Origin of the sequence: Streptomyces sp. NPDC052496 (assembly GCF_040679095.1) — a bacterium.
GTDB lineage: Bacteria > Actinomycetota > Actinomycetes > Streptomycetales > Streptomycetaceae > Streptomyces.
Genome location: NZ_JBFAUH010000010.1, coordinates 173,015 through 230,383 on the forward strand (window position 1 = coordinate 173,015; position 57,369 = coordinate 230,383).

Here is a 57,369-nt window from a genome sequence, read left to right on the forward strand (position 1 = left end):
TCAGCCCCGGCTCCGTCACCGCGGGCGGCTCCTCCACCCTGACCCTCACCACCACCACCGCCGCGGCCGCGTCCGGCACCCACCACATCACCGTCACCGGCACCGGGCCCTCCGGCCGCCACACGGCGACGTACGACCTGACCGTCACCGGCGGCAGCGGCGGCCGGTGCACGGCCGCGCCCTGGGCCGCCGGCGCGGTCTACACCGCCGGCCAGGAAGTCTCGCACCAGGGCCACACCTGGAAGGCCAAGTGGTGGACGACGGGCGAGGAGCCCGGCACCACCGGCGAGTGGGGCGTGTGGCAGGACCTCGGTTCCTGCTGACGGGCTGTCACGCGAGACGCCGTGCCCTGGGCGACGGAAGTCCGGGGGCGGCGTTCAGCCCCCGGAGGGCCGGAAGCCGCCCGCGGCCCCGGCGCCGCAGCCGCTTGCGCCCGCCGCGCCGGACCTGCACGTCGTACTGCGGCCACCACCCACGTACGTGGTCGCTGCCGGCCAGCAGGCCGCGTGCCTCCTGCGGTGACGATCGCGGACGCCATCGCCTACGCCGTCCAGCAGCCGGACCAGGTCGACGTGAACGAGATCGTGGTGCGGCCTGCTGCGCAGCGGTGACGGCCGCCGGGGGCCAGGGGGACGACGTCGAGGTCTGATCACCTGCTGCGGGAGTGATACGTGCGGGCTGCCCGCAGGTAATCGGCCAGCCAGTCGGCGGGGTGCGGGTGGCCGGTGGCGGGGGCGGCGAGGACGAAGGCGAGCAGGAGGATTTCGGGGGCCAGCGCGACGGGGTGGTCCAGTTTCTCGTGGAGCCGGCGGGCCCGGTCGCGTACGAAGCCGGTCACCAGGTCGTCGTCGAGGAAGAACGGCAGGTCCAGCCCGTGCTCGTAGGCCGTCGCGGTGGCGTGCGCGGCGGATTCCGTGAGGGACTCTTCCACGGTCATGGTCTCGATCGGTGCGCGTTCCGGGGTGAACCACGCCCTGTCGGTGCCGGGCGGGGCGGCGGCGCCGAAGAGATGATCGGCCACTTGGCGGGCGATGACCGGTGAGCCGTGGAAGCCGTCGCGGTAGGTGCCGGTGGCGAACACGAGTCCCTTCACGGAGCAGGGGCCGATCAGGGGGAAACAGTCCAGGGCGATCGGCCGCCTGCCCCACACCCATCCCGTGAGCCGACTGGTGGCGACCGTCCGGTCGATCTCCTCGCGCACGGTGCGGATCAAAGTCTCGGCGGAGCCGACAGCGGGGCCGTCGGGGCGGTGGCAGGTGATGAAGTTGGTCGCGCCGAGGTAGTACCGGCCCGTCGTCGGCAACGGCACCACGTGAACGCCGCAACTGGCACCGCGGTTCGGCGTACGGACCACGTACGGTGTGCCGCCGGGGCGCGTGCGCCGGGTCAGCAGCGCTGACCCCGCCCCGTGCAGCAAGGGAGGCACCGCGCCCGGCGGCAGTACGCCGGCGGCCAGCTCGCCGCTCGCGCTGCCCGCGGCGAGGACCACCGCGTCGGCCTCCACGGTGCTGCCGTCCGCCAGCCGTACTCCGCGTACGGCTCCGGAGGTGGCCAGTACCCGCCGTACCGCCGCCGGTACGACACGCACTCCGTACCGCCGGGCGGCCGCTTCCAGCGCGTCCAGGAGGGCGCGCGCATCGACACAGCCCTCACGGTGCAGGTACAGCGCACGGAAGGGGCGGGCACGCGGTGCGGGCAGCAGACCGGGGATGTCGCCGGGATCGACCAGGTCGTGCGGCTCGCCGTACTCATGGACCGTGCGGCACATGGCCGCGAAGTTCTCGGCAGCGATCGACCCGGGCCCGTCGCCGAGCAGGACGACGGTACCCGGAAGGTGTGAGGCCGCCGCCGCCTCACCGACAGGCGGCCCAGCCTCCTCGGCGAGCTGCTCCAGCCACGCGGGCCACCGGTCCAGTGCGGCGCGAGCGAGCGCGAATTTCGCTCGCGCCGCCGGGTGCCTGCCGGTGTACTGCGTCACCTCCGCGAAGCAGTTGAGCATCGCCCCCGCCGCGGGGGTGGCCGCTCCCTCCCGCCCCGGCGGGCCGATCAGCGCCACCCGCGACGTGGGCGCGCGCCGGGCGACCTCCACCGCCACCGACAGGCCCAGCACTCCGTCACCCACGACGGCGACGTCCACTCCCTGCGTGTCGTCCATCGCACCCGCTCTCCGCCCGCATCGCCTGTGCGCCGCGCTCGCTCGTGTCACCGGTCCTGGCTGGACCGGTCTCCGGCCGGTTTCCGGCCGGCTGCGGACCGGACCAGCCGGCCTCTGCTCGCCGCCCGTGGGGCCGCGCGGAGCGCACCGTGGTCGCAGTCTTCCGCCCTATCGGCAGAGCGGGGCCCCGGCCTGAGCAGCCGGGGTGTCGCCGGCGCGGCAGCGCAGCATCTCCAGCGGGGGATTGGCGAGGAAGTCCGCCCAGAAGTCCGCGCCGAACCTGCGCACGCCGGCGTCGGACACCTCCAGTGGTACCCAGGTCACCTCGCCGAACCCGGCCGCCCGCAGGCACTGCTCGTAGACCTCGCGGCGCGGGCAGGTGGTGACGAACGAGACCGGCGGTTCGAGCAGCGCCGTGATCCGCACGTACGGTCCGGTCTCGGCCTGCTCGCCGGTCGGCTCGCTGAGGAAGCCGTACGCGCGCATGGAGGGACCGTCGAATCGGTAGTCAGGTGACTGGTTGAGCAGGAAGAACTCGGCGCCGGGCGCCAGACTCCGGCGCACGTTGCGGCACATGCGCTCCATGGCCGCGATGTCCTGCGCGTAGTTGAGCAGCTGGACCGCCGTGGCGACCTCGAACTGCCGGCCCAGGGGCCGCAATGCGGCGACATCGCCCACCTCGTAGCGCACACCCAGCGGTCGGCGCTCCTCCAGTTCCCGCGCCACGGCGACCATTTCGCCGGAGATGTCGACTCCCAGCACTTCCGCGGCGCCGCGCCGCTTGAACTCCCGGCTGTAGAAACCGGTGCCGGAGGCCAGGTCGAGGACCGACTTGCCGTGTACGTCCCCGACCATGGCCAGGAAGCCGGGCACCTCCGCGAAGTGCGCCAGCGGCAGGGACTTGAAGCCCTCGAACGCCTCGCCGATCTCGTCGTACTGCTGCACGCTCACTGTGTCGTTCTCCCCGTGTCTCGTCGAGTCGCGCTCTTGGCCCGGGCAGTCTCCCTGCACGTCGGCGGGCCTTCGTACTGGCAGAAGGCACAAAGATGCGGGCGTGGTTCCGGTGTCCTGTACGGACATCTCTAGAACGGCCGTTCTGCTGCCGGTAGGAGCGACCGTTCTAAGAACGCTGGTTCTAGTGGCGCGCGCACTCAACCCCGGTATGCGGTTTGCGGGCATGCCTGGACGGCAGGCCGTGCCGAACCGGACCGAACCGGACCGTGACGCAAAGGAGACGACGCCGTGCGACTGCGACGCTTGGGGTGGGCCGGCGTGGAACTCGAACACGCCGGACAGGCGCTGGTCATCGACCTCATCGAGGACGCCTCGCCGCTGTTCTCGTACGAGAAGTTCCCGGCGGCCTCCGCCCCGGGGAGACGGTGGCGCCGCTGGTGACGCACCTGCACTCCGATCACGCCGATCCGGTGGCCATCCGCAAGGCGCTGGCTGCCGGTGCGCCCGTGTACCGGCCCGAGCCGGTCGTCGGGCCGGATGGCGACCTCAAATGGACCTGTGAGGTGGAAGGTTCATTCCGTGCGCACGGCATCGCCGCCGAGGTCGTACGGCCGTGGGAGGAGCGCAGCGCCGGCCCGTTCCGTATCGGCGCGGGCCCCTTCGTCGACGGGCTGGGGGATCCGCAGCTGTGCTGGGTCGTCGAGTGCGACGGCCTGCGCGTCTTCCATGGCGGGGACACCGTGTTCCACGGTCACTGGTGGTCGATCGCACGGCGATTCGGCCCGGTGGACGTCGCGTTCGTTCCCGTCAACGACCCGACGGTCGAACTGCCCCACCTGCGGCCGCCGAGCCCGTTCCACGCCGCCATGCTCCCGGAGGAGGCCGCGGTCGCGGCCCACATCCTGGGCGCCCGCGTCGCGGTCCCCATGCACTACGGCACGCTGCACAAGCCTCCCGTCCACGTCGAGACGCCGCGGGCGGTCGAACGTTTCGAGAAGCGCACGACGGAACTGGGCGTCACTCCCTCGGTCACGCCTCCCGGGGAGTGGTTCACCCTGTAGGCCGCACCGCTACGCTAGAACCAGCGTTCTAGTGTAGGGGGAGGGCCGGGGTTGACCGCGGTGGACATCGCGGGGGAGGGGTGAGGGCCGAAGGGATCGGTTCCGGTTTTGCCGGTGGCTCCGGTGGCTCCGGTGGCTCCGGCAGTTCCAGTAGTCCCGGTGCCCCCGGTAACCCCGGTAGCTTCAGCACCGTCGCGGCGGTCGGAGCGCTCTCGGCGGGGGACCGTCGTCATGGGCGGGTGCCGCCGGAGCCAGGATCCAGGCCAGGCCCGGGTGCAAGGCGCTCGCGGAGTGTGGCGGCGAAATCCTCGGCGCGCGCCAGCTGGGTGCGGAGCTTCTCCACCTGTTCGGCCGCGTCCCGCTCGTAACCACGGATCCGGCCCAACAAGGCGTCCCGCTCGGCGTCCGTCAGTTCTCCGCCGGCATCGAGGCGGTCGGTGGCTTCCAGGAGGTCGCGCATCTGGTCGAGGGTGAAGCCGAGCGGTTTCATACGGCGGATGACCATCAGGCGGGCGACGTCGGCCTCGGTGTACAGGCGGAAGCCGCCCTGGGAGCGGGCCGAGGGGGTGACCAGGCCGGTCTCCTCGTAATGCCGGATGGTGCGCAGGGACAGTCCGGTCCGTGCGGCGACCTCGCCGATCTGCATGTGCTCGCTGCTCACGCGGGCGTCCGTCCTTTCCGCATGTGCGAGGCCGCAGACGGCCATGTCGTTCTTGGCGCTGTCGTTCCCGCCGCTGTCGTTCCCGCCACTTCGGTCTCCATCGATCTCTACCCTTACGTCAGGGTAGAGTAGGAGCCTGTCGGCATCGTCAACGGCATCAGGTGTCTGTCCATCCGCCTGTCTGTCTGCCTGTCGTACCGCTTCCATGAAGGCGGGACGGCTGCTGCTCCGTGACCGTCAGCCGTGTCGGGGCCGACGACGCCTCCGGCGAAGACCGTAGCCTGTGCAGAATCGAGCGTACGCGCATGTCCATGACGCCCGCCGCCGCTGCCTGCCCGCCGTGATCCTTCGCCCCAGGGCATGAGCGGGCGCCGCCGAGACAGGCCGGCCCGCCGCCCACCCCCCCCCGCGTCCTTCTCCTTCCGTGCGTCCCGGCCGTCAGCTCCGCGGGGCGTGCCCGAGCACGACAGGTTCCCTGCCCTTGTCTTCCGCACCCTCCACACCCGGCGTAGCCTCCGTGGCCGCGCGCCTGCGCGGCCTGAAGCCCGACTGGCTGTCCGACCCGAAGGTCTGGCGCACCGAGATCCTGGGCGGCCTGGTCGTGGCCCTGGCCCTGATTCCCGAGGCGATCTCGTTCTCGGTGATCGCCGGGGTCGACCCGGCGATCGGCCTGTTCGCGTCCTTCACCATGGCCGTGACGATCTCGGTCGTCGGCGGGCGCCGGGCGATGATCTCGGCGGCGACCGGTGCGGTCGCCCTGGTGATCGCTCCCATGAACCGTGAACACAGCCTGGGTCACCTGATCGCCACCGTCATCCTGGCCGGCGTCTTCCAGATCGCCCTGGGCGCTCTCGGCGTGGCCAAGCTGATGCGGTTCGTCCCGCGCTCGGTGATGGTCGGCTTCGTCAACGCGCTGGCCATCCTGGTCTTCATGGCGCAGGTGCCCGAGATGCACGACGTGCCGTGGGCCGTCTACCCGCTGATCATCGGCGGGCTCGCCCTCCTGGTGTTCTTCCCCAAGGTCACCAAGGTGGTCCCGGCCCCGCTGGTGTCCATCGGCATCCTCACCGCGATCACGGTCGCCGCCGGGATCGCCGTCCCGACCGTCGGCGACAAGGGTGAGCTGCCCTCCGCCCTCCCCGTACCCGGCCTGCCGGACGTCCCCTTCACGATGGACACCCTGACCACCATCGCCCCCTACGCGCTCGCCATGGCGCTGGTCGGCCTGATGGAGTCGCTGATGACCGCCAAGCTCGTCGACGACATCACCGACAGCCGCTCCTCGAAGACCCGCGAGTCGATCGGCCAAGGCATCGCCAACATCGTCACCGGCTTCCTCGGCGGCATGGGCGGCTGCGCCGTGATCGGCCAGACGATGATCAACGTGAAGGTCTCCGGCGCCCGCACCCGCCTGTCCACGTTCCTGGCCGGATCGTTCCTGATGGTGCTGTGCATCGTCTTCGGCCCCGTCGTCTCCGAGATTCCCATGGCCGCCCTGGTCGCCGTCATGGTGATGGTGTCGTGCGCGACGTTCGACTGGCACTCCATCGCTCCGAAGACCCTCAAGCGGATGCCCGCCGGTGAGATCACCGTCATGCTGATCACCGTGGTCGCGGTGGTCGCCACCCACAACCTCGCCGTCGGCGTGGTCGTCGGTTCCGTCACCGCGATGGTCATCTTCGCCCGGCGCGTCGCCCACCTCGCCGAGGTCACCCCCGCCCCCGGCCCCGACGACGGCACGGTCGTCTACGCGGTCACCGGCGAACTCTTCTTCGCCTCCTCCAACGACCTCGTCGGCCAGTTCCGTTACGCCACCGATCCCGACCGCGTCGTCATCGACCTGTCCGCCGCGCACATCTGGGACGCCTCTTCGGTCGCCGCCCTCGACGCCATCGAAACCAAGTACCGACAGCGCGGCAAAACCGTCGAGATCACCGGTCTCAATGCCCCGAGCGCCCACCTCCACGACAAACTCAGCGGCGAACTCACCGGCCACTGAGCCTCTGTTCTGAAGGGCCGCCTGCTCCGGTCCGAATGGCTGCCCGGCCTGTTCTGAATGGCCGTCGGCCCTGGCCGGCCTGCCGTCTCGAAAGTCCGCCATTCCTGAGGCCGCCCTCCGAAAGGCCGTCCGGACCAGCATCCGTCACGCACAGAAATCCCCGCGACACAGACGATCACCAAGCGGCGGCGCCGTAATAAGAAAGCACTCGCGGGGTATCCGGGATCGCACCGGCCCATCACGAGATGCGGGCCGTAACCCTTTTCCCGGAGGCGACCGCCGCACCGGCACGCTGTGCGAAAGGTGAGACCAGAAGTGACTGTGGCAGGAGACATCGGATGCGCCGTTCCGGACGCCGAGGAATTGCGGCGTTCGGTGGCCGACCGGTTCCGTACCTGGGTGGACACCGAAGCCCACCACCTGCCCCTGCCGGGAGCGGGCCGTACCCAGGAGCGCTTCGCCGCCCTGTACGCGCTCGGCCGGACCGACCTGTCGCTGGCCCGCCTGGCGGAGGGCCACGCCGACGCCGCGGCCATCCTCCAGGAACTGGGCGCGGCCCCGCCCGGCCCGGGCGAGCGTTGGGGCGTGTGGGCCGCGCAGCCACCCGGTACGGGCCTGCAAGCGCGCCAGGAGGGCGGCCAGTGGCTGCTGGACGGGCACAAGGCGTACTGCTCGTGGGCACACGCGTGCACCCACGCCCTGGTCACCGCCGACACTCCGGACGGCCGCCAGCTGTTCGCCGTACGCACCGACCACCCCGGTTACGCGCCCCTGGAGGGGACCTGGCAGGCCATCGGCATGGCCGGCAGCGACACACCTGACGTGCGTTTCACGGCAGTGCCGGGCCGGCCCGTCGGCGAAGTGGGGGCCTACCTGGACCGTCCGGGCTTCCAGCACGGCGGGATAGGGGTCGCCGCCTGCTGGCTCGGCGGGGCGCGCGCCGTCGCCGACACCCTGCAGCACAGCGCGCGCACCACGGACCCGCTGACCGCCGCGCACCTCGGCGCGGTGGACGTGGCGCTGCACGCCGCGCACAGCGCGCTACGGGAAGCTGCGCGAGCCATCGACGCCGACCCGCTCGACACCGAGGGCACCGCCCGACTGCGCAGCCTGCGCGTCAGGGCGATAGCGGAGCGCGCCTGCCGCGACGTCCTGGACCGGGTAGGGCGGGCGACCGGCGCAGGCCCCCTGTGTCACGACCCGCGGCACGCCCGTAACGCCGCCGACCTGGCGGTCTACATCCGCCAGCACCACGCCGACCGCAACCTCGCCGAGCTCGGCGCCCTGGTCGCGCAGGAAGCCGGGCCGCGGCGATGACCGAGACCTTCGACCGCGAGGCGGCCGCCGAAGCCATCGACGCCCCCGGCACCCCGGAAGAGCACTGGGCCGCCTGGGCCGGCCTGGCACGGCTGCCCGTCGTACAGCCGCCGTCCGGGCCCGTCGTGGTGGTCGCCGCCCACCCCGACGACGAGGTCCTCGGCTTCGGCGGCACGATGGCGCAACTCCCCGGCCCGGTCCACCTCGTGACCGTCACCGACGGGGAAGGCTCCCACCCGCACCTGCCCGCGGGCCGGATCGCCGCGCTGCGAGCGGCCGAGCTCGAACGCGCCCTCGGTGACCTCGCCCTGCGCGAGCACCGTACGTACCGGCTGCACGTCCCGGACACCGACGTCGGCGCGCACGAGAAGCAGCTGACACGGCAGCTCAGCACGGTGCTGCGGCAGACCGGCGCCCGGCTGTGCGTCGCACCGTTCACCGGCGACCTGCATGCCGACCACGAGGCGGCCGGGCGGGCTGCGGCGGCCGCCGCCCGGCAGACCGGTACGCCGTGCTGGCACTACCCGGTGTGGATGTGGCACTGGGCCTCACCCGGCGACCCGCGAGTGCCCTGGGACACCGCCCGCCGCCTGCCCCTGCCCGCCTGGGCCCAGGCCCGCAAGCAGGCAGCGATCCGCCAGTTCACCAGCCAGATCACCCCTCTCGACGTCGATACCGACCTCGAAGCCGCCCCCGCTCCCGCCCCTGCCCCCGGATCCGTGATCCTGCCGCCCGCCGAACTCGCCCACCACACCCGCCCCTTCGAGACGGTCTTCATATGAGCACCAGCCAGGCCACGCCCCCGTCCTACTTCGACACCATGTACGCCGGCTCCGCCGACCCCTGGCAGCTGGCGGACCGGTGGTACGAGCAGCGCAAGTACGCCCTGACCGTTGCCGCCCTGCCCCGCCGCCGCTACCGCCGGGCCTTCGAGCCGGGCTGTTCCGTCGGCGTCCTGACCCGACTGCTGGCCGAACGGTGCGACGAAGTGCTGGCCACCGACCGGGTACCGGCAGCCGTCCAGGCAGCCGCCGCCCGCAACCGCGACCAGGCGCACGTCCAGGTGCGCCCTCTGGCAATTCCGGACCAGTGGCCCGAAGACACCTTCGACCTCATCGTCCTCTCGGAGCTGCTGTACTACTTCGACGACGCCGCCTTGCACGCGGTCCTCTCCCGTACCGTCGACAGCCTCCAGCCCGGCGGAACGTTGATCACTGCGCACTGGAACCATCCGGTCGAAGACCATCTGCGTACGGGATCCCAGCTCGCCCCGCTGCTCTCCGCCGTACCGGAACTCGCCCCCGTCACCCGGCTCGACGACACCGACTTCGTACTGCAGACCTTCACCCGACGCCTGCCCGACGGCAGCGCCACCCCCGCCCCCGCGGCAGCCGAGGGGCTGGTGTGAACCACTCGCTCCCGCCCGCGCCTCCCACCGCCCTGGTGGTCGCCGTCCCCGCTCACGACGAAGCCGCGACCCTGCCCTCCGTCCTCCGGGCCCTGCACACCGCCACCCGCCACCCGCGGCTGCGCGCACAGGACCTGCCGGTGGTCACCGTCGTCGCCGCCGACGCCTGCTCCGACGGCACCGCTGCGCTCGCCCGCCGCTACGGCGCCCACGTCGTCCAGCTCGCCCGGCGCAACGTCGGCGCGGCCCGGGCCGCCGCCGTCGCACACGGCCTCGACCTCCTCGGGTCTGCTGCCGAACACGCCTGGATCGCCACCACCGACGCCGACACCCTCGTTCCCGCCGACTGGCTGGCCTACCAGATCCAGCAGGCCACCGCCGGGTGGGACTGCGTCCTGGGCACCATACGTATCGCTCCTCACCCCACCCTCAGCACCACCATCGCCCAGCACCACCACACCCGTTACTTCGCCGGCCGCCCTGAACACAGCCACACCTGGAACCACCCGCACGTACACGGCGCCAACCTGGGTGTCGCCGCCCCCGCCTACCACCGGGCCCACGGCTTCCCCGCCCTCACCCACAGCGAGGACCACGCCCTGGTGGCCGCACTGCAACGCACCGGCGCCCGCATCCTCAGCACCGACGACTGCCCGGTCCTCACCTCCGGACGGACCACTCCCCGCGCCCCGCACGGCTTCGGCGCCTACCTGCACAACCTGCGCCCGACGCCCGTGCCGGCAGCGCTCTCGACGCCGTCCCCGGCCCCGGTCCCGGTCCCGTCTCCGGCCCCGGGCTCGCCGCGTCGGTCGCGCCCTCATGATGCAACGGAGTCCGTAACATGCGCCAAATGAGCGCCCAATACCCGCCCAATGTTGCTAGGGTGAGGGGATGTCCGAGGGTGAGCGTCCGAGTGTAGAAGCGTTGCTGGAGGAGGCGCGGCTGGCGGCGACCATGCCGTCCCCGGCGGAGCGGCTGCGGCTGCGTACCGCTGCCGGTCTGTCGCGTACGCAGGTGGCACAGGCGTGCGCGGTGGGGCGTCAGACAGTGGCGAACTGGGAGGCCGGGACCAGTGACCCGGCACCGCCGGCGCGGCTGAAGTACCTGCAACTGCTGGAGGGCCTGGCCCGGATCCACCCCGCCCCCGCCCAGACCCCCACCGTTCCCGGTCCGGCAGCCCCGGCAGCCCCGGCAGCCCCGGCAATCCCGGCAGTCCCCGTCGCCCCGACCCCGCCGACTCCGCCGGTCCCCGCGGCCCCGGTGGCCGCCGAGGCCCGGAGCGCCTTCGGGCCCGACGGCCTGGTCGTCCAGGGCGAGACGGCCCCGTGCCTGCGCTGCGGTGCGCCCACCCCCTACAAGGCGACCGACGGCCGTTCCCTGCACCCGGGCGGCTTCTGCCCCGTACCCGCCGCGCCCGGGCACCCGGCGGCGGAGCCGACGACGAGCCCGGCGGCAGCGGCCGCGCAGAGCGCGCAGCGCCACCACGCGCAGCGCCGCGCCCGTTCGGCCGCCCGCGCTCAGGCCGACACCGAGCAGCTCATCGTCCGTGCGGTACGGACGGAACTCGACAAGGCCAGGGGCGACGCCGACGCCGCGATCGCCGCGCTCGTCAAGCGGGCGATCCCTGATGTGATGGCGCTGTTCGACGAGACCCGGGCCAATGCCCGGTACGACTACACCGCCTACCCGGCGCTGCCGGACATCCTGCACAAACCGAGGAAGGGCGACCCCGACCTGATCTGGGAGGCCCGCCCGTCCTGGCGCCACCCGGACTATCGCCGCCACCCCGACGGCGACCTCCACGTCACGGCACTGGACGTCAACGCGGCGTACCTGTCGGCGATGAAGACGTGGCTGCCGATCGGCAAACTGGAGCACTCCACCGACGGCACCCACGACCGCAAACGCGCCGGGGTCCACCTGATCACCCCGCCCGCCTGGGACCACCGCGAACTCCCCAACCCCCTCGGCGACCGCGACGAGCCGGGCCCGCTGTGGGTGACGGAATCCACCCTGCGCCTCCTGCTGCGCCTCGCGGGCCCCAAGTACCGCCTCCTGGACGAGCCGCCCGTCATCCACGAGTCGTGGACCTCCGGCGCCACCGAGAACTTCCTCGACGCCCTGCGCGTACTGCTGGCCGGAGCCCGCAGCGCAGCCATCGAGTCCGGGGACGAGGTGACCGAGGCGTATGTGAAGGCGATGTACGCCAAGTTCGTCTCCACCCTGGGGGAGTCGGTGCACAACCGGGAGATCGAACGCCCCGACTGGATGCACATCGTGCGCTCCCAGGCGTTCGCGAACCTGTGGAACCGCGCCTACAAGGCCCACCAGGCCGGCCTGACCGTCATCAGCGTCATGGGTACGGACGAGCTGCACGTCGCCGGTGACTGGCGCACCGTCTTCCCCGAGGGCCGCGGCCTGAGCGAAATGAAGATCAAGGCCGACCGCGACGGCGACCCCGTCCAGTACACCGTCGTCATGCCTGACGGGGCCCGCTGATGGCGGGGCGGTGGAGGGAGCTGGGCCGTTACGCGGCCGAGGGCATGGGCGGCGGCGACGCCCTCGGCCACGGCATCGAACGCATGGTCACCGGCCTGCAGTCCTCCCCGCACTCCGAGCGCGGCATCGCCGCCCGCCTGCGCTACCTGACCACCTCCGAAGCCGGCTACGCGGCCATGGACCGCGCCGGGATCAACGTCAGCGCCCGCACCCTCTACGCCTGGCTCGCCGAGGAACGCTCCCCGAACCCGGCCAACCGCAAGAAGCTGGACGACGCGTACTGGGACCTGCGCCGCCGCAACGTCGCCACCGACCTCAAACGCCGGCTGATGTCCCGCGGCGGCACCCGCATCGAGATCAACCCGGTCGACCAGACCCGCGTCGAATCCCGCTACCGACGCGACCTGGCCCCCCGCCGCCTGACCGTCCGCCCGCGCTACTGGGACGCGGCCGTGGACGCATGGCTGGCCGACGACGCCGAAGCGTTGGACCGCATCTGGGACGACCTGATCCCCGACCTGGGTTCCGATTACGACGCTTACAGCAACGTCTCCTCCTTGGGCTGGGCTGCCTGATCGTCTGACCTTCTGGCCGTCAGACGTCGGTCGGCGTTTCGTGGCGCTGCCGGCAGGTGAGCTTGGCGGTCTGGTCCGGCACCGAGGAGAGAAGGGAGGATGGCGAAGACTGGTCACCGATAGGTCGCCCGGATCCGGGCGAGTCGAAAAGCAGACCCCGGCCCGTTCCGGCGCCGAACCGGCTTCTTTCTGGAGGCGACTTGAGCAGCGCTCTTCTCGTGATGGACGTCCAACGGGCCATCGTGGACATCGTCGACGACGGCTCCGGGTACCTGCCGCGCCTGCGCAGGGCGATCGACGGGGCCCGGGCGGCGGACCTACCCGTCATCTACGTGACCATCGCGCTACGCCCCGGCTTCCCGGAAGTCGGCACGCGTAACAGGCCCCTCGCCGCCATCGCGCGGGCCGGACTCTACGTCGAAGGCGCCCCGGGCACCGAGATCCACCCCGAGGTCGCGCCCCGGCCGGGCGACGTGGTGGTCACCAAGAGACGGGCGAGCGCCTTCTCGGGCAGCGACCTCGACGTGGTGCTGCGGGCCCGCGGTATCGACAGCCTCGTACTCACCGGCATCGCCACCAGCGCCGTGGTGCTGTCCACCCTGTGCCAGGCGAACGACCTGGACTTCGGTCTCACCGTCCTCTCCGACGCCTGCCTGGACACCGACCCGGAGGTGCACCGGGTCCTCACCGAGCGACTGTTCCCGCAGTGGGCGGATGTCCTCACCGCCGACGAGTGGGTCAAGGCGATCGCACCTCGGTGACGGCAGCCACTCACCCCGCTCAGCCACTCACCCCACTCGGCCACCCACGCCACTCAACCCCCCACGCCACCCTGAGAAGGCACCGGGCTACCGGTCCGCCAAGCTGTAGAAGCCGATCGGCGAATTCGGCTTGAATCCGATACGCGGATACACGGGAGCCCCGGCGGCGGTCGCGTGCAAGGTGGCGCGGGTCAGACCGGTGGCCCTGGCGCCTTCGTACAGTGCCTTGCGCGTGACCGCCTCGCCGTAACCCCTGCGCTGCCACTGCGGGTCGGTGGCGACGAGTACGACGAAGAGGCGGCCGTCCGTTTCGACCGTAGCGGCGCACGCCACCGGTATGTCGCCGCGCAGGCCCAGGTAGGCATACACCTCGTTCTTCCAGAGCGCGGACCCGGCGAGGCCGTCGCGGCCCTCCTCCAACGGGAACCCGTACGCGCGCGAGTTGAGGTCCGCGTAGGCCCGCAGGTGCTCCTCGGTGCGCACGCGCGTGAACGTCAGGTCGGGATGGGCCGGATCGGGCACCGGGAGCAGGTCTCCGGCCATGCCCGTACCGGGGAAGGCGTACCGGAATCCTGCCTGTTCGGCCGCTGCCGGCAGCGCGGCGCGAGCCTCCTCGTCGAGGAGGTCTTCGAAGAGCCACAGGAAACCGGGGTGCTTCTTCACGCGCATGATGTCCGCTGCCTGGCTCAGGCGGCCCCGGAGGGCCTCCGGCCCCGCGCCCACGTCGGTCAGGGTGACGCAGTTCCAGAACGCGAACCGGCAGTCGGCCCAGCGAACGGCGATGCCGGGAAGGTCACGTACATCCGCGCCCGCGTCGCGGTCGAGCACCATGGCACGCCAGGCCACCGCGAGCTGCTGCACCGACTCGACGGACTCCGCTGGACCAGTCACCGTACTTACCCCCTGAATTGCCGGAATTGCGGGCGCCCTTGCGCAGGTGATGAAACGAACAGCTCGATCGACTGAGGCGCCACTTGGTCGGTGGGACTCTACTTGCGAGGTGTGACACACGGGCTCGCAACCGTCAGATGTTGGTCGGCTTGAACTCGTCGGTACCGGTACCGGTAGTCGCATCAGCATCAACAGCGGTATCGGTATCGGTATCGGTATCGATATCGATATCGGCGTCGGCAGGGGAGTGGGAGCCGGGTACGCGGTACGAGTGCCGACCGGTGCGCCACCACAGAGCGGTCAGGGCGAGGGCCACTGCCACGGCGACAGGCGTGTAGGTGAAACTGGTGGCGGTGATCGGACTGGTCTGCGGCAGCAGGAACAGCACGGAGACCGCAGCCGCCCACAGCACCGCCACCCAGCCGATCGGCCGGCTCCAGCGGCCCAGGTGCCAGGGACCAGGGGTGAACCGGTCGCGGTGGCGCAGCCGCAACAGCACCGGGATGGCGTACGCCGGGGTGAAGCCCACGACGGATATCGCGGTCACCGCCGAGAACGCCGTGGCGGAGTAGAGGGACGGCAGTGCGAGCACGAAGGCGACACCGACCGCGAGCCAGACGGCGTTGGCCGGGACGGCGGTGCGGCGGCTCACCTGCCGCCAGCGCGCCGATCCGGGCAGGGCGCCGTCCCGGGCGAACGCGTAGATCATCCGGCTGGCGGAGGCGGTCACCGTGTATCCGCACAGGAACTGGGCCACGATGATCACCAGCAGCAGCACCTTGGCCAGAGCCACGCCGAGAGCGTCCAGGAAGATCTGGGCGACCGGTACGCCGGTCGGCCCGGACAGCGTCGCGGTGTAATCCTGTACGGCGAACAGCAGCGCCGCCAGCAGCAGGCCGCCCGCGATCCAGGACACCGCCACCGAGCGGACGATCCCGCGGGCCGCCGCGACAGAGGCCCGGCTCGTCTCCTCGCTCAGATGGGCCGAGGTGTCATAGCCTGCCAGGGCGAAGACCGGGAGCAGCATGCCCAGCAGCATCACGTAGACCGGGGCGCTCCAGCCGGTGTTGTTCGTGAACTCGGAGAACACGAAACCGGCCGGCTGGTGGTGGGCCGGCACGAGCGTCAGGGTGCCGACGATGACGACGGCACCCGCCAGGTGCCACCACGCGCTCAGGGACGTCAGGAAGTTCATCAGCCGGGCGCCGAAGAGGTTCAGGGCCGCGTGCAGCGCGAGGACGACCGCGTACGTAGCCAGCAGGGAGCCCGGAGTCGGCGTGTGCCCCCACTGGAGGTTCGCCCAGGCGGCGGTGAAGGTCGCGATGCCGTAGTCCTGGGCGGCGATCCCGCCGAGCAGGCCCAGGAGGTTGAGCCAGCCGGTGTACCAGCTCCACCGCTCGCCGCCGAGCCGGCGTGCCATGTAGTACAGGCCGCCGCTGGTGGGATAGCGGGAGGTGATCTCCGCCAGGGCCGCCGCCAGGCACAGCACCAGCGGCCCGACGGCGAGCCACCCCCACATGATCACCGCGGGCCCGCCGGAGTTCAGGCCGTAACCGAACAGCAGCAAGGTCCCGGACATGATGGAGATCACCGAAAGGGAGGCGGAGAAATTGCCGAAGGCGCCCAGCCGGCGGTGCAACTGCTGGCTGTAGCCCAGCGCTTGAAGGGTGCGCGCGTCCTCCGCGCTGCTGTCCGGTGGCCTCGGCCGCCGGCGCCGTGTTCCTGCCGAAGTACGCAACGGGTCTCCACGCGGTGTGGCGGAAGGGAGGTGGGGGAGGGGGAGCTGCCGTCCATGCCCAGGGGCGTGCCTGGGAGGTACTCAAGTGTCGGGCAGGGCGTATGAACAGAGGGTCCATGGCCGTCCGGGTGCTCAGGTACGGGTTTCGGCCACGCGGTACGTGCCGGGGCCGTGACCGTCACGCCGGACGTTCGGCGGGGGCCGGCCCCTCTCGCCGTCTCGTACGGGTGTTCGATGCGGGAGGGGTGGAGGTGCGGCGTCCGCACGACTGGCCGTACGCAGGGATAGATCCCGTGCGTACGTGGCACACATGGCGAGGCTTGGAACCAAAGTTCACTTCTCGACTGTGGTCGGCTCGCGCGTCGTCCGGTGAGGCTCCGTTCCGTGGCTCCTGCGGGTGCTGGGCAGCCGGCCGGCTGCGCCGCCGAGCGGTGTGCGCGCGCCGCGGGCCATGTGCCGGCGTCACCGACGGCTCGCCCGACGTGAAGGAGATCCGCCGATGGACGCTGACAACCCGCTCAAACACGCCGCGGACAAGGTCACCGGCGCCCTGCGAGGCACGGACGGGCCGGAGGAAGGCATTCCCGGAAAGCCCGGTCCGGAGTCGCCGCCGGTGGACGAACCGGTCGAGCCGCGCGGCCCGCTGCCGCCCAAGCCGGACCAGCGCGGCCCCGCGACCTTTTCACCGACCGGGCAGGCCACCGGGGTGGACCAGGCCGACGTCGCGCAGCGGGACAGCCGCCTGACGACCGCCCAGGGCGCCCGGCTGTACGACACCGACCACTCCCTGAAGGCCGGTCCCCGGGGGCCGGTGCTGCTGCAGGACCACCACCTGCGGGAAAAGGTCATGCACTTCGACCACGAGCGCATCCCGGAGCGCGTGGTGCACGCCCGCGGCGCGGCGGCGCACGGAGTGTTCCAGGGGTACGGGTCGGCGACCGGGGTCACCAAGGCGGCGTTCCTCGCGGAGGGCGTGGAGACGCCGGTGTTCGTACGGTTCTCGACCGTCCTCGGCTCCCGGGGCTCGTCCGACACCGTGCGCGACACCCGCGGCTTCGCGACGAAGTTCTACACCTCCGAAGGCGTCTTCGACCTGGTCGGCAACAACATCCCGGTCTTCTTCATCCAGGACGCGATCAAGTTCCCGGACATCATCCACGCCGGCAAGCCGCATCCTGACCGGGAGATCCCCCAGGCGCAGAGCGCGCACGACACGTTCTGGGACTTCGTCACCCTGCACACGGAGGCGGCCCACCACACGCTGTGGAACATGTCCGACCGCGGTATCCCGCGCTCGTACCGGATGATGGAGGGCTTCGGCGTCCACACGTTCCGGCTGGTCAACGCCGTGGGTGCGACGACCCTGGTGAAGTTCCACTGGAAGCCGAAGCTGGGCGTGCACTCGCTGGTCTGGGAAGAGGCGCAGATCATCAACGGGGTGGACCCCGACTTCCACCGCCGGGACCTCGCCGACGCGATCGAGGCCGGCGCCTTCCCGCAGTGGGAGCTGGGCATCCAGTCCTTCCCCGACACCCCTGATCAGATGTTCGAGGGCATCGATCTGCTGGACCCGACGAACCTCGTCCCCGAGGAACTGGCCCCGGTGCAGCCCATCGGCCTGCTGACCCTCAACGCCAACCCCTCGAACTTCTTCGCCGAGACCGAGCAGGTGGCCTTCCACGTCGGCCACCTCGTACCCGGTATCGACGTCACCGACGACCCGCTGCTGGCCGGCCGCCTCTTCTCGTACCTGGACACCCAGATCACCCGGCTGGGCGGGCCGAACTTCCCCCAGCTGCCCGTCAACCGCCCGCACGCCCCCGTCAACGACATGCTGCGGGACGGCTTCCACCAGACGGCGGTGCACCGGGGCGTCGCTCCGTACCGGCCCAACTCGCTGGACGGAGGCTGCCCCTTCGTGGCGGGCGCGGACACCGGCGCGTACATCGAGACGCCGGTCGAGGTCCCGGCGGGGCGAAAGGTCAGGCAGGCCCCGGAGTCCTTCGACGACCACTTCAGCCAGCCCCGCCGCTTCTGGCTCAGCATGACCCCGGTGGAGCGTGAGCACATCATCGGCGCGTACACCTTCGAACTCGGCAAGTGCTACGAGCAGGCCGTCAAGGAGCGGGGTCTGAAGGTCCTGGCCAACATCGACGCCGAGCTGTGCGCGCAGGTCGCCGCGGGCCTGGGCCTGCCGGCCCCCGAACCGACCGGGACGGCCGTCCCGGTGGAGCCCAGTCCCGCGCTGTCCCAGGTCGGCGCCGTCTGGCCGACGGACGGCCGGATCATCGGCATCGTCACCGACGCGGCGGGCGACCTCGACGGCGTACGCACGGTGCGGCAGACCGTGCTCGACGCGGGCATGGTGCCGCTCGTCATCGCCCCGGCCGGGGGGCAGCTCGGTTCCGGCGGCGGTGCCATCACGGTGCAGCGTACGTACGTCACCGCCCGCTCGGTGGAGTTCGACGCCGTCCTGATCGCCGGGACACCCGGCATGGGCAAGGACGCCCTCGGCGCCCGGGACGCCAAGGCAGCCGCGGGCCCGGCCGGTGAGCAGGCCGCCGGCACCGATCCGCGGGTCGCGCTCCTTCTGGCCGAGGCCTTCCGGCACGGCAAGGCCATCGGCGGCTGGGCCGGCGCCGACGCCGTACTCGCGACAGCCGGCGTCCCGACGGACGCGCCCGGTGTCGTGGTCGGCGACAGCGGCCCCGCCACTCTGGAGCAGGTCACACAGCTCTTGGGCAGCCACCGCGTGTGGGAACGCTTCGGGGGCGCCGTTTGAGTGCGGGCCTGTAGGGGCTGGTGAAAGGCCGGCGGGGACCGGGTGGTCGTCGTCGGCGACACCGCCCGCGCCCCGCCGGCAGTGGGCACGGGCGGCATCCCGCCATCCGGGCCAAGCTCCCGGCCCGGCTCGGCATGGCGCCGACCCGGCAGTGCGGTGGCTGTTCCCGATGCCGGGCACCCGGGACCGGTGTCCGCACTGGGTACGTACGAGAGCATCCGGACGGAAGCGGCGCTGGCGGGTCTGGCCGGTCGCGACGGTGCTGCCTTGGCCCACGCGCAGCACGTCAATAGCCGTACCGCCGTCGCCGACTGCCTGTCCGCCACCGCGGCGGGGGCCGGCCGCGCCGGCGGCGAGCAGGGCCATGGGGGCACTTCCGCCACGGCGTGATCCGGGCATGACCCGGCGCTCCTGAGGCGGCTGTCTCCTGAACGGCCAGCGGTCCGCGGACGCGTAGTGGAGAGCCGAGCGCGACGCTCTCCAAGGGGCTGCCGGACGGGGCGGAAGGCTCCGGGCTGCACCGGGGCCGTGGGCAGTAGGGCGGCGAAGGCAAGGGCACCGCTGGACAGGGTGCCCCGTGCGGGCAAGAATGAAAGGACACTTTCGAAAGGCCGCTTTCAGATGGCCGACGAGCAGCCCCGGTTCCTTCGACAGCCGCACCGAGCCCGCAAGGTGATGTCCGCAGGGCCGGCGTTCGGTTCGCCCTCGGTCGCGCCCGCCCGCGCGCCCTCCCCGCCGCAAGGTCTGAGAGGCATCCGATGAGCCCCGAGACCCACCTCCTTCTGCACCGCACCCGCGCCGACGAGCTGTACGCCGAGGCCGACGGGTACCGGCTCGCCGCCACGCACCGGCGCCGCCGGGCCCTCCGCGCCCGGCTCGGCTGGACGCTGGTGGAGGTGGGGCTGCGGCTGGCCACCGGGCCCGGCAGGTACCGCTACGGCTGACGCCGGAGCGCCGTCGGCATCGGCGCTCACCGTCGGACAGCGCCACCGTCGGACTGCCACCTGGACGCCGCCCCTCTGGACACCGCCCACCCGGCGGGCAAGAATGAAAGGACTCTTTCGAAAGGTTACTTTCAGATGGCCGACGAACAGGTTCCCGCGCCGCCCCCCAGGCGGCAGATCAAGGACTCCCGGCAACTGCGTGCCCTGGCGCATCCGCTACGGCTGGCCCTGCTGCAGTACCTGATGGCGGTCGGGCCGCGTACGGCCAGCGAGTGCGCCGCCGAAGTGGGGTCGAGCGCCTCCAACATCAGCTGGCACCTGCGCCACCTGGCGCAGTACGGCCTGGTCGAGCCGACCGACGCGACCGACCAGCGCGAACGCCCGTGGCGCGCGGCTCAGGTCGGACTGGACTTCGGCACGCTGAGCACGGACCCCGCCACCATGGCCGAACAGGACGCCTACATCGCCGCGGGCATCGCGGAGGAGGACCAGCTCACCCGCCGTTTCCTGGCGCGCCGGGACACCCTCGACCCCGAGTGGCTCGACACGGCCCGCCTGGACAATTACGTCCTGCGGGCCACCCCCCAGGAGGTGAGGGAACTGGGGGAGCGGATCAGCGACCTGCTGCGGCCCTACCTGGCCACCGTGCGCGACGATCCGCCCGAGGACGCGGCACTGGCCTACGCGGGACTGCGCCTCTTCCCGAGGCTCGACGCGGCGGGGCGGACCGAGTGACCGGCTCCGCCGCGCGCCATCCGTTACGAGAAGCGGCCTTCGCCCGCCTGTGGGTGTCCGGCCTCCTGACCGAGACGGGCAAGTGGGTCCTGCAACTGGCCATGCCGCTCTACGTGCTGGCGCTGACCCGCTCGGCCCTGGTCACGTCCGTCGTGGCCATGCTGGGGCTGCTGCCGAGCCTGGTCGTCGCGCCCGTCGTCGGCGCACTCGTCGACCGCTGGGACCAGCGCCGCTTCCTGGTCTCGGTGAGCGTGGCGCAGGCAGCGCTGCTGCCCGTCCTGCTGCTGGTCGACGACCCTGGCGACCTGTGGCTGGTGTATCTCGTGGTCGGGGCGGAGGCCGCCCTGACAGTGGCGTTCGAGTCGGTGAAGAACGTCGCCCTGTCGACCATGGTGGCCGAGGAGCAACTGGTCAGCGCCAACGCCGCGATCGGACTGAACGTGTCGCTGGGCCGGCTGGTCGGCAGTCCGCTCGGCGGTCTCCTGCTGAGCGCTGCGGGGCTGCCGTACGTCCTCGGGTTCGGTTCCGGCGCCTTCCTCGTCGCCGCCGCCCTGGCGTGGACGATTCCGCCGAGCCCGGCACGTGGGAAGGGCGGGGGAGACGCCCGGTTCCTGACCGGCATCGGCCAGGGGCTGCGCACCCTGCGCGAGGTGCCGATGCTGCGGGGCACCTTCGCCTGCGTGGCCCTGCTGGCCGTCGCGCAGGGCATGTTCGTGGTGCTCTTCCTCCTCTTCGTCACCGACCTGATCGACGGAGGCGACGCCCAGGCCGGTCTGCTGCGGGGCGTGCAGGCCGTGGGAGGCTTCGCCGGGACCGCGACCGCCGGCCTGCTCACCCGGCGGCTCGGGGCGCCGCGCCTGCTGAGCGTGGGCGTCCTCGTCTTCGGCGCGGTGAGTGCGCTCACGTGGAACCTGTCGACGGTCTCCGTGGGCCTCGGGGTGTACGTGGCGCTGTTCACCGCCGCGGGCGTGCCCGCGGTGTGGCTCGCCGCGGCGTGGCTCTCCCTGATCCAGGAGTCCTCCCCGCTGCCGGTACGGGGCCGGGTCATGGCCTCCGTCCTGGGCCTGTCCGACGGCCTGCAAGCGTTGGGCATGCTGGCCGCCGGCCTGTTGTCCGGGGCGGCCGGCACGCTCCCGGCACTGAACATCCAGGCCGCGCTGATCCTCGCGGCGGGTTTCCTCGCCATGAAACTGCTGCCCGGCGGCCGGACGAACGGGATGACGCACGGCGGCCCGGCACGTACGGCCGGGACGGACCAGGCCGAGTCCCGGGGCAGCACCGTGACCAGCACCCGGACGCGTTCCCCATGGGACGAGCGGCAGTGAACCCGGCATCCGGGCCGGGGAGAGGCGACTGTCCGGACGACCTCCAGCTCACCACCGGCGAGACGCTTCCCGACACCGCCAAGGTCCTGGCCGGGTACCTCGACGCGCTCGTCGTGCGCACCAACGAGGACGTGGCGGAACTCCGGGAGCTGGCCGCCGCGGGGGGCCTCTCCGTGGTCAACGCGCTGACGCTCGACGAACACCCCACCCAGGCGGTTGCCGACCTCACCACCCTGGCGGAGCACTTCGGCGCCCTCACGGGACGGCACGTGCTGTGCGTCGGCGAGGGCAACAGTTCGGCCCGGGCGCTGGCCCTGGCCGCGGCGCTCACCCCCGGCCTGCGGCTGACCCTGCTGTGCCCCGAGGGATACGAGGTGCCGGCGGACCACTCCGACCTGCTGGCCAAGGTGGGAGACGCCACCCTGATCACCCAGCTCACCGACCCGGCCCGGGTGACCGGACCGGTGGACGCCGTCTACACCAGCCGGTGGCAGACCATGGGCGTGCCCAAGGAGGACCACGACTGGCTGCGCGCGTTCGACGGCTTCCGCGTCGACACCGACTTCCTCGGCCGGGTGGGCACGGATCACACCGTCTTCCTGCACGACCTGCCCGCGGTACGCGGCCAGGAGGTGACGGACGAGGTGCTCGACGGAAAGCGGAGCCTGGCCTGGCGGCAGGCGTTCCACAAGATGACCGCCGCGATGGCCGTACTGGAGTACTGCCTGCTCGACGACTTCCCCGGCGCACACCGGTGATCGGGGCCACCGACATGATGCTCCCCGCCACCGCCCGCTCGGCCATGACGGTCGACGGACTCGTCGGACAGCAGGCCGCCCGGACACCCGAAGCCCCGGCCGTCACGTACGCCGGCCGCCACCTGACCTACGCCGAACTCGTCTCCCGGGCCGGAGAGGTGGCGCACCGGCTCCTTGCCCGGGGCACCCGCCCCGGTGACGTGGTGGCTCTCCTGATGGACCGCTCCGTGTCCTACGTCGTCTCGGCGCTCGCAGTCCTCATGGCAGGGGGCGCGTACCTGCCGCTGGACCGGCGGTACCCACCGGACCGACTGCGCTGGATGACCGAGGACGCCCGCGCCGCCGTGCTCCTCACCGACGGCCCCGCGGCACCGGCCGGCTGCCCGTCCGGCGTCCCGGTGGAAGAGAACGCACCGGCGGCGGGGCCCGTCCCCGTGCCGCGGCGACTGCCCGACGTACCCGAACATCCCGACCAGCCGACCTACGTCATGTACACGTCCGGGTCGACCGGCCGGCCGACGTCTTCGACCCGGGCCACCTCGCGGAACCGCACGGACTCGACGCCCCTGTCCCGCAGCCGTTCGCGCTGCAGGTCCTTCTTGGTGATGGCGCCGACATCATGGAGCGAGTGGTACGGCAGACCGAGGAGATGCGCCAGGCGGGCGGTCGGCACGATCTGGCCCTCACTGAACGTCACGATTCCGGACGGGTTGAAACGCTTCACGTGGTCCGCGATTTCGGATGCGTCCAGATCCGTCGCGTCGACGACCGAACCCAGCATTTCCAGTGCGGGCATCATCTCCCTCGTATGGTCCGAACCGGCGGCGACGAACACGAGAGCGCAGCCATTGTCCTCGGCGGCCTCGGCCAGCCGGACAGGCGGCAGGCTGCCGTAGTCATAGACGACCAGCAGTGCTGCATCCCTTGGCATACCCCCACCTCACGTCGGGTCTGTGCACCGGATTCAAGGATGGGCGGCGAAAAGCCCGAGGGCGGCAGTCCGCGCGGCAGAAAGGTCGGCAGATGCCCACGACCCGGGGCCGCGTCCGTCGTCCGCCACAGGCGGGAGTCAGGCTCCCACGACGAAGACCGCGGTCACGGCCCCGGCGAGGCCCACCTGCCGCACTGCTGCCGCCGCCCCGCGTCAGCCAACTGTCGGTGCCCCCTCGGCCCTCGAAGACGACCACCGAAGCGGGGGCGGGGGCCGCCCTCGCGCTGAGACACCGCGGACCGGACACGCCTCCGTACGCCATTGGCCATGCCTTTACGTACGCGCGGAATGCGTGCGAATGCATAGGTGGCCCGGTCGTTGGGAAACCTGCTGATGACGTCTGGGAATCCTAGGGACGAAGAAGCGCGTCCGGCCCGAACTCGACGGCACACGCCGAATGGCCGAACGGCGCTTCGGCCGAGCCGTACTCTCCCCACCCGTACGGCCCTCCGCAGCGACTCGGCTGTCGTCGAGTCGAGTATCGCCAGGTGAAAAGAGAAGGAACCAGCATGGCCAAGAAGAAGTCCGGCCACAAGGCAAAGCCGCTCACGGAACTGAACGACGAAACCGTCGTCGGCCGCCCGCTCGAACCGGCCGAAGCCGGCCTCGTCCTGACTGCCGTCCCCCAGGCGCCCGCAGCCGTCGCCCGTGAGGAACTCCTCAGGGCCATCGCCGGCGAAGCCACCGCGATCAGCAAGGCCAAGCACAAGGGCCGCTCCTGCAAGGCGCTGAGAAGCCTCGCCCGCGCGTACGCTCTCGTCGCCGCCGGAGAGACCCACAACGCCCGCCCTGCACGTACCGGTTCGGGCACGGGCGTCAGGCGATTCCTTCCGTCGATGCGTCCTGTCTTCCTGCTGAGGGGAACGCGCGCCAGGCATCACAAGTAGCCGGTGCTGGGCGGCCGTCGGCGAAGAACGCTGCGGAAGCAGGGCCAGGAGCGGCCTTCGCCCGGCGCGCATCCGCTTCCGGCGGCTCGTCCGGTGAATTCGGCGGCAGGTGTGTCACCTTATGCGTGAACCAGCCCGGCCGAGAAAAGCAACGCCACTGTGGCCCACGTCGGAGATTCCGGCGCACCTTCGCCAGTGTGCTGCCGCAAAAAACCGTCCAGGCCTTCCAGCCACGCGGAAGACGCTTCGAGAAACGCGGACGTCTCCGGGTTCTCGACGGGAATCGTCCCCCGGCCGGCTTTCTCCGCCAGGTCGGTCAAGTGACGCACCAGGTCCTCCCTGGAATTCACCGCCGAGGCGGTCTCTATCGGATTGAGCACGGTGTCACGTCTCCATCAGTGCGAGATGGCGCTCGCCGTGGCGACGGTAGCGGCGCCACCGGCTCACGGGGGAGTGGCCGAACGTCCTCGCCGCGCGACCTGGCCGACAGGACCGCAGGTCACCCTACCCGCGCGCCGGACTGGACCCGGGTTGTGCGGGAGGTGATCGTGGGCACGTGGATCACATGAGTGACGTCGGATTCTTCGCCCGCAGATACGGGCCTCCGCCCCGCGAGGGCCGCCCAGCCATGATGCTCGTCCACGGACTCGGACTCTCGGGCCGGTATTTCGTGCCGCTCGCGCGCCGGCTGGCCTCGGACGGCGTGACCGTGGTGGTGCCGGACCTGCCGGGCAACGCGCGCTCGCGGGCCGCCGCGCGCCGCGCACCCGATGTCGCACAGCTCGCCGACGCGTTGGCCCGCCTGCACCGGCGACTGCCCCTGGGCCCCGTCCCCGTGGTGGCCAATTCGGTCGGCTGCCAGGTGGTCGCGGCCCTGGCTGCCCGCCACCCCCGCCTGGTGAGCCACCTGGTGCTGGTCGGTCCGGCGCTCGAACCGAGGACCTCCGGTCTGCGCCAGTTCGGACGGCTCGTCGCTGACGCCCCGAAGGAACCTTTCCGCCTGCTCTTCCTGGCAGCGTTCGACTACCTGGTGACCGGCCCGCTGCGCTGCGCCGCCTCCTTCCGCCACTCGTTGCGGGACGCGGCCGAGTCATTCGAGGTGAACCTGTCCCAGGTCCGCGCGCCCACGCTCGTCGTACGGGGAACGGGTGACACCATCGCCTCCGGCACCTGGACGCGGCGCGTGGCGGAGCTGGTCGCCGACGGGCGCGCGGAAGACATTCCGGGCGCGGCGCACGCGGCCCATTACAGCGCGCCGGACACTCTGGCCGCACTGATCGGGAAATTCACGGCGGGAGAGCTCGGATGAAGCCCTCGAAGACGGACGGCCGCGCACCGTACGAGCACAGGGAGCGCCCTTCGCCCTGGCTGCGCCTGCTGCCCGGCATCTCCCCGAAGCGCCGGGGCTTCATCCTGGCCTGGTGGGGGTTCACGCTCACCTTCGGCGGGATGCGCCTGCTGACCTGGCTCATCCACATCGACGTGGCCGGAGTCGGTGACGTACAGGCCGGCGGGGTGCACCTGCACCACTACGTGTGGGGCATCCTGCTGCTCGCGGTGGTGGGCGCGGCGAGCCTGGCCGAACGCTCGGCGCGGGCCCGCGCCTGGCTGGGCCTGGCCTACGGGGTCGGCCTGGCCCTCGTCGTCGACGAGGCGGCGCTGCTGATCAGCCTGGAGGACGTGTACTGGGACACGGAGGGCGGATTCAGCATCGCCCTGGCCATCGCCGTGATCGCCGTCGTCGGCAGCATCCTCGCGGTCACGCGGGGGCGACGCGCCTCCAGGGACGATCAGGACGACGACGGCTGACACCCGTGAGGACGGCGCAACGTCACACCTGCGCCGCTCTGTGGCGGCTGGGCTCACAGATCCCGGTGCGCACGGAAGAACTCGGTGGCGTCGAGCGCGGGGTGTCGACGCATCCACGGTGAGCCCCGACGGACAGCTCACCCGGGCGGATACGGCAAGACCGTTGTCACCCGAGTGGCCCGCGCCCCCGGTCCCGCGACCGTGCTGATCGGAGGGGGCCGGGCTGACCAGTCCACTTCCGGGTGTTCTTGAGCGCCCCGCCCGGGGCCAGCCGGACGGGGCGCCGTACCGCAACGGACATCACGCCGAGCGGTTCACGCGGTTCACGCGGTTCACGTGAAGAAGTTCCAGTTGCCTTCGACGGGCAGCGGGTAACCGCTGTCGGTCCGGTCGCTGACCAGGTCGTACCGGACGTACTGGTCGTCCTTGAACAGGTACACCTTGTCCGTGTCCAGCACCGAGTTGACGGCCGCGTCGATGCCCCGCTGGAAGTTCTCCGGCAGCCCGCGCCAGCCGCGCAGGATCGGCGTCGGCCCGCCCAGCAGCTTGTCGTTCGGGACGTCGTAGCGGATGTACAGGTCGTCCTTGAAGATCCAGCTGACGTTCGGGCTGCTCTGGTGGTTGACCGCCGCGTCGATGCCGCGCTGGAAGTCGGGCGGCAGCCCCTTCCAGGCCTCCGCGATGCTCAGCGGGTAGCCCGGCTCGACCTTGTCGGAGTCCAGGTCGTACCGGACGTACTGGCTGTCCTTGAAGAGGTACACGATGTTCGGCTGGTCCCGGCGGTTGAGCGCGGCGTCGATGCTGCGCCCGAAGCTGTCCACCAGGCCGGGCCAGTTGCCCTCGATGGTCTTCGGGTACCCGTCGAAGCCGTGGTCCGCCCGCATGTCGTAGCGCACGTACGAGTTGTCCTTGAGCACCCACGTGATGGGGTCGTCGCCCTTGGCCCGCACCACGGCGTCGATGCGCCGGTAGAAGGAACCCGGTGCAGCGGTCTGCTCTGTCACGTTCCACACCCTCTCGCGGTCGATGGGTCTGGTCGACGCCTGCCGGCCGGCGGCTGTCCGAACTCGCCCCGTCACCTTGGCAGCCCGCTGCGGTCGTGTCACGCCACCCTCATGTATCGGCTCATTCCTCACCACCCCACCTTTGGGAATCAGGCCATACCGCATCCGCCTAAAACCGCCTCGGTGGCCCCGCCCGTCACCCTCGCCCCCACCGCTGCGGTCCTCATAGCATCAGAGGCGACGCCCACAGCAGACTCGCCCAGGAAGGCACCCATGCGGATTCGCGCGGCACTGGTGAGAACCCCCGGCGGCCCCTTCGTCACTCAGGAGGTGGAGCTGGAGAGGCCGAGGCCGGACGAGATCCTGGTGCGGATCACCGCCGCGAGCATCTGCCACACCGACCTGATCATGCGGCAGGTCTGGCCGCCGCAGCGCCTGCCCATGGTCTTCGGGCACGAAGGCGCCGGTGTCGTCGAGGCGGTGGGCGACGCGGTGACCGGGTTCGTTCCCGGCGACACGGTGTGCCTGACGTACCGAAGCTGCGGTGACTGCGCGCAGTGTTCAACGGGAGAGCCTGCCTACTGCGAACGTTCCGGACTCCTCAACGCCGGCGGCACCCGCCCCGACAGCACGACCCCGCTCTCCGGCACGGACGGCACCCCGGTCCACGGCCAGTTCTTCGGGCAGTCCGCCTTCGCCACGCACTGCCTCACCACCGAGAGCAACACGGTCAAGATCCCGGCGGACTTCCCCGCCACCCTGGCTGCCCCGCTGGGGTGCAGCGTCCAAACCGGTGTCGGCACGGTGTCCACGGTCCTGCGCCCCGCCCCGGGCGCGACGCTGGCCGTCTTCGGCGCCGGCAGTGTCGGCCTGAGTGCCGTGATGGCCGCGGTCGCCGCCGACTGCACGGTCATCGCCGTCGACCCCGTGGCCGCGCGGCGCGCGCTGGCCCGGGAGCTGGGCGCCACGGCGGCCGTCGATCCCACGACCGAGGACGATGTGGCGGCGGCCCTCCAGGACCTCACCGGGGGAGGGCCGCAGTACGCCATCGACACGACCGGCCAGGCGACCGCGGTGTCCCAGGCCGTCAGCGCCTTGCGCAAGCGAAGCACGCTCGCCCTGGTCGGCCTCGGTACGGCGCAGTTCGACACCATGCCGGTCATCACCAAGGGCATCACGATCCGCGGGGTGACCGAAGGGGACGGCCTGCCGGCTGCGAACATCGCGCGCCTGGTCCAGCTCCACCGGCAGGGCGTACTGCCGTTGGAGAAACTCGTCGCCGCATTCCCCTTCAAGGACATCGAAGCCGCCGCCGAGGCTGCCGCATCGGGGCAGGTCGTCAAACCCGTCCTCACCCTGTAGCGCACCGCCCGGAGAGATGAGACCCAGCCCCACCGGCTCGTCTCACCTCAGAGCTCACCACCGTGGAACACGCAACCGACCGCCGCACCACTGCCCACGCTGACCACCCCCACCCCCGGATCGGTGCTGCCCCGTACGAAGCCCCCCGCGTACCCGTCGTCCTCGGCGCTGCGGGCACTCAGGTAGAGACCCCAGTTGAGGAAGAGTTCCTGCAAGCCGCCGGCCCCGTCGGGAAACGGCTCGGCCATGGGGCGTACACGGTGCTGGAGTACGAAGGGGCCGTGCATCGCCGAGGTGACCTTGTGCTCCCACTGCGCCGGCTCCGCCTCCCACCCGGCAGTGATGCCGTTGCCGCCGTGCAGCAGCGTCGGCTTCAGGATCAGCTCGTGCTGGTGGGCCAGGGCGTAGGGGAGCGTGTCGATCCGGGTGCCGCCCGGGTCCGTGGTGCGCGGGCGTACGTACCGCGTCCATGGCAGCAGCCGGTCGACGCACGCCAGCTCGGCGGCGTCGAACAGGTCACGGTGCTGTTCGTCGGAGAGCATCGCCAAGGTGCCCTTGTTCCCGTACAGTTCGGCGTCCAGCCGGCTGAACAGGCCCACCCTGCCCTGCTCGACCACGCTCAGCAGCGGCTCCAGCTGGGCCGCCGGGGCGGGGTCGGTGAGGTCCTCGGCCAGGAAGTAGCGGAAGACGACGTCGACGGCGCGGCCCGCGACCGTCGGACGGCCGCCGGGGTAGGTGAGTTCACCGAGGTCGCAGGCGATTCCCTCGACGCCGTGGTCGGCCAGCTTCGCGGCGAACACCCGCAGCCGGGGCCCCACGACGGTGAAGTTCTCGACCGTGTCCACCACGGCGACGACGGGCGCCCGGTCGGTGGGGAGGTTCGCGGCGCACTCGGCGTACATGCTGCGCACCATGCAGCCCAGCGTGTCCTGATAGCGGAGCCCGTGCCGCCGTACGAACTCCGCCAGCGGCGGGTACGCCAGCATCGCCCGGTTGATGTCCGCGTTCTCGAAGCCGCCGAGCGCGCTGGTGATGTTGAATTCGAGGAGCCGGAACCCCGTGCCGTCGTGATAGAGATCGGCCCGCCCCAGGGGGAGGAGCGATCCGGTCCGGGCGCTGCGGGTGATCAGCGCCGACTGCAGGGGGTCCATGCCGACCGCCGCGGCCAGCGCGCTGACGCTGCCGCCGAAGACCCGGTCCGGCAGCGAGCGCAGCAGCGCGTGGACCGTGTGGAGATCCGCCACGACGGCGCGGCGCTCGGTCTCGCCGAGGAAAGCGGGGCCGTTCAGGAACCGGTCCTGGTACGCCAGCGTGAGGGTGGCCGACGCGTGGGCGGCGGCCGCGGGGTGGCCCGGTGACGCGTGCCGCGCGAGCTGCTCCCCGTACGCGTGGCCCAGCCGTGACCTGGGTGATGTGGGCGGGCTCGTGGTCGTCATCGCATGTCCTTTCCGGAGCGGAACCGGGGTGTCCGGTACGGCGACGGCGCCAGCGGTACCGGGCGCCGCGCGGCTGTCCGCTCAGTGCGTGTCCGCTCCGTGCGTGTCCGCGGGTCGCGGAGCCGGTTCGGCGCGGGTGACCCATTGGCGGCGGGCGCCCGCGAGGAGGGCCGCCGCGATGACCGCCATGACCACCGCGCCGATGCCGAACACGGCGCGGGTGCCGATCTCCGCGGCGACGATGCCGCCGGCCGCCGCGCCGATGGGCAGCCCGCCCCAGGCGACGAGCCGGTACACGCTGTTGGCCCGCCCGAGCAGGTGCTGCGGCACCAGGGTCTGCCGCAGTACGACCACGACGACGTTCCACGTCACCGTCCCGCACGCGAAGACCGCGAGGGCCGCGCCGGCCGCGTAGGCCGACGGCACGGTGGCCAGCACCGTCTCACTCGTGGCGATCAGGACGGCGGTGGCGACCAGCGCGCCTTCCCGGCCGAGGCGTTCCGTAAGGGCGGGGGCGAACCGCGAGGCGGTGACGGCTCCCACGGCTTGGCAGGCCAGCAGGACGCCGTACCCGAACGGGCCCAGCTGGAGTTCCTTGCCGCTGTGCACCACGAGCACGGCGAGCATCGCGTTCCCGGCGAGGTTGATCAGGCAGGACACCAGGGCGAGGCTGCGCAGCAGCCGGTGCGCGTACAGCCACTTGGCGCCGGCCAGCATCTCCGACAGCACACCGCTCCCGCCGCTCGGCCCGGAGCGGACCGGCCGGGTGCGGCGGATACGGCTGACCAGTACGGCGGAGCACAGGAAGGTGGCCGCGTCCACGCCGAAGGGCAGGGCCGCCGCCACCCCGAACAGCAGCGCGCCGGCGAGCGGGCCGACGAAGCCGGTGCCGGCCTCCTGCGCGGCCATGATGCGGGCGTTGGCGGTGGCGAGCCCGGCCCGCGGGGTGATGAAGGGGACGAGTACCTGGGCGGCGTTACGGCACAGGACCTCGCCGACGCCGAGCAGGAACATGCACGCGTAGAGCAGCGGCAATCCGCCCCAGCCACCGAGGATCCCGAGGGCGAGCACCCCGAGCACGATCGCCCGGGCGATGTCGACGCGCACCATCATCGCCCGGATGTCGACACGGTCGACCAGCAGCCCGGCCGGAATGCCGAACAGGATGAACGGCGCGGTGAAGGCGACCGAGGCCGCGCCGATCAGGCGGGGGTCGTCGGTCAGCCGGGTGGCCAGCAGCGGGCCGGCGGCGATCGTGGCCCCGTCACCGAGCGAGGAGACGGCGGCGGACCACCACAGCCGGGAGAAGTCGCCGCCCAGGCGCGGCCGTTGCGCGCCTGCCTGGTCAGCCACCGACGCGCTCATGGCCCCGCCGGGCGGCGTAGCAGGCAGTACATCGTCTCCCCCTCGGTCGTGCCGCCCCGCCGCCGACGCGGCATCAGCCCGTCGTCGCTTGCCGGAGCCCGTACGTACAGGTGTACGGGGTTGCCGAATATAGCCGGGGTCCGCGGTGGCGTCGAGAAGGAAGATCAGGTCCGTCAGGAGGCGGTGCACCTGTCGCCGGCAGGCCAGGGACGTACCGGCCGGTCACTTCGACAGAAGATCAATTTCCCTCCTGCTGGGAGGGTTTGCGTCCTGCTGTCTTCTGATATGTTCGCCGCCGCTGGGCACTGAACCGGTGATCAGCGACGTGCATGCATGGGAGGGCATGCCCGCCACGGGGCTTTCACATATTGCGTCAAGACCCCTGGGTCCGCGCCCTGAGCCGATCGTCTCGGCGCGCCGACCCGCGGCCCGGCGGTCTTGGCTTCTCCGACCTCCAGCCGCGCGACCACGCGTCGGCCCCTCACACTTCGCCTCTCGGCGGCCCGCCGGCCGTCACGGCTGACCGGCCGCCGTACGGGAGGTGACGTGACCGATCGCGTCGGCACACGGTCTGGAACGGACGGAGACCCGGTGAGGCACCTGGATGCCTGCAGTCAGGGCTGCCACAAGCAGTCGCGCGCACATCGAAGGGTGAGGACAACGTTCATGGGAACCTGCGAACCGGATGCGGCGGGACGTGCGACAGACACCCGCCGTTGCCTCTCACACCGGCCGCTGACCTGCGGCCCCCGCTCCCGTCGAGGTATACGGTGAGTCCCGCCGCGGGCCTGACGAGCCCCCGTCCGGACGTGGTCGAACCGGTGACGGTCGCCGTCATCGGCACCGGAGCCATCGGCCGGGACCTGGTCAGCAAGATCGACCGGTCGCCCGCGCTGGACTGCCGGCTGGTGGCCGGACGCAACCCGGAGTCGGCAGGGCTGCGGTACGCCGAGAGCCTCGGCCACGCGACCAGCGCCGCCGGCATCGAGGCCGTACTGGCGGCCCCGCGCCCGTTCGACGTCGTCTTCGACGCCACCAGCGCCGCGTCCCACCGGGAACACTGGCCGCTGCTGGAGCCGCTCGGCACGCTGGTGGTCGACCTGACGCCCAGCAAGATCGGGCAGATGGTGGCGCCCACCGTGACCGGCGTGTCCGCGGCGACCGGGCGCAACGTCAACCTGATCAGCTGCGGCGGCCAGGCGTCCGTCCCGGTCGTGCACGCGCTCGCGGCCCGCTTCCCGGTGACGTACTTCGAGGTCGTCTCGACCGTGGCCAGCGACGTGGCAGGGCGCGCCACCCGGCTGAACCTCGACGAGTACGTGGCGACCACCGGCCACGCCGTGACGACGTTCTCCGGCGTCACCGACGTCAAGGCGATCCTCAACATCAGCCCGGCGGTACCGTCGGCGACCTTCCGGACCGCCGTCCACGCCCGGATGCCCGACGCCGACCCGGCGGCGGTACGCGCGGTGGTCGACCGGGTGGCCGAGCAGGTGCGCTCCTTCGCCCCCGGCTACGAGGTCACCGCCTGCACCGCGGCCGGCGACCTGGTGACGGTCACCCTCCAGGTCATGGCGCACAGCGACGTCCTGCCCTCGTACGCCGGAAACCTGGACATCATCAACTCCGCCGCCGTCATGGTCGCCGAGCAGTACGCGGCCCGGCCGGACCGGGCGTCCCGCACGGGGGTGACCTCATGAAGCACCTGGTGATCCACGACCCGACGTTGCGGGACGGCCAGCACGCGGTCCGGCACCAGCTCGGACCGGCCGCCCTGCGCCGTTACGCGGAAGCCGCGGACGCGGCCCGGATCCCGGTGGTGGAAGTCGGCCACGGCAACGGTCTGGGTGCCTCCTCGCTGCAGGTCGGATTGGCCGCGGCGAGCGACGACGAGATGCTGGCCACCGTCCGGGAGGCGCTGCGCCACAGCCGGATGGCCACCTTCATGCTGCCCGGCTGGGGCACGTCCGGCGACCTGCGGCGGGCGATCGCCCACGGGGCCGACGTCGTCCGCATCGGCGTACACGCCACCGAGACGTCACTGGCCGAGCGTCACCTGGGCTTCCTGCGGGACGCCGGGGCCGAGGCCCACTGCGTACTGATGATGAGTCATATGGCCACCCCGGAGGTACTGGCCGAGCAGGCCGCCCAGGCCGTCGGGTACGGGGCACAGGCCGTGGGGATCATGGACTCCGCGGGCCACTTCCTGCCGCCGGACGTCACCGCGCGGATCGGTGCGATCGCCGAGGCGGTCGGCACCGTCCCCGTGATCTTCCACGGGCACAACAACCTCGGCATGGCCGTCGCCAACTCGGTGGCCGCGGCCGACGCCGGCGCCGGGATCATCGACGGCTGCGCCCGCGGCTTCGGCGCCGGCGCGGGCAACACCCAGCTGGAGGCGCTGGTCCCGGTACTGGAGCGGAGCGGATTCACCACCGGCATCGACCTGTACGCCCTGCTGGACGCCGCCGACCTCGCCGAGCGCGAACTGATGCCCGCCCCACCGGTGACCACCTCGATGAGCATCGTCAGCGGCCTGGCGGGAGTGTTCTCCGGCTTCCGGCACCGGGTCGCCGAACTCTCCACGGCCGCCGGCGTGGACCCGCGCGACGTCTTCTTCGAACTCGGCCGGCGGCAGGCCATCGCCGGCCAGGAGGACCTGATCGTGGACGTGGTGGCGGCGCTGAGCGGCAGCAGGACCGACGGCTGACAGGGCCCGATGCCCGGCCTTTGAGGAAGGAGGACACACGACATGGCAGTACCGGACGCTGTGCCCGAGTCGCACAGGACGGCGGGCGTGCAGGTCGCCCGCATGTCGTTCGAGAGGTTCCTGGCCGTCGGCCCCCGGGGGCTCTACAAGGCCGACCGGCCCGTGGTGATCGAGCTGCCGAGCAGCGTGCAGGGGCTCGGCCGGGACGAAGTGGCGTCCCGGCTGGCCGAGATGACCGTCACCCTGTTCACCGAGCCGGGCGACAAGAACCATCCGGGGCGCTGGGAGACCCGGGACATCGAACTCCGCGAGTTCTTCGCGGACGAACGACATCTGAGCAGCACGGACACCTGGCACCGGGTGGTGTCCAACATCCGCAGCAGCCCGGCCGACGTGAACGCCGTCATCGGCTTCGACGCCGAGAAGTTCTTCGGCTACGGCGATTCCCTGTACGCGGCCAACCTGTGGATCAGCCACCGCGGCGTGTTCACCAAGAACCACTTCGACGAGTTCGAGAACTTCAACATCGCGCTGGAGGGCCGCAAGCGGTTCATCATCGCGCCACCCGGTGTACGGGACTACTACCCGCGGTCGGTACTGCGCGGATACGGCGACAAGTCGCAGGTGTTCGACCTCGACGACGTCGACCTGGAGCGCTACCCGAGGCTGGCGGCCAAGCTCGCCCGACGCCGTGACTTCGTCCTCGAACCCGGCCACATGCTCTACCTGCCGCTCGGCTGGTGGCACCAGGCCGAGTCGCTGGACGAGATGAACATCAACGTCAATTTCTGGCTCAAGTCGAAGAAGATCCTCCGCAGGCCGCACGTGCTCGGCGTCGCGCTCTACACGTACGCCTACCGGAGGCTCAAAGGCGTCTACAGCTACCGTCCCACCGAGGTGAACTCCCGATGAGCGAGCGCAGGACCATCACCCCCACCCACCGCTACCGCAACAACGACCGGCTCATCGGCATCGGCAACACGTTCTGGAACATGTCCTACGACCACGGGGTCGCCGGCATCGTCGGCGACCTCCAGGACGGTGTGTTCCGGATGCCCGACGGGCACGAGTTCGTCAACTTCACGGTCTGCTCGTACCTGGACCTCGACACCCACCCCAAGGTCATCGACGGCGCGGTCGCCGCACTGCGCCGCTTCGGCGTGCTGGACCACTGCATCCCGCGCACCCGCGTCCAGACCCCGGTGCTGCTGGAGCTGGAGGAGTCGCTGGGCGAGCTGTTCGGCGCCATGGTGATCAGCGCGATCTCCACCGCGGCGGCCAGCACCGGCCTGCTGCCGCTGATCGCGTCGGGGCACCTCGGCAACGGCACCCGGCCGCTGATGGTCTTCGACAAGAACGCCCATGTCTCGATGGCCAACGCCAAGCCGGCCTGCGCCGACGAGAGCGAGGTCGTGACCTGCCGCCACCACGACCTGGACTTCCTCACGGACATGTGCCGCACCTACGAACGCGTCTGCTACGTGGTGGACGGCTCCGACAGCCTCGGCGGCTACGCGCCCGTCGAGGAGCTGGCCGCACTCCAGGAGAAGTACAACCTCCTGGTCTTCTACGACGACTCGCACTCGCTGTCCGCGTACGGCGAGCGCGGCATCGGCTACGTACGCTCGCACGCTCCCGTGCTCGACGAGCGGACCATCACCGTGGCCACCCTGAGCAAAGGTTTCGGCGCCGGCGGCACGGCGATCCTGCTCGACGGGTACGGGACGGACACGCGGCGGCTGATCGAGCGGTTCGCGGGCCCGCTGGGTTACTCGCAGAAGATGAACGCCGCCGCGGTCGGCGCGGCCCTCGCCTCCGCCGAGATCCACCGCACCGAGGAACTCACCCGGCTCCAGGGCCGCCTACGGTCCAACATCGCGCTGTTCGACTCGCTGGTCGCCACCGAGCAGTCCGGCAGCACCTACCCGATCCGGGTGGTGCCGATGAGCGACGAGACGGTCGTCGACGGCGCCCAGCAGGTGTTCGCCGCCGGGTTCTACACCTCGCCGGTGTTCTTCCCGATCGTCGCCCGCGGCACCGCAGGACTGCGCGTGATGCTGCGGGCCGGCCAGACCGACGAGCAGATCAAGCGCCTGTGCTCCGCACTGGTCGAGGCCGGGGCCCGCCCGGCGGCCGCGCCGTCCGGGCCGGGGCTCCGGTGACCGGCGTGGTACGGGCGGTCCCGCGCAGCATCCTGTACACGCCCGCCCTGTCGCTGGAACGGGTGGAGAAGGCCTGGTCGTACGACGCGGACGTCCACCTGATCGACCTGGAGGACTCCGTACCGCCCGCCGGCAAACCGGCCGCCCGCACGGTCTGCCGGGCCGCGCTGGAGAAGGCGCCGCAGCCGGCGAACGTCGCCGTGCGCATGAACGAACTCGGCAGCCTCGACGCGGTGCACGACGTGCTGACGCTGACCGACAGCCCGGTACGGCCCGGCATCGTCATGATGACGATGGTGACCTCGGCGGTCGAGATCGACCTGCTGCGCCGGACCCTGGCGTCGGCGGACGCTCACCCGGAGATCTACGTGACCGTGGAGACGGTCGAGGCGGTCACCGGCATCGACGCCCTCGCCCGCGCCGCCGACGGCCTGGTGCTCGGCTCGGCCGACCTGGCCGCCACGCTCGGCGTGGAGATCAGCTGGGAGGCCATGCAGGCCGCCCGGCAGGCGATGGCGATGGCCTGCGCCCGCTACGGCACGGCCTGCATCGACACGGCCAACTTCCGGCTCGCCGAGCCGGAAGTCCTCGCCGAGGAGACCACCCGGGTACGGGCCCTGGGCTTCCACGGCAAGGCGACGGTGCACCCGGGCGAACTCGACGTGATCAACCGCATCCTGCGGCCCCGGCCCGACGAACTGGGACTGGCCCGCCGGGTCGCGGCGGCCGTCACGGCGGCCGACGGCGGGATCGCCCTCCTGGACGGCAACATGGTCGGCCCGCCGTTCGCCCGGATGGCCCGCGCCACCGTGGCGCGCGAGGACGCCTGGGCGAGCCGGTTCGGCGGCGGCGAGGGGGCCTCATGACCGCGCCCGTGACGGTCGACGCCGCCGCCATGTCCGGCACCCGGCGGATGATCCGTGTGATCGACGCGCTCGGCGAGATGTTCACGGACCTGGCCGCCGGCCGGACCAGGTCCCCGGCCCGCACCGTCGTCGAACACGGCGACCAGCGCGTCCTCCTGGTCAGCCCCGCCGTCTGGGAGCGGCGCGGGGTGGGCAGCGTCAAGGTCACCACGCTCACCCCCGACAACCCGGCCCGCGGGCTGCCGCTGATCCACGGCATCGTCGCGCTCACCGACCTGGAGACGGGGCAGATCACCGCCCTGCTGGACGGTGCCGAGCTGACCGCCGTCCGAACCGGCGCGGTCGCCGGCCTGGCCACCCGCTGGTGCACTCCCGAGGACACCGCCGACCTGGCGGTGATCGGCGCGGGGGTGCAGGCGCGGGCCCTGGTCCGGGCCATCACGGCGGTCCGCCCGATCCGTACCGTACGGATCCACTCGCGCACCCGCGCCGGCGCCGAGACGTTCGCCGACTGGATCCGGGACACCGTGCCCGGCCCCGTCCGCGCGACGGTCTGCGACACCGCGCGGGACGCCGTCACCGACGCGCCGGTCATCTGCACGGCCACGTCGACCAGCGACGCCACACCCGTGGTCGAGGCCGACTGGGTGGCCCCCGGAGCACACGTGAACGTGATCGGCGGAACCCACCCGGACGCCGTCGAACTCGACCCGGCCCTGCTGGCCGGCGCCGTGAACATCGTCGAGGACCGGACCGCGGCCCTGGAGGGCGCGGGGGAGATCCGGGCCGCGCTGGCCGACGGCTCGATCACGGCCGAGGACCTGTACGACCTGGGCACCCTGGTCAGCGGCCAGGTCGGCGCCGCCGGCCGGACCTCGGTCCTGCGCACGGTCGGCATGGCCATCGAGGACACCGCCGCCGCGGTGGCGCTGTTCGAGGCGCGCCGCGCGGCCGAGCCGGGACCGGACGGCCCGTCCGCCGTCCCGCCGACAGGGGAGGGAGTGCCGGATGGACACGTATGAGGACCTCGGTACGGGGAGCGGCCACCCGTGGTTCGGCCGGCACCGGCTGCGGCCCGCCGCCCCGGCCGAAACGATCCGGCAGCTGCTGCGGCACGAACTCCGGGACACCGGCTGGCCCTACCAGCCGGTCCTTCCCGCGACACCGATGGCGATCCCGCGCGCGGCCTACGCCGAGGTCTTCCGGGTGAGCCTCGCCCTGATCGAGCTGTTGCGCCGTACCGCCCTGGAGACCGGACCCACCACCGCCGGCCGGCTGGCGGCCTACGCCATGCCCGCCACCGAGGACCGGCTCTGGATGAGCGACCCGTTCACCGAGGAGCGGTACGCCGACTGTGTGGTCCGTCCGGACCTGGTCATCGGGCCGGACGGGCCGCGGTTCCTGGAGTTCAACGTCAGCGGCGCGCTCGGCGGCGTGGTCGAGACGCAGAGCCGGCTGGCGGTGTGGCGCGCCCTCCACGCCGACGCGGAGGGCCGGACTCCGTACCGTTCCCCGGACCCGCTCGCCGTACGCGCCGAGATGTTCCGCTCGCTCAGCGCGGAACTGGCGCTGGCACCGCGGGTGGCCGTCGTCGGCAGCACCCGGGTGACCGGCGTGCAGCGGCGGTACTTCGAGATGGAGGCCGATTACTACAACAGCCACGGCCTGACCGCACGCTTCTTCGAGCCCGAGGAGCTGCCCGAGGCGTGGGACCGCGCCCCGCACCTGCGGTATCCGATCGGACTGCGCAACTTCACCATCCCGGACTGGCTCGACGCGGGTGTCGACACCACACCCGTCCAGGACGCGCTGGACCACGGCTGTCTGCTGGTGGGCACCCAGACCTCGACCTTCCTGCACAGCAAGCTCACCATGGGCCTGCTGTCCGAAGGGCGCCCCTGGATGACCGAGGCCGAGCGCGGACTCGTCGAGCGGTACCTGCCGTGGACGCGGATCCTCTCGGAGCGCAAGACCGACCGCGCGGGCCGGCAGGTCGACCTGCTCCCGTTCGTACGGGACCACCGGGACCTGCTGGTGCTCAAGGCCGGCCTGGGGGAGTGCGGGCAGCAGGTGGTCATCGGCCGCGACGTCGGCCAGGCCGAGTGGGAGTCCGCCGTCCGTGCGGCCGTCGTCGACGGCACCAGCGTGGTGCAGGAATTCGTACGCCCGCAGACCTGCCGGACCACGCTGATCGCCGACGGCTCCGACGAGCCGCACGACGCCGAGGTCGCCCCCGTGCTCGGGCCCCTGATATTCGGCGGCCGCCCGGCCGGGCTGTTCTGCCGGTTCTACGGCGACGGTTCCGCCGGCATCGTCAGCGTCCGGGGCGGAATCAGCAGCTCCGACAACGTGATGGTGGCGGTCTGACGGCACCACTCATGCACCGCCCCTTCCCACGACATCCAGCACCGGAGTGACACCGCATGACCCTGCGCCACGTCAAGGACAACGAGTACGCCGAGGAACACGGCGGCGACTACGAGGACTTCGAGCCCGGCATGGTGATCCGGCACTGGCCGGGCCGTACCCTCTCCGAGGCCGACAACACCTGGCTGACCCTGCTGACGATGAACCAGCACCCGCTCCACTTCGACCAGCACTACGGCGCTGCCGCCGAGTACGGAAAAGTACTGGTCAACAGCGGTATCACGCTGTGCCTGATCGGCGGGATGACCGTACAGGCGCTGTCGGCGCGGGCGGTGGCCAACCTCGGCTGGGACCGCGTCCGGCTGAAGGACCCCGTCTTCGTCGGCGACACCCTCTACGCGACGAGCCGGATCCTCGGCAAACGGCTGTCCCGGTCCCGGCCGGGCCAGGGGATCATCACCGTGGAGACGACGGGTACGAAGTCGACAGGCGAGACCGTCATCGTCTTCGAACGGTCCTTCATGGTCCGCTGCCGCGAGGAAGCCACTTCCCCCATACCCCGCTGACTCCGGCGCGCGGGCGCCACCCCCACGCCCGCTTCACCCACCGCCTCCTGAATGATCATCAGTTTGTTCGACGGGGGTCCGAATGGTCGACAGTTCTGACAGGATGTCCGGCATGACGAGCGAGAATCAGCCCCAGGCAGGCCACCGCGGCACCCCCACCAACACCGAGTTCCGCGAGTTCATGGCTTCCGGGTGGGCAACCGACGACCGTTCGCCCACGCCCCGCGCCGAGGTCGCCGACCACGCGGCCCGCCGCCGGGCGGCCGTCTCCCGGCGGTTTCCCGGCGAACGGCTCGTCATCCCCGGCGGCGGCCTGAAGGTACGCAGCAACGACACCGACTACACCTTCCGGCCGCACACCGCCTTCGCCCACCTGTCCGGCCTCGGCGCACACGCCGAACCCGACAGCGTCCTGGTCCTGCACCCCACCCCCGAGGGCGGCCACGACGCCGTCCTGTACTTCCGCCCGCCGGCCCCGCGGGACACCGAGGAGTTCTACACCGACTCCCGGTACGGGGAGTTCTGGGTCGGCTACCGCCCGACCGTCGCGGACATCGAGTCGCAGCTCGGCCTCACCGCCCGCCACATCGACTCGCTCGCCGCCGACCTGGCCAAGGACGAGGCCGCCGCCCGGCTGCGCGTGGTCCGGGCGGCCGACCCGCAGCTCGCCGAACTCGTCGACACCACCCGCGCCCAGGCGGGCACGTCCCTGACCGGCGAGCAGCAGCGGGAGGCCGACGAGGAACTGGCCCGCCACCTGTCCGGGATACGCATCGTCAAGGACGAGTGGGAGGTCGGCGAGATGCGCAAGGCGATCGCCGCCACCCACGAAGGGTTCGAGGCGATCATCGCCACGCTGCCGGAAGCCGTACGCAAGGGGCGCGGCGAACGCTGGGTCGAGGGAATCTTCGGCCTGTACGCCCGGCACGAGGGCAACGGCGTCGGATACGAGTCGATCTGCGCGTCCGGCGACCACGCCAACACCATCCACTGGACGAGGAACACCGGCAAGGTCCGCGAGGGCGACCTGATCCTCATCGACGCCGGAATCGAGATCGACTCCCTGTTCACCGCCGACATCACCCGCACCCTCCCGGTGACCGGCCGCTTCACCGACGTACAGCGCAAGATCTACGACGCGGTCCACGAGGCACAGCAGGCCGGCATGGAAGCGGTGAAGCCGGGCAACAAGTTCAGCGACATCCACGCCGCCGCGAACGAGGTCATCGCCCGCCGCCTGCACGAGTGGGGCCTGCTGCCCGAAGGCGTCACCCTGGAGCAGACCCTCGACCCGGAGCACGGCGGCTGGCACCGCCGCTGGATGGTCCACGGCACCTCCCACCACCTGGGCATGGACGTGCACGACTGCCAGCTGCTGCTGCGCGAGGACTACATGGACGCCGAGCTGAAGGCGGGCATGGTGCTCACCGTCGAGCCGGGCCTGTACTTCAAGGCGGACGACCTGCTGGCACCGGAGGAGTTCCGCGGCATCGGGGTACGCATCGAGGACGACGTACTGGTGACCGAGGACGGCTACGAGAACCTGTCCGCCGCGATGCCGCGCGGCGCCGACGAGGTGGAGGCGTGGATCGCGCGGATTTCCGAGGCCGCGGGATCCAAGGCCTGAGGCAGAGGCGGGCCGGGGCACGGTGGGGCTGAGCACCCGGCCGCGCCCCCGGGCGTCCCTCGGGCGTCGGCCGGCGGCCGACGCCCGGGATCCACCAGCCCGTAATTCAGCCGCCGAGAACTCCACGGTGACGTAATGTGTGATACCAACTGTTGCCTATTACCGGGCCGTTGACGCGGCCGCGGCTTCGGGAGGGCCGGATGGTGGAGGACCTGGTCAGGACTTGGGCGGCGGGCTGGGCTGTGTCCCGACGGACACCCCCGCCGGTCGCGCAGCCCTGGGGGCTCTACGTCGAGGTGAACGGCAGCCCCGACGAAGTGGGACGCCATGTCCTGCCTCGGACCGAAGAGACGCTGGTCCGCGACGCTGCCGCCTCGGTGACCGCGCCCCGCACGTGGATGAAGATGCCCGCGGAGCCGGGGGAGACCGATTCCTGGCTGCCCCAGGGGTGGGCACGGGAGGAGGACGGGCATCTGATGGCCGTCGACCTGATGGCCACGTACCCGACCGTGCCACAGGGGTACGCCGCGGACGTGGAGGCCGTGGGGGCTGTTACTCATGTGCGGGTGATGGACGCGGCGGGTGAGCCTGCGGCCCAGGGGCAGATGGCGGTCCTCGGGGAAGCCGTGGTCGTGGACCGGGTGGTGACGGAGGAGGCCCATCGGAGGCGTGGGCTGGGCGCCTTCGTGATGCGTACGCTTGCCGACCGGGCGCTGGAGGAGGGCGCGGTCCTCGGCGTTCTCGGCGCGACGGACGCCGGACGTGCGCTGTACGAGACGCTGGGGTGGAAGAAGCACGTGACGCTGGCAGAGTACGTCTACCGGCCCTGAGCCGGCCTCGAACGAGGCTCGGCCCTGCTCCCCGCTCCCTGCTCACCGAACTCCGCCCGGCACGCTGGCGGGGCGGAGTTCGGCTGGGCGCACCCAGCAGTTCGGGCGAATGCCCGTCGTGTCACGGCGGCCAGTGGGACGGCCGGGGCGCCCGCAACCCGCTGCGGTTCAATTCCAGGGCTCGGTGAACGACCGGCCGGGCCCCGGCTTGGCGATGAGTGCGACGGCGATGAAGAAGTTGACCTGGCCGATCGCGAACATCAGCGTGGCAAGCGCCTTGGGCTCGTACAGCTCCGCTGCCTGGGCATACAGCTCGTCGGAGACCCTTTCGCCGGCAGCGGACGGCTGCAGTACGGCTTCCACCAGTGCCAGCGCGGCGCGCTCGGCAGCGGTGAAGTACGGCGAGTCCTGCCAGGAGGCGACTGACGTGATGCGCTCCTCCGACTCCCCGGCCTTGCGCAGGAACCCCGTGTGCAGAACGGTCAGGTAGGTGCTGCCGACGATCTGACCGGCCCGCAGCTGCACCAGGCTGATCGTGGCACGCGGTACCGAGCCGTTGCTGGTGACCGCGAACAGCGCCGCCGACACCTGTGCCAGCTCGGGCACCAACTGTCCGGGGTCCTCGGCCATCCGCGGAGCCATCGGGATCTGAGCCATGACCGGACGTGCTTCCATCACTGTCTCCTTCAAGCTTTCCTGCTGCTGTCACTGCCTTGACGGATCGCGATCGAAAAATGTGACCGGTGGGAGGCAGCCGGCGATACGGGCCGACGAAGCGCCGCGGAGACGAGTCCGGGTTCGAGGCCCGATCAGGCTTTGCTGCGCCAGATCTTCCTCCACCGGTCTTCCCGTGCCGCCAGGACGAGGCGGTCGGCCTCAGCCCGCTGCGACCTGAGCCCGACGCCGCACCGCGCGCAGAGAATGTGCAGGTCATGGCCCGTATGCCAGCTGGTCGTCGCGCCACTGCTGCCGCAGGCCCGGCACACCGAGCCGACCTCTGCTGCCGGGATCTTGGAGGTCATGATGCGTTTCACGACGGTCGGAAGCGGTTCGGTGGGGTGAGCTTCGGGGTGGGGACAGAACGCGAGACTGCCCTCCGGGCCCGGCCCCTGGTCTCTCCAGCTGCCGTCCTCGGTCCGGCGTCGCTGACCACGCGCCTTCTCGCCCCGACGCCGGACCACGAACCTCGATTCTTCCGCCAGCCACAGCTCACGAGCGGCCGCCAACTCCTCGACCGCTCGCACCAGTGACGCCGGATCGGCATCCAGCTGCGCAGGGATCCGGGCGCTGCAGCAGAGGTGGTGATAGGTCGCGCGGAAGCCGTACGGCCTGAACATCACCACACAGGTACGGAGACTGGCATGGCGGGCGCGCGCCGAAAGTTCGGTGTCGTGCACCCGCTGCCGATGCGTCGAGAAACCACTCACCAGCTGAGGTTATGCGGCGTGCCGGCCTGCGTCGTCCTCGAACAGCCGGGAGGGCGGCCCAGGGGCGGACCCCTGCTCGCGGTTCGCTCAGTCGGCGTGACGGGTCTTGCGGCGGCGAACTGCCAGGGCGGTGCCGCCGCCGGCGACGATCAGCGCGGCGGCCACGCCGGCGATCACCCGCGTGCTGTCGTTCGTGCCGGTCTCCGCGAGGTCGGAGCCCTTGGCCGCAGCCGGCGGTGCGCTGTTGGCCTGCATGGTCGTGCCGATCCAGTTCGCGTAGGCGGGCGCGCTGGTGTAGAGGCCGGGGCCCTGCGAGCAGGGTACCTTCGGGGCGCCGGGCCCCGACGTGACGCCGATGAGTTCCCAACGGCCGCCCCGGCCCCTTTGCACCTGCGGCCCGCCGGAGTCCCCGAAGCACGCCATGGCCTGGGGCACGGTGGTGATCGTGCACAGCCGGGTCCGATCCGCGTAGCCGGGCGCGCACTCGGACACGGCACCCCTACGGGTGTTCAGCTCCTGCAGCCGGTCCGGGAAGGCGAAGCCGGTGTCGGCAGTGGTGCCGTACCCCAGGAGCCGGGTCGGTGTCCCGGGCGGCCCAGCCTGCTTGGCGATCTTGATGGGCTGCTGGGTGACCGGGCGGTCCAGGCGTACCAGCGCGATGTCGTTCTTGTTGGCGGCCTTGTTGTCGCCGTTCACATAGCCGGGGTGGACGAAAGCCCGGTCGATCTTGCGGACAGTACCGCCGGACTTGCGGTGCCCGCTGCCGATCCGCACGATGCCCTCCAGCTTGAGCCCCTCGCCCTGCACGCAGTGAGCCGCCGTCAGCACCCACTGCCGGTCGATCAGTGACGCGCCACAGTTCGCGTCGAGCACGCCCTGTTCCGGGGCCGACTCCGGAATGGTCGCCATGAACGGGTAGCTCTGGGTGGAGTCCGACCCGTTGACGATGGCTCCGGCACTGCCGGTCATGACGGTCGCACAGACCACAGCGGCGAGAGCGCCGACAGCAGCGGTGCGGGCGATACGGCGGCGCGACGGTTCGAAACTGGACACAGAGGATGTTCCTTTTGCTGGGTGGATCCGTATGCCGTCAGCCTCGTTGTCCGATGCCTGCCGGACCATCCGGGCAACCGGTCGGTCAGTGGTGTACCCAGCCCCCTCCGTACCGGGGGACAAGTCGACGGCCGACGGTGGACCCGGGCAGCCGCCACCCGCGACGACTCGGCTCGGCAGGCACATGCTCACCGTGTCGCACGCCATGGCCCTCCAGGGCCCTGCCTTCTTGGCCGGGCAAGCTGAGCCCACTGCCCTACGGCTGCGGTGATACGACCGGCGCGGGAAGGTCGAGGACGCGGGCGAGGGCGGCTACGACGGGAGCGCAGTGGTCAGGCAGGTGCCTGGAGACCCAGTCGGCTGCCCGCGCGAGGAAGCCGGCCAAGTCGCGCTCGGCACCAGCGAGCAGATCGCGGAGCTGGGTGACGGAGAGCTCGATCACCGGACTGTCACTCTGATCGGCGTTGACGGTGAGCCGGACGGTGTCGCCGAAGCGTTCCGCAACCGGCGACAGGGGGTCGTGGCCGAATCCGAGCAGCATGCCGCCGTCGACGAATTGATGCCAGTCGCGCCATTCCCCCAGTCCGTCACAGCAGCCAGGCAGGAAAGTGACGCCTGTGGAGTTGTCGGTGACGCGCAGGCCGCCGGCCGCGAAGAGGCTGTCGAAGGTCAGCAGCCCGTGAAGAAACGAGCCAAGGGCGTCAGCCGGACGATGCGGACGGTCGCCGTCGGGGGCGAGGTCATTGCAGCTGGCGATGCGCATCACCGCGGTCTCGACCTCAGCAGGTGAAAGGTCGCCGCTGAGAGCCAGGAAGCCGAACGACTCGACCTCTGCGACTGGCCAAAGACCGAAGCCGTCAGGTGCGTATATTTCCAGTACGGGCTGCATCACGATCACCCGGCGAAGTGTCCCGCATACGCCACCGTATCGCCTCCCGAATACATCGAGCACCCTCAGAACCGAGCGTCCCAGGCGCCCGGCAGACAGTGGCCCTCCGGTAGAGCTCGTGCGTGACCCCCCTCCACCGTGGTCGCAGGGCGGATCAACACGTCCCTGGCCAGCCTCGCTTCCCCCACCGCCTGCTGCGCGCGACGGTGCCGGCCAACAGGCAACCAGCGCCGAGAAGCGTCCTTACGGGCGATTCGGCAACAAGCTGACCTACCGAAAGGCCACCATGAGCACCGGAACGCAACTGGTCGCCACATCCATCACCCCGAAGCTGCGCCTCACCGTGGGGGTGTGCTCGGTGATTTTCACCGTAGGCACCGCCGTGCACAACTTCGCCATCATCAACAACAAGCTGGTGGAGATGATGATGCAAATCAGCGGAAGCGCTGATCCCGCTGCCTCCGCGCCTGGGTTCACTTCGGGACTCCGGATCGTCGGTTGTCTCTACATTCTCGGTAACGCGGCAGGAATCCTGGCCCTGCGCAGCCGGTCACGAGCCCTGTGGTGGGTCGTACTCGCCGTGAACTGCACGCAGGGACTCGGCTTCTGGGCAATTCCGCCTTCGATGTGGGACGCCGCGGCGGATCTGTACGGCACCTGGGGAATCGTCCCGAGTGCGGTGACGGACGGTGGTGCGCTGCTTCTCACCGTGGTCATGGTTCTCGCCATGGTGAAGTACCGGACGACCTGGGCGCAGCAACACACGGTTCCGACGGACGCACCGCAGGCACCGGGCTCATCGAGCGCGACGGCAGGCAGCCGACGATAGAGAGCCGCGACGTCCCCTCCTGCAGTCCCTCCGGGCGCCCTGCATCAGGCCGTAGCGGACCGCTGCGCACGGCAGCGGGGTGGTCCCGTCCGGCGTAGCGGCGAGGGAGCCGTAGCTCGGGCGGTTCGGGAGACACCGCCTGGGCAGGCAGGTCGCGGCGCCCTGCCGGATCGACCGGACTGTGAGAACAGGCTGTGCTAGGTGTGTCGTTCGGGGAGGTTGGTGACGCGGCTGGCTGGCATACGGCCGATGGTGCCGATGGGGGCGGTACCAGGCAGCCGGGAACAGGGCCTGCTGTTCGGTGCCTTTGACATCGGCGGACTCGTCGGACAGGTCTTGGGCGCAGGCAAGGCGACTGTGATCCTTCAGGGCGATGTGCAGGTAGGCGTGCAGCCGGTTCCCGCCCGGTTGTGTCGCATCTTGGCACGGCCCCGGTACGGCGCCCACCACCGTCGGCGATGCGGCCGAGGGGTGGCCCGTCATCCCTGCGTGGCCGTGACGTCGGTAGCAGCCGGCCCAGCGAGCCCCTGTCGTGGGGCTGACTGTGAACCGTCGCCACTGAGCAAGAAGGCCCTCACCTCGCTAGATGGCCCTCACGTTCAAGCACCACGCACAGCGTGTCACCGGTCACCGACGTGCCAGGACAACACGGGACGTAGCGCCGATCCCAACAACATCGATGTATCCAGAGGCGAAGCTGCCGACCACTCGCCGTCTCTGCGTCAGCTCCGTTGCCTACGGGGCCGCGCGGAAGACAAGCGCAGCTACGGCCGGTCAGCTTTCGACCACTTCACGAAGACGGCAAACGTAGCCCAAATGAGGAAGAGGAGGCCGCACAAGAGCCACCCTCCGGTGTTGCCGCTGAAGCCGAGGAAAATCCCTAGAGCCACGCCAACGACGGCAAGAACGGTGGTGAAGAGGAAATAACGTTTGGTAGCTGCTTGCTGTTCCAGCGTCCATCCGAGACGGGGCATATCATTTCCCTCTCTGCCAGACGTAGACCGCCACGGCGGTCACTGCCACGGTGTACGCGGCGGCGGATCCGGTGAGTCCCAGACGATCGGACGTCGCTCCGCCTCCGACTGCCATTGCTCGGTGGGGGCCAGATAGCCGCCGGGGAACTGGTAGGACCGGGAGCCTGTTCGGCGTTGGCGGTGCGAGCCGTGCCGTGGGTCGGCAGTCGTAGCTGCTGGCCTTCGGGCCGGTCTCGTCTCCAGAGGGGTGTCGGTCGCCAGCTGGGAGCTGCTTTCGCCGTTCAGGTCAAGACGCTCGCCGACGGGTATCGGTGCTTCTGCTTCGGGACCATCGCCCTTCAACGTCTTCGTCTTCTGCGTTGCATGAGAACCACGCTGAACGCTCCTAGTATGACGCCGACGATGCCGGCCACTATGAGTACTGTGAGCATGTTTGCGTCATCCTCCGCCTAGCGTTCGTTCTCCTCTTGTGCAGTCATGCCGTCAGGAGAGCTCTGTCCAGCCGTAACCGATGGCAGTCGGAAACCGGACCGCCGTAGCCTCCGGCTGCCACGCCAGTAGCGTGTTCGGCCAGGGTGCCGAGGTGGTAGAGGCCAGTGGGGCCCTGAGAGTCGCTGGCGAACCGGTAGGGCTTGGGGATCTGCTCGCTGTCGGCTACGCAGGCCACGCCGCGGGGACTGCGGCCGTAGGGGCCGAGGGTATCGGCGAGGTGGTAGTGGGGCTCGCCTCCACGATTCATGGAGTCCGAGGTGCCCCGTGGCTCGCGTACGAATCCGGTGTCCGTGCCGCGGGTGGGCCGGCCGGCCAGGCCCAGAGGGCCGTGGTGGAAGAAGGTGGCGCCGAGGCGGGGGTGCGTTCGCTGTTGTCGGTGGAGCCGTACGCGGCGTCGTAGGCGGTGTCACACAACACATCATCGCCCCCTCCCCGCAGACCCCTGACCGACCTCACCTTCCTCGATACCACCTGAAAGCCCTGAATGACGTACGACGCCCTCGGCCACGAGTCCGCGCAGAAGTTACCCGCACCGACGAACATGGGGCCGACTTCTCCTGACTCGCCTCCTTGACCGCCGGTTCAGGGCACCGGCAACAGGGCTGGCAATGCGGGCAGCCGCGTGCCGGGCCGGGCGCCGGTGTCCTCAGAGCCAGCCGCGCCGCGCTGCCTGGACCCCCGCCTGGAATCGGGTGGTGGCGCCCAGGCTGTTCAGGAGCGCGGAGACGCGTCGTACGACGGTGCGACGGCCCACCCCCAGATGCCTGGCGATCGCGTCGTCGGTGGCGCCGCTGGCCATGAGGGTGAGGATCTGGCGGTCCCGGGCGTCGATCTGCGTACCGATGCCTGCTGCCGAGACCGGAACGGCGAGTCTCCACAGGGATTCGAAGACGTTGGACAGCGCCTGGAACAGGCTGGACGGACGGATCAGCAGGGACACGACCCCGCAGTGGTCGTCGGCGGCCAGGGTGACCACCGCCAGATCGCTGTCGCACAGGGCCAGCTTCATGGGCGGGTCGTCCAGGGCTCGCGCCTGCTCTCCCGCTTCGATCATGCGGGCCATGTTGGGCCAGGCGATGGGGTCGTCGAAGGCCGAGCTGTGGTAGATGGCACGGTAGACGACCCCGGCGGCCATGCGTTCGCGTTGCAGCGTCTCCTGCTCCAGGTAGTGCTCGGACGTACCGGAGTACGGCGGCACGTCGATGACCCGGATCTGGTCGTGCGCCGACTGCTGGAGCAGTCGGCTGACCGCCAGGACGCGCGCGGGGTCCTCGACGACTTCCAGCGCGCCGTAGTGGCCGGCGTCCCTCCTGGCGAAACGGTAGAGCCGTTCCAACTTGGTCCCAGCCTGCCGCAGCGCCATGCGCAGGGCGTCGTCGCGCCGCAGCAGCGCCTCGACGACCTGCGTGGGCGGCGCCGCTTCCCAGGTGGCCTCCGCGGCCCCGGGGGCCGTCGTGACGACGATGTTCTCGGCGGCGAGTTCCTCGAGCACCGCCCGGATGGCGCTCTCGCTCAGGCCGGCCCGGGCCGCCAGCCGTGCGGCGGACTCGTGCGGATGACCGACCAAGGAGCGGTAGACCCGTCCGCGGTCGGAGTGCGGATCCAACACGTCGTGCACGACTTCCCCCTCGCCGTACCGGTGCCGGCCTGCCCGGCCCTCGGAGCCTACTGCGCGCCCAGCGCACTCGCGCCAGTGGCCCAACTGCGCCACTTGCGCCTATGGCGCCACGCGCGGCGATGCGATGAGATTCCCGGTGACCGGCTGAACCACCCGCCCCATGACCGTCGCCGCTCCCGAGGACGTCTGGCGCCCAGCCCACCCCGAGAACATCTGACGCCGTACCCGCTCCCAAGACATCTGGCACCCAGCCCGCCCCGCACACACATGACGTCCCAGACACTCCGAGAACATCTGGCGCCCCAACTCGCCCCGAAAACACCTGACGCCCAGCCCACCCTAAGAACGCATGGCCTCCACCTCACCCCGAGGGCTCACGGCCTCCACCTCACCCCAAGGACACCCGCCTCCACTCCACCCCAAGAAGACCCGGCCTCCACCCCACCCCAAGGACACCCGATGAGACCAGCTCTGCCCGCCCGGCTCCTGCGCGTCAAGGCAGCAGTCGTCGCCGCGGCCGCAGCCCTCCTGCTCCTGGGCCTGCCTTCCTCCCGTGCCGAGGCAGCGGGCCCGAACCCGCCGGAGATGAGCGACGGTTTCGGTCTGACCCAGGTCGGCAGTGCCACCGGCTCCGCCACCAACTTCGTCATCACCGTGACCACACCCGAGGTCGCCGGTGAGCACCGCATCCGGATCCTGCTGCCCCGCGACTACGCCGACCACCCCGAGAAGCGTTACCCGGTGCTGTACTTCCTGCACGGCGCATCCGACGACCCGGGCAATCCGAACCTGGCCTATCCCGCTCTCACCGCGGCGCAGTCGATGATCACCGTCATTCCGGACGGCGGCCGACGGGGCTGGTATGCCAACTGGCTCGACCAGGACACCGCCGCCGGCGCGCAGAACTGGGAGAACTTCCACATAAGCCAGGTGATCCCGTTCATCGACGCCAACCTGCGCACCGACGCGAGCAAGAAGGGGCGGGCCGTCGCCGGCCTTTCGATGGGGGGATTCGGCTCGTTGCACTACGCCCAACGGCACCCTGATCTGTTCAGTCAGGTCGCCACGCTCTCCGGTGCCAACGAACTCTCGATGAACCACGCCGTCATGCGCGCGGCGGTCGTCGCGACGCTCACCAATATCGGCGCCCCGCTGTGCGGCAGTTCCAATCCCACCTGCAGCCTCGATTTCGGGCCCCCGGTGTCCAGCGACGCGGTATTCGGCACGCCGTACCCGATCCTGGGCGCCGACTGGCGCTGGAACGAGGCGGACCCGGTATCGCACATGGACGTCCTGGCCCGGGCCGGAATGGGCGTATCGATCTACACCGGCAACGGCAAGGGCAATTCCGCCGAACCCGAGTTCTGGGTGCAGTCGGCGTCGCAGCATGCCAAAGAGCGTCTGGACGCTCTCGGGCACCCCGCGCACTACGTGGACTACGGCGACGGGTCCGGCTGGGGCACCGCGTGCGACGGCGGCCACACCAGCGGCTGCTGGGCACAGGACCTCGTGGATTTCGTCCCGCGGCTCGAAGCAGCCTTCGCCACCGCCTGACCTTCCGCCCCGACAGACAGGATTCCGCGCATGATCAGACGACTGGGCATTCTGCTGCTGAGCCTCACGGTCATCTGGACCGTGGCGATCGGCGCCGCCCGGGCCGAGGCGGGCAAACGCGTCCACAACGGGATGCAGATCCTTTTCAGCCCGTCGCTGCCGTTCGCCTTCTGCACGATCGGTGCCGTGGGCACGGACAAGTACGGCCACCGCATCGCCATTTCGGCGGGCCACTGCCTCAAGGACCCCGAGGGTACGTACGCGGACCGCGAGATCCACGACAACGTCGCGCCCGTGTACGACCGGGCGGACACCGCATTCGGCCCGATCGGGTACGTGCGCTACTTCAAGGACCCCGAGGGCTCGGACACCGGCCACATGACCAAGGACTACATGGTCATCGAACTCGTTCCGCAGGTGACGCTCTCCTCGCAGGGCCCCTACCTGAAGCAGACCGGCGAGGTGAAGGTCCCCGGCGGGACCGCCAGCCCGAACGCCCCGCACCCCGCACTCGACACCGAACGGCTGCTCGCCACCGGCGACAACGAACTCATCGTGTCGGGCCAGACAGGCGTGTGGTTCGGCACCATCATGGACAACACCGGCGGCATCTACCGGTCCGCGGCCGCGAACCTGACCGGTGACTCGGGCGGCCCGGCCATCTGGCACGTACCGGGCACCGAACTTCCCTCCCAGGACAACAACTTCCAAGCCTCCGGCCCCTGGGCCGGAATCACCAAGGCCATCACTTTGTCCTTGCCGCCGTTCGAGTACACCAGCTCGGCCAATATCCTCGCCGACCTGCGCACCCGCGACCGTGCCGCCCCCGCCGGCGTCTTCGGCGCGGGCTTCGAGGTGACCACCAACCCGTGAGGCCCGGCCCGGAGCGCCCCACGCAGCACCGCCTGGGCAAGTAGCCGCACAGGCCATCCACCATCGGACCCGTCTCCACGGACCGCCCCAGGAGGGGAGAGCCTTGCTCATCACCATGCCGTCCAGACGTGTGATCACCGCCGTACTCGGCCTGCTCACACTGGTAGCCGCGCTGCTCACCACGACGGCGCCCCCGGCACGCGCAGCCGCGGTTCCCGCCTTCGAGCTCAGCCCGCTGGTCCCGGCCGGCCCCGACTACCAGAAAAGGCTCCGGGCCGAGGTGGAGTACTGGACCCTCGGGAAGATGGCCGACGCCGGCCTCAACAACGAGAACCAGGACGCCACCCCGCCCTCCGGAGGCTGGGACGACCTCAGCAAGCCGTGGCCGCGCAAGCAAGGACTGGTCTCCCGCACCGCCGGAAAGATCTTCATGGAGTACACGGACGTGGAGACCGGCGCCGTCTCGACGTCCTCGTGCTCCGGCAACGTCGTCAACAGCGCCAACCGCAGCGTCGTACTGACCGCCGCCCACTGCCTGCGCATCCACACCCCGCTCAATGTGGGCTTCGGCAACGTCGTCGCCACCAACATGGTCTTCATACCGGGCTTCAACGGAACGAATCTGCCCCGCGATCCCGCCGGCACCAAGCTGCCCGGCAAGGACATCGCCCCGTACGGGGTCTGGGGAGTGACCCGCCAGTGGATCACCAACACCTGGAGCCAGAGCGCCGACTGGCTGCTGGGACGGGACATGGCCGCGGTCCTGGTGGCCAACCCCGACGACCCGCGCCCGATCGGCGAGGTCACCGGAGGCCAGGAGGTCGGCTTCAACCAGCCGCAGAACCAGACCAACCACATCTTCGGCTACCCGACCATCAACGAACGCAACTACTACCGCCCCGGCAACGTGTCCGCACCACTCCAGCGGACCTTCGACGGCCGCAGCCTCATGGTCACCCAGGGCACCACACGCAACGACCCCGTCTACTACAACGACGTGATGGCCGGCGCGCAGTCACCCGGCTGCAGCGGCGGCGCCCTACTGCAGAACTTCGACCCCACCACCGGTGCGGGCCTCCAGGTGGGCGTCTTCTCCCGCTACGACGACCCCGCCCAGATCATCGGCATCCTCGGCTGGGTGCAAGGCCCCAACATGAGCTCCACCCACTTCGGAGCCGAAGAGCAGGCCGTCTACAACGCCGCCCAGGCGGCAAGCCTGGCATAGGCCCACCGGCGCGCTCGACGCGATGAAACGTCCGGCACAGGCTCGGGGCCGGGAGTGACTCGGCCGAAGGCAGCAAGGGCACACGTGCCCCGCAGGACGGAGAGGCGAGGCGCGGGGTGCAACGGCTGACGGGTGCCTGCCATCGGCCGTTTTCCCCGCTCCCGTCTCTCACACCCGCCCGAGTGGGGGAGTGGGGAGCGAACCGACTCCCCGGCGGGCTGCCCACACGTCGCTGGACACCCCAATGGAAAGACAGCGCGGCGGTCCAGGACACCGAAAGGAGAGGCCTACGGAACACCGAAACGAGAGGCTTACGGAACACCGAAAGAGGAGAGGCTTGCGGAACACCGAAAGGAGAGGCTTACGGAACACCGAAGGAGCGGCCTATAGAACACTGATCCGCGCGTTACCTGAGACTGCGCACCGCGGCCAGTACACCGGTCGCGGGGTGGATGCGCCACGGTCCAGCCGGGTGCTGGTGTGTTCCGATGAGAGGGACGCCGCAGGGACCGCCCGGTCGAATGGTTTGCCGGTGGGCGACGAGGTGAGGAACGGCGGATAGCGACCGGGCGGTTGGCTGGCTCACTGCAGTTCGTGAACAAAATGCCACCGCCGTGGCAGAGTCCTCTTCATGCACATATTCCGATCCCGTTCCCTTGCTGCGGGCATTCTCCTGGCCGCCGTCCTGACCCTGACCGCCTGCGGCCAGCAGCGCACCGCCTCCGGCCCGAGCCCTTCGCCCACGCCTTCTGCCCTCGCTCCCGCACGAGGCAATGTGGAACCCGACTCCCACGACGGCGCCCCGCACTACCACGAGAACAACGGCTTCAAAGTCCCCCGCGAGATGACTCCTGCCGGCGAAGAAGCCGCCCGTAAAGAAGCCGCCCGCATCGAACCCGTCCTCAAACGTCTCCGGACGGACCATGCGTGGGATCCGAACAGCGTGCGAGCGGCGCTGCTCCGCCTCGGCTACCGAACCGGCGACGGCCTGCAGCCCGGGACGCTCGTCGTGAGCGGCATGGGCGAACGGCACATCCTCACCCAGACCGCCCCGGTCACCCCCGAGGGCTCCCTCTTCGCCCTGCGGGTGCGTAAGGACGCCTGCGTGCACGGCGCCGTGAAGCCTTCCGGCAGCCAGCTTGAGGTCAGCGGCCCGTTTCTGGAGACCGGCTGCTTCGAGCCTCGCGGCGGACACTGAGCCACGGGCGGACGGCTCGTGCGGTGAGTGCAGGCATCTGCTCGCGATGGTGGTCGAGGCCGGCCTCGGGTGCCGCTCCGATATTTCGTGGTCCTGCCGAAGCGCTGGGCGGCGGGGGGGGGGGACTGGCATGGCTGTTGCACGCGGGCCGGAACGCCCGGGCCTACGAGTCACCGTGCGTACTGGGCGGTGGCGCCGCCGGCCCAGACCGGGAGCGATCCCCCGCACCGGGCGCGGTGGCCGACGCGCCCGGTCTCTTCGACGTATCAGGGACAGCGTCACCCGGCGCTTCGGCCCGGTTGACGAGCAGTACCGCGACCAGGCTCACGCCGAAGCCGGCGATGGCCAGGAGGCCGACCGGCTCGCCGAACATCAGGAACGCCCAGAACGCCGTGGTGGGCGGGCAGAGGTAGATGAGGCTGTTCACCCGGGTCACCGAGCGGTGTTTGAGGTTGAGCCAGTAGAGGCCGTAGCCGCCGAAGGTCGCAAGGACCACCATCCACGCCAGCGACAGCCAGAAGTCCCCGTCCCGTGGCGGCCGGGCGTGGCCGGTGGCGACGCCCAGGACCACGAACAGGACGGCGCTGGTGCAACACTGGATGGTCAGCGAGTCCGCCAGCGCCACGGTCCTGGCCTTCCCCCGCTGGAGGAGCGTCGCGGCGGTCAGCGTGATCATGCCGACGAACGGTACGGCGTAGACCCATCCCGGCCGCCCGCTCGCCAGGCTCAGCCCGTCGCCGATGACCATGGCCACGCCGACGAGGCCGAGCACGAGCCCGGCCCACTGCGGCCCGGACACCCGTTCCTTGAGCAGCGGGCCGACCAGGACACCCGCGAACAGCGGTTGCAGTGATTCGATCAGGGCGGTCGTCCCCGTGGGGACGCCCAACTCGATGGCCTTGACGGAGCTGACCAGATAGATGCTTTGCGCGAGCAGACCCACCAGTGCCTGGACCGCGACATCACGGCCGGTGAGGTGGTGCCGACGGCGGCGTACGAGCAGCCACCACGGCACCACCAGCGCGGTCACCAGCAGGAACCGCCACATCAGGACGGTGAACGTGTCCGCGGTGTCGGTTCCCAGCCGCGCTCCGATGAATCCCGAACTCCACATGACGATGAGCGCGGCCGCGGGCAGCGGCCCGCCGGTCCAGGAGAGACGACGCATCGGAGGGCGGCTCCTTGTTGCGGAGGTTGTGGAGACTGGAGGCTCTGGAGGCTCTGGAGAGGGGGAGGGACGGTCAGTGCGGCGAAACCAGCGGCGCGGCTCGCTCCGCCTCAGCGATCACGCGCGTGAGGTCGATGCCGGTGCGAGCGCAGTAGCCGAGGGGATCGCTCTGGGCCCTGCGGAGTTTGGCGAATCCCGAGAGCGCCTCGACGATGCCGTCTTCGGCGGCCAGATGCCAGAACGGGTTGCTGTCCCGCCGCTCCATGGGCGCGAAGAAGGAGAGGATGATGCTCAGCCGTGCGCCGGACGACACCGGTTGCACCGCGTGCCAGAGCGAACTGCCCAAGGTGTAGACGGTGTCCCCAGCCCGCTCCAACGGCGGCTCGAAGACCTTCGGATGGCTGCTGCCCTGCTCGGCGACCGCCTCCCGGTCCTGCTCGAAGTCCGCCCGTGTGCCGCGGTAGAGCATCAGCCTGCCGTTCGCGAACTCCGTCCGGTCCGCCAGCTGCATCACGAAGACGTAGGTCATGCCGTCGTAGTGCCAGCGGGCGGTCTGCGGCTCCTTGCGGTCGCCGACGCACACCTCGTGGGTGTCGAAGTAGTTGGCACAGATCGACGGTGTGGTCAGCGGGTGCGGGATGAGGGGCTGCCCCGCGATGGCGGACAGCCGGCCGAGAAAAGCGGGGTCACTGACCATGGCGCGTACGAAGCGGGAGGCACCGAAGACGTTGCGCACCCGGCGGCTGACGATGTAGTCGTCGTCCGGCGCCCGGTCGGCGAGGTTTTCGCAGACGCGGCGCAACCGGGCTACGCCCTCGTCGGTCAGCAGCCGGTGCGGCCCGGAGTACGCGGTCTGCTCCGGCGCGGGTTCGTGCGAGGCCCCCAGGTAGCCGAAGTCGGCCGCGGTCAGCCGCGTCACCGCGGGGTCGGGGTCGCGGTGGACGAGGGAGGTCTGCCAGGCCATGTCCTGGCCAGGCGGCAGCGGGCCCTCGTTCCACACCGATCGGCGCATCGAGCGGCGTAACCGTCCCAGGCTGTCGTTGAAGGCGGCCACCTTGTCGCCGGCCGGCTTGGTGGCCGTATCCGCGAAGGTGCCTCCGGCTCCCGTGGCTCCCGTCACATCCGCCGATCCTGCCGTTCGCGCGGTCCCTGTCATTCCTGTAGGCCCTGCCGTTCCTGTCGATTGTGCCGTTCCTGTCGTTCCTGTCGTTCCTGCCGTTTCCGTCGTGGGGGACATCGGACGAGGTGCTGTACTCATCTCCGGTTTCCACCTCCGGTGGGTACGGCTCCCGAGAGCCGTGGGGTTTCCTGATTCCTGACGTACGTCCGCGTGTCGGTGCCGCAGTCGAGCAGTTCCCCGACGCGCGCGAGGTCGTCCCGGGGGAGGACGAGTGCGGCCGAGGCGAATGCGGAGGGGGCGTGTGCCGTCGCGGGATCCGGCACGGCCACACACCGCATCCCCGCCCGAGCCGCGGCCTCCACGCCGGGCACGGAGTCTTCGAGGACGAGGCATCGCTCCGGGGC

General features: G+C 70.8%; 53 protein-coding genes and 2 pseudogenes (2 of these 55 only partly in view). 37 read left to right on the plus strand and 18 right to left on the minus strand.

Annotation, left to right across the window (positions count from 1 at the left end):
* Together AB0L45_RS16125 and AB0L45_RS16130 are read left to right on the plus strand one after the other, a co-directional pair.
* Positions 1-323, plus strand: partial view of a chitinase gene (locus AB0L45_RS16125; protein ID WP_365840188.1) — the final stretch only. Its footprint begins 1,204 nt before the window's first position; 323 of the gene's 1,527 nt are visible here — the last part of the coding sequence; the start codon falls outside the window, past its left edge; its stop codon occupies positions 321-323.
* A gap of 189 nt (positions 324-512) precedes the next feature.
* A pseudogene (locus tag AB0L45_RS16130) lies at positions 513-611 on the plus strand (oxidoreductase); the annotation flags it as partial.
* 38 nt (positions 612-649) lie between these two features.
* Here AB0L45_RS16130 and AB0L45_RS16135 read toward each other — a convergent pair.
* Positions 650-2,155, minus strand: coding sequence for an FAD-dependent oxidoreductase (locus AB0L45_RS16135; protein WP_365840189.1), 1,506 nt, complete (start codon positions 2,153-2,155; stop codon positions 650-652).
* 168 nt (positions 2,156-2,323) lie between these two features.
* The gene (locus AB0L45_RS16140) at positions 2,324-3,106 is read right to left on the minus strand and encodes a class I SAM-dependent methyltransferase (protein WP_365840191.1); all 783 of its coding nucleotides are present in this window, start codon (positions 3,104-3,106) and stop codon (positions 2,324-2,326) included.
* A gap of 291 nt (positions 3,107-3,397) precedes the next feature.
* On the opposite strand from AB0L45_RS16140, the gene AB0L45_RS16145 reads away from it, so the two are divergent.
* Positions 3,398-3,550, plus strand: coding sequence for a hypothetical protein (locus AB0L45_RS16145; protein ID WP_365840193.1), 153 nt, complete (start codon positions 3,398-3,400; stop codon positions 3,548-3,550).
* Positions 3,547-4,170: an MBL fold metallo-hydrolase gene (locus AB0L45_RS16150; RefSeq protein WP_365840195.1), complete on the plus strand. Its 624-nt coding sequence runs from the start codon at positions 3,547-3,549 to the stop codon at positions 4,168-4,170. The genes AB0L45_RS16145 and AB0L45_RS16150 overlap by 4 nt, the downstream gene beginning before the upstream one ends.
* Before the next feature lie 229 nt (positions 4,171-4,399).
* Here the strand turns inward: AB0L45_RS16150 and AB0L45_RS16155 are convergent, their stop codons facing one another.
* Positions 4,400-4,831, minus strand: coding sequence for a MerR family transcriptional regulator (locus AB0L45_RS16155; protein ID WP_365840197.1), 432 nt, complete (start codon positions 4,829-4,831; stop codon positions 4,400-4,402).
* Positions 4,832-5,348: 517 nt separating this feature from the next.
* Between AB0L45_RS16155 and AB0L45_RS16160 the strand changes: the two genes are divergently transcribed.
* From AB0L45_RS16160 to AB0L45_RS16195, 8 genes are all read left to right on the plus strand, one after another.
* A complete protein-coding gene (locus AB0L45_RS16160; RefSeq protein ID WP_365840198.1) occupies positions 5,349-6,830 on the plus strand; it encodes a SulP family inorganic anion transporter in 1,482 nt (493 codons plus the stop codon).
* Between the two features lie 315 nt (positions 6,831-7,145).
* Entirely contained in the window at positions 7,146-8,147 is a 1,002-nt protein-coding gene (locus tag AB0L45_RS16165; RefSeq protein WP_365840200.1) for an acyl-CoA dehydrogenase, read from the plus strand.
* Entirely contained in the window at positions 8,144-8,929 is a 786-nt protein-coding gene (locus tag AB0L45_RS16170) for a PIG-L family deacetylase (RefSeq protein WP_365840202.1), read from the plus strand. The genes AB0L45_RS16165 and AB0L45_RS16170 overlap by 4 nt, the downstream gene beginning before the upstream one ends.
* Positions 8,926-9,555, plus strand: coding sequence for an SAM-dependent methyltransferase (locus AB0L45_RS16175; protein ID WP_365840204.1), 630 nt, complete (start codon positions 8,926-8,928; stop codon positions 9,553-9,555). Before AB0L45_RS16170 ends, AB0L45_RS16175 begins: the two co-directional genes overlap by 4 nt.
* Positions 9,552-10,409, plus strand: coding sequence for a glycosyltransferase (locus AB0L45_RS16180; protein WP_365840206.1), 858 nt, complete (start codon positions 9,552-9,554; stop codon positions 10,407-10,409). The genes AB0L45_RS16175 and AB0L45_RS16180 overlap by 4 nt, the downstream gene beginning before the upstream one ends.
* 37 nt (positions 10,410-10,446) lie before the next feature.
* A complete protein-coding gene (locus tag AB0L45_RS16185) occupies positions 10,447-12,054 on the plus strand; it encodes a helix-turn-helix transcriptional regulator (RefSeq protein ID WP_365840208.1) in 1,608 nt (535 codons plus the stop codon).
* Positions 12,054-12,629, plus strand: a complete 576-nt coding sequence (locus AB0L45_RS16190) for a transcriptional regulator (protein WP_365840210.1) — start codon at positions 12,054-12,056, stop codon at positions 12,627-12,629. The genes AB0L45_RS16185 and AB0L45_RS16190 overlap by 1 nt, the downstream gene beginning before the upstream one ends.
* 200 nt (positions 12,630-12,829) lie before the next feature.
* The gene (locus tag AB0L45_RS16195; protein WP_365840212.1) at positions 12,830-13,390 is read left to right on the plus strand and encodes an isochorismatase family cysteine hydrolase; all 561 of its coding nucleotides are present in this window, start codon (positions 12,830-12,832) and stop codon (positions 13,388-13,390) included.
* A gap of 87 nt (positions 13,391-13,477) precedes the next feature.
* Here AB0L45_RS16195 and AB0L45_RS16200 read toward each other — a convergent pair whose 3' ends face one another.
* Together AB0L45_RS16200 and AB0L45_RS16205 are read right to left on the minus strand one after the other, a co-directional pair.
* The gene (locus AB0L45_RS16200; RefSeq protein ID WP_365840214.1) at positions 13,478-14,281 is read right to left on the minus strand and encodes a GNAT family N-acetyltransferase; all 804 of its coding nucleotides are present in this window, start codon (positions 14,279-14,281) and stop codon (positions 13,478-13,480) included.
* A gap of 133 nt (positions 14,282-14,414) precedes the next feature.
* Positions 14,415-16,019 (minus strand): amino acid permease, encoded by a 1,605-nt coding sequence (locus AB0L45_RS16205; RefSeq protein WP_365840216.1) that lies wholly within the window; start codon positions 16,017-16,019, stop codon positions 14,415-14,417.
* 499 nt (positions 16,020-16,518) lie between these two features.
* On the opposite strand from AB0L45_RS16205, the gene AB0L45_RS16210 reads away from it, so the two are divergent.
* From AB0L45_RS16210 to AB0L45_RS16235, 6 genes and pseudogenes are all read left to right on the plus strand, one after another.
* The gene (locus AB0L45_RS16210) at positions 16,519-18,801 is read left to right on the plus strand and encodes a catalase (protein WP_365840217.1); all 2,283 of its coding nucleotides are present in this window, start codon (positions 16,519-16,521) and stop codon (positions 18,799-18,801) included.
* A gap of 758 nt (positions 18,802-19,559) precedes the next feature.
* Positions 19,560-19,745 carry a hypothetical protein gene (locus AB0L45_RS16215; RefSeq protein ID WP_365840219.1) on the plus strand — a complete coding sequence of 62 codons (186 nt, stop codon included), beginning with the start codon at positions 19,560-19,562 and terminating at the stop codon, positions 19,743-19,745.
* Between the two features lie 135 nt (positions 19,746-19,880).
* Positions 19,881-20,480 (plus strand): helix-turn-helix domain-containing protein, encoded by a 600-nt coding sequence (locus AB0L45_RS16220; protein WP_365840221.1) that lies wholly within the window; start codon positions 19,881-19,883, stop codon positions 20,478-20,480.
* Positions 20,477-21,805, plus strand: a complete 1,329-nt coding sequence (locus tag AB0L45_RS16225) for an MFS transporter (RefSeq protein WP_365840223.1) — start codon at positions 20,477-20,479, stop codon at positions 21,803-21,805. The genes AB0L45_RS16220 and AB0L45_RS16225 overlap by 4 nt, the downstream gene beginning before the upstream one ends.
* Complete coding sequence (locus AB0L45_RS16230) at positions 21,802-22,563, plus strand: ornithine carbamoyltransferase (protein ID WP_365840225.1); 762 nt, start codon at positions 21,802-21,804, stop codon at positions 22,561-22,563. The genes AB0L45_RS16225 and AB0L45_RS16230 overlap by 4 nt, the downstream gene beginning before the upstream one ends.
* Positions 22,564-22,607: 44 nt before the next feature.
* Positions 22,608-23,021 (plus strand): annotated as a pseudogene (locus tag AB0L45_RS16235) (AMP-binding protein); the annotation flags it as partial.
* Between the two features lie 23 nt (positions 23,022-23,044).
* Here AB0L45_RS16235 and AB0L45_RS16240 read toward each other — a convergent pair.
* The gene (locus AB0L45_RS16240) at positions 23,045-23,494 is read right to left on the minus strand and encodes a hypothetical protein (RefSeq protein ID WP_365840316.1); all 450 of its coding nucleotides are present in this window, start codon (positions 23,492-23,494) and stop codon (positions 23,045-23,047) included.
* Positions 23,495-24,063: 569 nt separating this feature from the next.
* On the opposite strand from AB0L45_RS16240, the gene AB0L45_RS16245 reads away from it, so the two are divergent.
* The gene (locus AB0L45_RS16245) at positions 24,064-24,441 is read left to right on the plus strand and encodes a hypothetical protein (protein WP_365840227.1); all 378 of its coding nucleotides are present in this window, start codon (positions 24,064-24,066) and stop codon (positions 24,439-24,441) included.
* 119 nt (positions 24,442-24,560) lie between these two features.
* Here AB0L45_RS16245 and AB0L45_RS16250 read toward each other — a convergent pair whose 3' ends face one another.
* Positions 24,561-24,821: a hypothetical protein gene (locus AB0L45_RS16250; RefSeq protein WP_365840229.1), complete on the minus strand. Its 261-nt coding sequence runs from the start codon at positions 24,819-24,821 to the stop codon at positions 24,561-24,563.
* A gap of 185 nt (positions 24,822-25,006) precedes the next feature.
* Here AB0L45_RS16250 and AB0L45_RS16255 point away from each other — a divergent pair, with 185 nt between their 5' ends.
* Together AB0L45_RS16255 and AB0L45_RS16260 are read left to right on the plus strand one after the other, a co-directional pair.
* Positions 25,007-25,750: an alpha/beta fold hydrolase gene (locus AB0L45_RS16255; protein ID WP_365840231.1), complete on the plus strand. Its 744-nt coding sequence runs from the start codon at positions 25,007-25,009 to the stop codon at positions 25,748-25,750.
* Entirely contained in the window at positions 25,747-26,250 is a 504-nt protein-coding gene (locus tag AB0L45_RS16260) for a hypothetical protein (protein ID WP_365840233.1), read from the plus strand. The genes AB0L45_RS16255 and AB0L45_RS16260 overlap by 4 nt, the downstream gene beginning before the upstream one ends.
* A 332-nt stretch (positions 26,251-26,582) precedes the next feature.
* On the opposite strand, the gene AB0L45_RS16265 is transcribed toward AB0L45_RS16260, so the two are convergent.
* The gene (locus tag AB0L45_RS16265) at positions 26,583-27,254 is read right to left on the minus strand and encodes a hemopexin repeat-containing protein (protein WP_365840235.1); all 672 of its coding nucleotides are present in this window, start codon (positions 27,252-27,254) and stop codon (positions 26,583-26,585) included.
* A gap of 273 nt (positions 27,255-27,527) precedes the next feature.
* Here AB0L45_RS16265 and AB0L45_RS16270 point away from each other — a divergent pair, with 273 nt between their 5' ends.
* Positions 27,528-28,616 (plus strand): NAD(P)-dependent alcohol dehydrogenase, encoded by a 1,089-nt coding sequence (locus AB0L45_RS16270; RefSeq protein WP_365840237.1) that lies wholly within the window; start codon positions 27,528-27,530, stop codon positions 28,614-28,616.
* Between the two features lie 47 nt (positions 28,617-28,663).
* Here AB0L45_RS16270 and AB0L45_RS16275 read toward each other — a convergent pair whose 3' ends face one another.
* A complete protein-coding gene (locus AB0L45_RS16275; RefSeq protein ID WP_365840239.1) occupies positions 28,664-30,052 on the minus strand; it encodes a hypothetical protein in 1,389 nt (462 codons plus the stop codon).
* Between the two features lie 81 nt (positions 30,053-30,133).
* Complete coding sequence (locus AB0L45_RS16280) at positions 30,134-31,417, minus strand: MFS transporter (RefSeq protein ID WP_365840241.1); 1,284 nt, start codon at positions 31,415-31,417, stop codon at positions 30,134-30,136.
* Positions 31,418-32,187: 770 nt separating this feature from the next.
* Between AB0L45_RS16280 and AB0L45_RS16285 the strand changes: the two genes are divergently transcribed.
* The 10 genes from AB0L45_RS16285 (at position 32,188) to AB0L45_RS16330 (ending at position 42,545) form a co-directional block, all read left to right on the plus strand.
* Positions 32,188-33,117, plus strand: coding sequence for an acetaldehyde dehydrogenase (acetylating) (locus AB0L45_RS16285; RefSeq protein WP_365840243.1), 930 nt, complete (start codon positions 32,188-32,190; stop codon positions 33,115-33,117).
* Positions 33,114-34,127 carry a 4-hydroxy-2-oxovalerate aldolase gene (gene dmpG, locus AB0L45_RS16290; protein ID WP_365840245.1) on the plus strand — a complete coding sequence of 338 codons (1,014 nt, stop codon included), beginning with the start codon at positions 33,114-33,116 and terminating at the stop codon, positions 34,125-34,127. Before AB0L45_RS16285 ends, dmpG begins: the two co-directional genes overlap by 4 nt.
* A 42-nt stretch (positions 34,128-34,169) precedes the next feature.
* Positions 34,170-35,039, plus strand: coding sequence for a cupin-like domain-containing protein (locus AB0L45_RS16295; protein WP_365840247.1), 870 nt, complete (start codon positions 34,170-34,172; stop codon positions 35,037-35,039).
* A complete protein-coding gene (locus AB0L45_RS16300) occupies positions 35,036-36,289 on the plus strand; it encodes an aminotransferase class I/II-fold pyridoxal phosphate-dependent enzyme (protein ID WP_365840249.1) in 1,254 nt (417 codons plus the stop codon). Before AB0L45_RS16295 ends, AB0L45_RS16300 begins: the two co-directional genes overlap by 4 nt.
* Complete coding sequence (locus AB0L45_RS16305) at positions 36,286-37,155, plus strand: aldolase/citrate lyase family protein (protein WP_365840251.1); 870 nt, start codon at positions 36,286-36,288, stop codon at positions 37,153-37,155. Before AB0L45_RS16300 ends, AB0L45_RS16305 begins: the two co-directional genes overlap by 4 nt.
* The gene (locus AB0L45_RS16310) at positions 37,152-38,177 is read left to right on the plus strand and encodes an ornithine cyclodeaminase family protein (RefSeq protein WP_365840252.1); all 1,026 of its coding nucleotides are present in this window, start codon (positions 37,152-37,154) and stop codon (positions 38,175-38,177) included. Before AB0L45_RS16305 ends, AB0L45_RS16310 begins: the two co-directional genes overlap by 4 nt.
* Positions 38,164-39,522 (plus strand): hypothetical protein, encoded by a 1,359-nt coding sequence (locus tag AB0L45_RS16315; RefSeq protein WP_365840254.1) that lies wholly within the window; start codon positions 38,164-38,166, stop codon positions 39,520-39,522. The genes AB0L45_RS16310 and AB0L45_RS16315 overlap by 14 nt, the downstream gene beginning before the upstream one ends.
* Positions 39,523-39,578: 56 nt before the next feature.
* Entirely contained in the window at positions 39,579-40,088 is a 510-nt protein-coding gene (locus AB0L45_RS16320; RefSeq protein WP_365840256.1) for a MaoC family dehydratase, read from the plus strand.
* Positions 40,089-40,200: 112 nt separating this feature from the next.
* Positions 40,201-41,715 carry an aminopeptidase P family protein gene (locus AB0L45_RS16325; RefSeq protein ID WP_365840258.1) on the plus strand — a complete coding sequence of 505 codons (1,515 nt, stop codon included), beginning with the start codon at positions 40,201-40,203 and terminating at the stop codon, positions 41,713-41,715.
* 200 nt (positions 41,716-41,915) lie between these two features.
* On the plus strand, positions 41,916-42,545 hold the full coding sequence (locus AB0L45_RS16330) for a GNAT family N-acetyltransferase (RefSeq protein ID WP_365840260.1): 630 nt from the start codon (positions 41,916-41,918) through the stop codon (positions 42,543-42,545).
* 168 nt (positions 42,546-42,713) lie between these two features.
* On the opposite strand, the gene AB0L45_RS16335 is transcribed toward AB0L45_RS16330, so the two are convergent.
* The 4 genes from AB0L45_RS16335 to AB0L45_RS16350 form a co-directional block, all read right to left on the minus strand.
* The gene (locus AB0L45_RS16335) at positions 42,714-43,220 is read right to left on the minus strand and encodes a carboxymuconolactone decarboxylase family protein (protein ID WP_365840262.1); all 507 of its coding nucleotides are present in this window, start codon (positions 43,218-43,220) and stop codon (positions 42,714-42,716) included.
* Between the two features lie 134 nt (positions 43,221-43,354).
* On the minus strand, positions 43,355-43,972 hold the full coding sequence (locus AB0L45_RS16340; RefSeq protein ID WP_365840264.1) for a hypothetical protein: 618 nt from the start codon (positions 43,970-43,972) through the stop codon (positions 43,355-43,357).
* Between the two features lie 87 nt (positions 43,973-44,059).
* Complete coding sequence (locus AB0L45_RS16345; protein WP_365840266.1) at positions 44,060-45,025, minus strand: trypsin-like serine protease; 966 nt, start codon at positions 45,023-45,025, stop codon at positions 44,060-44,062.
* Positions 45,026-45,281: 256 nt separating this feature from the next.
* Entirely contained in the window at positions 45,282-45,914 is a 633-nt protein-coding gene (locus AB0L45_RS16350; protein ID WP_365840314.1) for a hypothetical protein, read from the minus strand.
* A 286-nt stretch (positions 45,915-46,200) separates the two neighbouring features.
* Between AB0L45_RS16350 and AB0L45_RS16355 the strand changes: the two genes are divergently transcribed.
* Entirely contained in the window at positions 46,201-46,743 is a 543-nt protein-coding gene (locus AB0L45_RS16355) for a hypothetical protein (protein ID WP_365840268.1), read from the plus strand.
* A gap of 2,112 nt (positions 46,744-48,855) precedes the next feature.
* Here the strand turns inward: AB0L45_RS16355 and AB0L45_RS16360 are convergent.
* Positions 48,856-49,827 (minus strand): LuxR C-terminal-related transcriptional regulator, encoded by a 972-nt coding sequence (locus tag AB0L45_RS16360; protein ID WP_365840269.1) that lies wholly within the window; start codon positions 49,825-49,827, stop codon positions 48,856-48,858.
* Between the two features lie 459 nt (positions 49,828-50,286).
* Here AB0L45_RS16360 and AB0L45_RS16365 point away from each other — a divergent pair, with 459 nt between their 5' ends.
* The 4 genes from AB0L45_RS16365 to AB0L45_RS16380 all read left to right on the plus strand — a co-directional run bounded on the left by AB0L45_RS16365 (position 50,287) and on the right by AB0L45_RS16380 (position 54,677).
* Positions 50,287-51,381 (plus strand): alpha/beta hydrolase-fold protein, encoded by a 1,095-nt coding sequence (locus AB0L45_RS16365; protein WP_365840271.1) that lies wholly within the window; start codon positions 50,287-50,289, stop codon positions 51,379-51,381.
* Positions 51,382-51,411: 30 nt separating this feature from the next.
* A complete protein-coding gene (locus AB0L45_RS16370; RefSeq protein ID WP_365840273.1) occupies positions 51,412-52,254 on the plus strand; it encodes a hypothetical protein in 843 nt (280 codons plus the stop codon).
* A 115-nt stretch (positions 52,255-52,369) separates the two neighbouring features.
* On the plus strand, positions 52,370-53,479 hold the full coding sequence (locus AB0L45_RS16375) for a hypothetical protein (RefSeq protein ID WP_365840275.1): 1,110 nt from the start codon (positions 52,370-52,372) through the stop codon (positions 53,477-53,479).
* A gap of 631 nt (positions 53,480-54,110) precedes the next feature.
* A complete protein-coding gene (locus AB0L45_RS16380) occupies positions 54,111-54,677 on the plus strand; it encodes a hypothetical protein (protein ID WP_365840277.1) in 567 nt (188 codons plus the stop codon).
* Between the two features lie 163 nt (positions 54,678-54,840).
* Here the strand turns inward: AB0L45_RS16380 and AB0L45_RS16385 are convergent, their stop codons facing one another.
* The 3 genes from AB0L45_RS16385 to AB0L45_RS16395 all read right to left on the minus strand — a co-directional run.
* Positions 54,841-55,845 (minus strand): DMT family transporter, encoded by a 1,005-nt coding sequence (locus tag AB0L45_RS16385; RefSeq protein ID WP_365840279.1) that lies wholly within the window; start codon positions 55,843-55,845, stop codon positions 54,841-54,843.
* A 73-nt stretch (positions 55,846-55,918) separates the two neighbouring features.
* Complete coding sequence (locus tag AB0L45_RS16390) at positions 55,919-56,965, minus strand: hypothetical protein (RefSeq protein ID WP_365840281.1); 1,047 nt, start codon at positions 56,963-56,965, stop codon at positions 55,919-55,921.
* 134 nt (positions 56,966-57,099) lie between these two features.
* On the minus strand, positions 57,100-57,369 hold the final stretch of the coding sequence (locus AB0L45_RS16395; RefSeq protein ID WP_365840283.1) for an HAD family phosphatase. Its footprint extends 483 nt past the window's final position; 270 of the gene's 753 nt are visible here — the last part of the coding sequence; the start codon falls outside the window, past its right edge; the stop codon is at positions 57,100-57,102.

Bases quoted from the DNA above. Each gene is read 5' to 3' on its own strand.
- AB0L45_RS16135 (WP_365840189.1), bottom strand. From the start codon at position 2,155: ATGGACGACACGCAGGGAGTGGACGTCGCCGTCGTGGGTGACGGAGTG.
- AB0L45_RS16170 (WP_365840202.1), top strand. From the start codon at position 8,144: ATGACCGAGACCTTCGACCGCGAGGCGGCCGCCGAAGCCATCGACGCC.
- AB0L45_RS16175 (WP_365840204.1), top strand. From the start codon at position 8,926: ATGAGCACCAGCCAGGCCACGCCCCCGTCCTACTTCGACACCATGTAC.
- AB0L45_RS16185 (WP_365840208.1), top strand. From the start codon at position 10,447: ATGTCCGAGGGTGAGCGTCCGAGTGTAGAAGCGTTGCTGGAGGAGGCG.
- AB0L45_RS16190 (WP_365840210.1), top strand. From the start codon at position 12,054: ATGGCGGGGCGGTGGAGGGAGCTGGGCCGTTACGCGGCCGAGGGCATG.
- AB0L45_RS16210 (WP_365840217.1), top strand. From the start codon at position 16,519: ATGGACGCTGACAACCCGCTCAAACACGCCGCGGACAAGGTCACCGGC.
- AB0L45_RS16215 (WP_365840219.1), top strand. From the start codon at position 19,560: ATGAGCCCCGAGACCCACCTCCTTCTGCACCGCACCCGCGCCGACGAG.
- AB0L45_RS16220 (WP_365840221.1), top strand. From the start codon at position 19,881: ATGGCCGACGAACAGGTTCCCGCGCCGCCCCCCAGGCGGCAGATCAAG.
- AB0L45_RS16240 (WP_365840316.1), bottom strand. From the start codon at position 23,494: ATGCCAAGGGATGCAGCACTGCTGGTCGTCTATGACTACGGCAGCCTG.
- AB0L45_RS16245 (WP_365840227.1), top strand. From the start codon at position 24,064: ATGGCCAAGAAGAAGTCCGGCCACAAGGCAAAGCCGCTCACGGAACTG.
- AB0L45_RS16255 (WP_365840231.1), top strand. From the start codon at position 25,007: ATGAGTGACGTCGGATTCTTCGCCCGCAGATACGGGCCTCCGCCCCGC.
- AB0L45_RS16260 (WP_365840233.1), top strand. From the start codon at position 25,747: ATGAAGCCCTCGAAGACGGACGGCCGCGCACCGTACGAGCACAGGGAG.
- AB0L45_RS16270 (WP_365840237.1), top strand. From the start codon at position 27,528: ATGCGGATTCGCGCGGCACTGGTGAGAACCCCCGGCGGCCCCTTCGTC.
- AB0L45_RS16275 (WP_365840239.1), bottom strand. From the start codon at position 30,052: ATGACGACCACGAGCCCGCCCACATCACCCAGGTCACGGCTGGGCCAC.
- AB0L45_RS16280 (WP_365840241.1), bottom strand. From the start codon at position 31,417: ATGAGCGCGTCGGTGGCTGACCAGGCAGGCGCGCAACGGCCGCGCCTG.
- dmpG (WP_365840245.1), top strand. From the start codon at position 33,114: ATGAAGCACCTGGTGATCCACGACCCGACGTTGCGGGACGGCCAGCAC.
- AB0L45_RS16295 (WP_365840247.1), top strand. From the start codon at position 34,170: ATGGCAGTACCGGACGCTGTGCCCGAGTCGCACAGGACGGCGGGCGTG.
- AB0L45_RS16300 (WP_365840249.1), top strand. From the start codon at position 35,036: ATGAGCGAGCGCAGGACCATCACCCCCACCCACCGCTACCGCAACAAC.
- AB0L45_RS16310 (WP_365840252.1), top strand. From the start codon at position 37,152: ATGACCGCGCCCGTGACGGTCGACGCCGCCGCCATGTCCGGCACCCGG.
- AB0L45_RS16315 (WP_365840254.1), top strand. From the start codon at position 38,164: ATGGACACGTATGAGGACCTCGGTACGGGGAGCGGCCACCCGTGGTTC.
- AB0L45_RS16320 (WP_365840256.1), top strand. From the start codon at position 39,579: ATGACCCTGCGCCACGTCAAGGACAACGAGTACGCCGAGGAACACGGC.
- AB0L45_RS16325 (WP_365840258.1), top strand. From the start codon at position 40,201: ATGACGAGCGAGAATCAGCCCCAGGCAGGCCACCGCGGCACCCCCACC.
- AB0L45_RS16330 (WP_365840260.1), top strand. From the start codon at position 41,916: ATGGTGGAGGACCTGGTCAGGACTTGGGCGGCGGGCTGGGCTGTGTCC.
- AB0L45_RS16335 (WP_365840262.1), bottom strand. From the start codon at position 43,220: ATGGAAGCACGTCCGGTCATGGCTCAGATCCCGATGGCTCCGCGGATG.
- AB0L45_RS16350 (WP_365840314.1), bottom strand. From the start codon at position 45,914: ATGCAGCCCGTACTGGAAATATACGCACCTGACGGCTTCGGTCTTTGG.
- AB0L45_RS16355 (WP_365840268.1), top strand. From the start codon at position 46,201: ATGAGCACCGGAACGCAACTGGTCGCCACATCCATCACCCCGAAGCTG.
- AB0L45_RS16365 (WP_365840271.1), top strand. From the start codon at position 50,287: ATGAGACCAGCTCTGCCCGCCCGGCTCCTGCGCGTCAAGGCAGCAGTC.
- AB0L45_RS16370 (WP_365840273.1), top strand. From the start codon at position 51,412: ATGATCAGACGACTGGGCATTCTGCTGCTGAGCCTCACGGTCATCTGG.
- AB0L45_RS16375 (WP_365840275.1), top strand. From the start codon at position 52,370: ATGCCGTCCAGACGTGTGATCACCGCCGTACTCGGCCTGCTCACACTG.
- AB0L45_RS16380 (WP_365840277.1), top strand. From the start codon at position 54,111: ATGCACATATTCCGATCCCGTTCCCTTGCTGCGGGCATTCTCCTGGCC.
- AB0L45_RS16385 (WP_365840279.1), bottom strand. From the start codon at position 55,845: ATGCGTCGTCTCTCCTGGACCGGCGGGCCGCTGCCCGCGGCCGCGCTC.